Below are 49,035 nucleotides of genomic sequence, written 5' to 3'. Positions count from 1 at the left end.
GATACGGAGGGAATGCCGCCGTCAGCAGGTGGGGGCGGGCTCCAGGCCGCGGCGCGCCGCCTGCCGCTGGTGCCGGTTGAGCATGTCGGTGATGTCTCCTCGCCGCTCAACTCGTCACCCTCCACTGTCGTCGATCTCATGGAGTCCGACGACGGGCGGCGCCGTTCGGTTCGTACGGATACGGAGGGAATGCCGCCGTCAGCAGGTGGGGGCGGGCTCCAGGCCGCGGCGCGCCGCCTGCCGCTGGTGCCGGTTGAGCATGTCGGTGATGAGCTCGATGGCGTCGGGGGTGCTGGTGTCCTGGGCGCCGCTGAGCCAGCGGGTGGCCTCGGCCAGCAGGTCCTCGGCGGAGTCGTCGGCGCGGCTCGCGTCGGCCATGCGGCCGAGGACGGCGCCGAGGCGCAGGGCCGCGTCGGCGCGGTCGGACTCCGCGGCGCGCCGGTACCAGTCGGCGGCCGACTCCAGGTCGCCCGCCCGCTCGTACATCTCGCCCAGCCCGAAGGCCACGTCCGCCCAGGTCCCGTCCGTGGGACGCCCAAGGTCCTCGGGACTCCAGGGTCGGACAGGCATAGGATCACTCCGGTAGGTCGGTGGCGGGAGACGGCGCGCGGGAACGTCACACGTGCCGTGCTGGAACCATGGTGGCCGCCGAAACCGAAATCCGCCACCGCTTTGGCTAGGTTTGGCGAAGTTTCTGCGCGACAGCATCGATAGCACCGGAAACACGCCGGTCCGTTGCGGGCCCGCCGTCCCGGCTCAGGTGGACGGGGGACGCCCGGTACGGTGGGTTCCTCCTGATACGAAGGGGGCGGGCGTGTCCGTAGTGAAGATCAACGTGCTGACCGTAAAGCCGGAGATGCGCGAAGAGGTCGAGCGGCGCTTCGCGGGCCGGGCCGGGCTGGTGGAGTCGGCCGAGGGCTTCGAGGGCTTCGAGCTGCTGCGCCCGGTCGAGGGGTCGGACCGCTACATGGTCTACACCCGCTGGCGCAGCGAAGAGGACTTCCAGCGCTGGACGGCCGACCAGTCGTTCCAGCGCGGCCACGCGGCGGCGGCCAAGGACGCCGAGGCCCGGCCGGCCGGCCAAGGGCACGGCGGGCCCGCCGCGAGCGGGGCGGAGCTGTGGAGCTTCGAGGTCATCGAGAGCGCCTCCCCCAAGCCCGCCGAAGCCTGAGCGACCTGAGCGGCCCGAGCGCAGGCCGCGCGACGTCACCCGTCCCGCGGCCTGCGCGGTGGCTGTCAGGTGGCCACAAGGTCCTGGTAGTCGGGGTGCTTGTCGATCCACTTCTTGATGAACGGGCAGCGCGGGACCACGCGCAGGTCCTTGGCGCGGATGTCGTCCAGGGCTCCTCTGGCCAGGGCGCTTCCGATGCCCTTGCCCTCGAAGGCGTCGTCCACCTCGGTGTGGGTGAGGACGAGCCGGCCGGGCCGCGACTCGTAATCGGCGAATCCGGCAAGGGCGCCGTCCACCTTGATCTCGTAGCGGGCCCGTTCGGCGTTGTCGGTGATCTCGTTGCTCATGTCCCGATCATTCCCCGGCCGGCGCCGCCGAGTCGGTCCCGGCGCCCACCTCGTGGCCGGCGTGCAGCAGGCAGTAGGTGACGGCCTCCTCCAGCGCCTGCCAGGACGCGGCGATGACGTTGTCCTCGACGCCGACCGTGCCCCACTCGCGCTCGCCGTCGCCGGACTCGATGAGGACGCGGGTGCGGGCGCCCGTCCCGTGCGTCCCCTCCAGGATCCGGACCTTGTAGTCGACCAGCTCCAGCCGCGCCAGCTCCGGGTAGAGGCGGCCGAGCGCGACGCGCAGCGCGTTGTCCAGGGCGTTGACGGGGCCGTTGCCCTCGCCGGTCGCGATGATCCGCTCGCCCTTGGCGTGCAGCTTGACGGTGGCCTCGCTGACCATGGAACCGTCGGGACGGCGCTCCACGATGGACCGCCACGACTCGACCTCGAAGTGCCGCTGGCGGACGCCGGTGAGCTCCTCGCGCAGCAGCAGCTCGAACGAGGCGTCCGCGGCCTCGAAGGTGTAGCCGGTGGACTCCAGCTCCTTGACCCGGTCGACGACGGCCTTGGCCTTCTCGCCGGACAGGTCGTAGCCGAGCTCGCGGCCCTTCAGCTCGACCGAGGCGCGCCCGGCCATGCTGGAGACAAGCATCCGCATGTCATTGCCGACGGTGGCGGGGTCGATGTGCTGGTAGAGGTTCGGGTCGACCTTGACGGCGGACGCGTGCAGCCCGGCCTTGTGCGCGAAGGCGGACAGGCCGACGTAGGGCTGCTGGGAGCCGGGCGTGATGTTGGTGACCTCGGAGACGGCGTGCGCGATCCGGGTCATCTCGGCGAGCTGGGCGTCGCTGACGAGGTTCATGCCCCGCTTGAGCTGGAGGTTCCCGATGACGGTGAACAGGTTGGCGTTGCCGCTGCGCTCGCCGTAGCCGTTCGCGCAGCCCTGGACGTGGGTCGCGCCGGCCTTGACGGCGGCCAGGGAGTTGGCGACGGCGCAGCCGGAGTCGTCGTGGCAGTGGATGCCGACCCGCAGCCCGGCCGAGACGACCTCGTGGACGACGTCGGCCAGCTCGTCCGGGAGCATGCCGCCGTTGGTGTCGCAGAGCGCGACGACGTCCGCGCCGGCCTCGGCGGCGGTGCGGACGGCCTCCAGCGCGTAGGCGCGGTTGGCCTTGTAGCCGTCGAAGAAGTGCTCGGCGTCCAGGAAGACTCGTTGGCCCTCCGCACGCAGGTGGGAGACCGTGTCGCGGATCATCGCGAGGTTCTCCTCCAGGGTGGTGCGGAGGGCCAGCTCGACATGCCTGTCGTGACTCTTGGCGACGAGGGTCACGACGGACGCGCCGGATTCGCGCAGGGCGGCCACCTGGGGGTCGTCGGCGGCCTTCACTCCGGCCCGGCGGGTCGCGCCGAACGCGGTGAGCTGCGCGTGCCTCAGGCCGAGCTCGGTCTGAGCCCGTCTGAAGAACTCGGTGTCCTTGGGATTGGCGCCCGGCCAGCCGCCCTCGATGAAGCCGACGCCCAGGTCGTCGAGGTGCCGCGCGACGGCGAGCTTGTCGGCCACGGAGAGGTTGAGCCCCTCCTGCTGCGAGCCGTCGCGGAGCGTGGTGTCGTAGACGTGGAAAGCGTCGCCTTGCATGGAAACCCCCAAGGATGGGTGATCAGCGCCAGGGCACAAAAAAGACCCCTCACGGACGTGAGAGGTCTGCGCGCCGGCGTTGTCCCGTCAGATGCCGGCGCGCCAGCCGATAATCACGAGGCTGTGGCGCATGATGGACGACAGTCTGCCACATGGTGCGCGTGGATGGGACATCCGTCTCACATGATGGGACGACTCTCGTCCGCCGATGGCGCGCTCCTCCAGGTGAGGGCGCGCCATCCGGCCGCCGGGCATCAAACGATCTTGTGGACCCAGCCGTAGGGGTCGGGGCGGGTGCCGTACTGGATGCCGATCAGCTCCTCGCGCAGGCGCATGGAGATCTCGCCCGGCTCGCCGTCGCCGATCGTCCATTCGCGGTCGTTGCCCTTGACGTGCCCGACCGGGCTGATGATCGCGGCGGTGCCGCAGCCGAACACCTCGGTGATCTCGCCCGAGGCGCAGCCGGACTGCCACTCCTCGATGCTGATCTTGCCCTCCTCGGCGGCGATGCCGAGGTCGGGCGCCAGCGTGAGCATCGAGTCGCGGGTCACGCCGGCGAGCAGCGTCCCGGTCAGCGCCGGGGTGAGCATCCGGGCGCGGGCGCCGGAGCCGTAGACGAACATCAGGTTCATCGAGCCGACCTCCTCGACCCAGCGGTGCTCCACCGCGTCGAGCCAGACGACCTGGTCGCAGCCCGCCGCGACGGCCTCGGCCTGGCCCGCGAACGACGCCGCGTAGTTGCCGCCGAACTTGGCCTCGCCGGTACCGCCCGGCGCGGCGCGGGTGTAGTCCTGCGACAGCCACACCGAGACCGGCTTGATGCCGCGCGGGTAGTACAGGCCGGACGGGGACGCGATGACCATGAACAGGAACTCGTCCGCGGGGCTGTTCACGCCGAGCCCGCGGGTGGTGGCGAACATGAAGGGCCGCAGGTAGAGGCTGTGCCCCTCGGCGTCGGGGACCCACGCGTGGTCGGTGCGGACCAGCAGCTCGACGGCGTCCACGAACAGCTGCTCGGGCATCTCCGGCATCGCCATCCGCCTGGCGGTGCGGTTCATCCGGGCGGCGTTCATGAACGGCCGGAACGTGACGACCGAGCCGTCGGGCTGCCGGTACGCCTTGAGCCCCTCGAAGAGCTCCTGGGCGTAGTGGAACACCTGGCTGGCGGGGTCCATCGGGATGGGCCCGTAGGGTTCGAGCCGCGCGTCGTGCCAGCCGCGGTCCGCAGAGTACCGGATCGTGATCATGTGGTCGGTGAAGTGCCGCCCGAAGCCGGGATCGGCCAGGATGCGCGCGCGCTCGTCGGCCGTGGCGGGCCGCTCGGTGAGCGTGATCTCGAAGTCCAGGGTGCTGCTCATCGCGGTTCGTCCTCTCGCGGATCGCCGGGTGCGGCCCCATCGCCGCTTCGGCTTCCTTAATCCCCATTGTCGTGCTTCGTCTAGACCTACTCCTCGCTCACGGCGCATACGGAAAACCGGACGCGCCGTGAGGCGCGCCCGGAGTGTCCCTGTGCTCAGGCCAGAGAGGCGCGCCCCTAGCCCGATACTCGCTTGGCGATCGCGTCGCCGATCTGCGTGGTGGAACGGTCGCCGAACCCGGCCCGCTCGGCCAGGTCGTCGGAGACGGCCCGCTCGACGCGGCGGGCGGCGTCGGCGGCGCCGACGTGGTCGAGCAGCATGGCGACCGACAGGATCGTGGCGGTCGGGTCGGCCTTGCCCTGGCCCGCGATGTCGGGCGCGCTGCCGTGCACCGGCTCGAACATCGAGGGCGCGGCGCGGTCGGGGTTGACGTTGCCGGAGGCGGCCAGCCCGATGCCGCCCACGATCGCGGCGCCGAGGTCGGTGATGATGTCCCCGAACAGGTTGTCGGTGACGATGACATCGAACCGCTGGGGCCGGCTGACGAAGAACATGGTCGCCGCGTCGACGTGCAGGTAGTCGACGGCGACCTGCGGGTATCCGGCGCCGACCCGCTTGAGGGTGCGCTGGTAGAGGTCGCCCGCGAAGGTGAGGACGTTGTCCTTGTGGACGAGCGTCAGCTTCCGCCGGGGCCGGGACGCGGCCACCTCGAAGGCGTACCGGATGACCCGCTCGACGCCGTAGGCGGTGTTGACGCTCTCCTGCGTGGCGACCTCGTTCGGGCTGTCCCTGCGGAGCACGCCGCCGACGCCCGTGTACGGGCCCTCGGTGCCCTCGCGGACGACGATCATGTCGATGTCGTCCGGCGTCACGCCCGCCAGCGGGGTGGCGACGCCCGGGAACAGCTTCACCGGGCGCAGGTTGACGTAGTGGTCCAGCTCGAAGCGGGCCCGCAGCAGCAGCCCGCGCTCCAAAGTGCCGCTCGGCACGCTGGGGTCGCCGACGGCGCCGAGGAGGATGACGTCCTGGCCGCGCAGCTCGTCGAGGACCGTGTCGGGCAGGGTCTCGCCCGTGCGGTGCCAGCGGGCGGCGCCGAGGTCATAGGACGTCTGCTCGAACGCGAGGCCGCTGGACGGGGCGACGGCGCCGAGGACCTTCAGCCCCTCGGCGACCACCTCGGGGCCGATGCCGTCACCCGGGATGACGGCCAGGCGAATGCTGCGGGAAACCATGGCCGCACTCTACTGCAAACGTCTCACTGCCTGGGCTCTCGTCTCGTATCCCGGGACGGCGGTCTCGTGACCGGCTCAGGCCCCGTTTTGTCACCCGCCGTCGACTTGACGCACCGCCCCGCAAAGGGGACGCTCTGCACGACAAGTTCACATGAGGCGACGGTGCGCAGGAACCTGGTGCGATTCCAGGACGGTCCCGCCACTGTGACCAGGGAGTCTCCCCCGCTTCACGACCACGGCCGGCGTCCCGGCTGGAAGGTCGGAGGGAGGCGCGGATCTGGGAGTCAGGACACTGACCCGTCGTCCTCCCGCTACCGGGGCGAGTGAACCCCGTGAGGAGACCCGACCATGGCCCAGTCCGCCGTTCCGTCCGCCGGAGCGCCCCCGCAGGCCCAGCCGACCCCCGCGCCGCTGCGCGTGCCGATCCGCGAGGTCCTGCCCTGGGCCGTCTTCGCCGTGGTGTTGGCCGCGGTGCTCATCTACTTCGTCGGCGCCGAGCAGGGCGCGACGTCGCTGTTCGGCGGCACGTGGGTCCACGAGTTCACCCACGACGGCCGGCACCTGCTCGGCTTCCCCTGCCACTGAGCCGCCGCCGATGATGAGATCTCTGCTGGTCCGCGGGATGCTCGTCGGGCTGGCCGCGGCGGCGCTCGCGCTGGTGGTCGCCTGGTTGTACGGCGAGCCCCAGGTCGGGCACGCCATCGCGTTCGAGGAGGCCAAGGCCCACGCCGCGCACGAGGGGCACGAGCCGGAGGTGGTCGGCAGGACGGTCCAGAAGACCGCCGGGCTGATCACGGCGATGGCCGTGTACGGGGTGGCGCTCGGCGGGCTGTTCTCGATCGCCTTCGCGTTCGCCTACGGACGGCTCGGACGGCTCGGCGCGCGCGCCACGGCCGCCCTGGTCGCCCTGGCCGGGTTCGTGGCGATCGAGCTCGTCCCGTTCCTGAAGTACCCGGCGACGCCCCCGGCGGTCGGCGCCCCCGAGACGATCGGGAGCCGGACGGCCCTGTACTTCGGCATGGTCGCGCTCGGGATCCTGGCGACGACGGCCGCGGTGGTCGTGTGCCGCCGGCTCGTCCCGCGGCTCGGCGTGTGGAACGCGACGATCGTGTCCGCCGCCGGGTTCGCCGTGGTGGTCGGCGTGGTCTACCGGCTCACGCCGAAGCCCGACGCCATCCCCGAGCACTTCCCGGCCACCGTCCTGTGGGACTTCCGGATCGCCTCGCTGGGCGTCCAGCTCGTCCTGTGGGCGACGATCGGGTTGCTGTTCGGCCTGCTCACCGAGCGGGCGTTCGCCCGGAACCCGGCGCGCGCCGCGGCCCCCGCAGCCGCCTGACCTCGGCCCTGCCGCCCTGCCGCCCGCTTGTTCAGCGGCGGGGCAGCAGGGCGCAGTCGCCGCACATCTCGCCGCCCGGCGGCACCCGGTAGTACAGGCAGCAGCTGCGCCGGACGAACCGGCCGCGCACGAACGTCCCCGTCCCGGCCAGCGGCTCCCGCGCGAGCAGCTCCCGGACGAGGGCGGCGCGTCCGGGCTCGGCCGGCCCGACGTTCAGGCCGCCCGCGAGGGCCGAGGCGGCGTTCCCCCACAGCAGGCCGTCCGCGAGCCGGACGAAGCCCAGCATCGCGTCGCGCAGCGGGCGGAGCTGCCCGTCCACGACGGCGTCATGGACGAGCCCGGCCGCGTCCCGGGCGTCCTTCGCGCGCCGGCCGCGCGGGTCGGCGAGCCACAGGGCGACGGGGGCGCCCGGCGCCCACCGCCAGTGCAGGCCGGACAGGTCGGGGACGATGCCGCGCGCCGCCACCGCGACGACGGGCGACCACAGGCGGGACGCGAGGCCCTGGAAGAGGATGGACGCGGCCACCCGCCGCTCGTCCGTCCCGAGCCGCTCGGCGTACCGGTCGGTCAGCCCGGCGAGCCGGTCGCGGTCGGTCTCGGGGAACGGGCGCCAGGTGGGGTCGGCCTCCTCGGCCGGATCGGTGCCGATCTCGAAGAAGGGGCCGAGCCGGGCGGCGTCGCGGAGGGCTTCCACGATCTCGGCGGGATCGGCCGCTGGGGGCTCGGCGGCGGGCACGCCTCCACCCTAATGCGATCAGGGGACCGCCCGCCGGTGCGGGTGGTCCCCTGATCGGCAGAGTCGGCCACTTGCAGGCCGGCTGCTGTCCGCGGGCCGGCTACTTGGAGGGGCGGCCGCCGTTGTCGCGACGGTCCAGGGCGGTCTGCAGGGCGCGGGCCGCCTCTTCCTGGGCGTCGTCGGCGGGCGCGTTGCTCATGGTGGCACTGCTCATGGCGGTCTTGTTCATGGTGGCGTCGTTCATCTCGGTCGCTCCGATCGCTGGGCTGTAGGCCGGAAGGGCCGCCGGGAGGACGTGGTTCGCACGGTCCGGCGTGAATCGGACTCACGGCCAGCACAACCTCCGCAGCGGGTGCCGGCCTGCCGATGATCAGGCCCCGCTGCGGCAGCGAAGGATTACCACGAAGCGCCGCATGACTACTCCCACGGTACCCGCCGTTCCGGCGACAGTCCCGACCCGTGGCGCATTTTCTCACCATGTGAGACGGAGCGGGGTGCCGGAACGTCTCGGGCGGGCGCCGGCACGGTGCCGGGCGCCCGCCCGAGGCGGTGCTTTCGCGGGTCAGTTCTCCAGGTCGACCCGGCGGCCCATGTCGGCGCCGACCTCGGCGGAGATGGCGTCGACGAGCTGCGGCGCGATGGCCGAGTCGACGGTCAGCGCGATCAGCGCGCGGCCGCCCTTGGCGGCCCGGCCGACCTGCATGCCCGCGATGTTGACGCCCTCGTCGCCGATCAGCTTGCCGACCGCGCCGACGATGCCGGGACGGTCGAGGTAAGAGAAGAACGCCATGTGCTCGGTCGGGACGAGCTCCATGTTGTAGCCGTTGATCTCGATGATCCGCTCGGCGTGCTTCGGACCGGTGAGCGTGCCGGACACCGACACCACGGCGCCGTCGGCCATCGTCCCGCGCACCTGGACGACGTTGCGCCAGTCGGGGCTGTCCTCGCTGGTGGTGAGGGTGACCTCCACGCCGCGGCCCGAGGCGAGCAGCGGCGCGTTGACGAACGTCACGGCCTCCTCGGTCACGTCCACGAACACGCCCTTGAGCGCGGCCAGCTCCAGCACCTTCACGTCGTGCTCGGCGATCTCGCCGCGCACCACCACGTCGAGCCGGACGGGCACGCCGCCCGCGAGCGCGGTGAAGATGCGGCCGAGCTTCTCGGCGAGCGGCAGGCCGGGCTTGACGTCCTCGGCGACGGCGCCGCCCTGGACGTTCACCGCGTCCGGGACGAACTCGCCGGACAGCGCCAGCTTCACCGAGCGGGCGACCTGCGTGCCCGCCTTCTCCTGCGCCTCGTGGGTGCTGGCGCCGAGGTGGGGGGTGACCACGACGGCGTCGTGGTGGAACAGCGGGCTGTCGGTGCACGGCTCGGTGCTGAACACGTCGATGCCGGCGCCCGCGACCCGCCCGTCCTTGAGGGCCAGGTCGAGCGCCTCCTCGTCGACGATCCCGCCGCGGGCGGCGTTGACGATCCGCACGCTCGGCTTGACCTGGTGCAGCTCGCGGTCGCCGATGAGGCCGAGCGTCTCGGCCGTCTTCGGCAGGTGGACGGTGATGAAGTCGCTCTCGCGCAGCAGCTCGTCGAGGGTGACGAGCTTGACCCCGAGCTGGGCGGCGCGGGCGGCCTGCACGTAGGGGTCGAACGCGATCACGCTCATGTCGAAGGCGGCGAGGCGCTGGGCGACCAGCACGCCGATGCGGCCGAGGCCGAGCACGCCGACGGTCTTGCCCTGCAGCTCGACGCCGGTGTACTTGGAGCGCTTCCACTCGCCCTGCTTGAGCGCGGCGTGGCCCTGGGGCACGTTCCGCGCGGTGGCGAGCAGCAGCGCGATCGCGTGCTCGGCGGCCGTGACGATGTTGGAGGTCGGCGCGTTGACGACCATGACGCCGGCCTTGGTGGCGGACTCCACGTCCACGTTGTCGAGGCCGACGCCGGCGCGGGCGACGACCCGCAGCTTCCTGGCGTGCCGGAAGACCTCGGCGGTGACCTTGGTGGCGCTGCGGACGATCAGTGCGTCGACGTCGGCGACGGCGGGCAGCAGAAGCGCCTTGTCACTGCCGTCGACGTGACGGACCTCGAAGTCGGACTCCAGCACGGCGATGCCGGCCGGGGAGAGCTCTTCTGCGACGAGGACGACGGGCTTGCTCAAGGAAAAGTCCTTTGGAAGTCGGTTGTTCGGGTGGTGTGCAGGTGAAGTCGCGAGTCACCTCGTCGTGCCCTCGCCCCCAGGCGTCGAGTCTATCTCCCGTGGACGGCGGGGCCGGCGGCGCTGCGAACACCCATGGGTAACTCCCGGCCCGTCCTCATACCGTCAGCACACCGTCCCGGCAGGACGTGCGGGAGGCCGTCCGGTTACGGCCATCCGGCCCGCCGCCGCGAGGTCCAGTGACCATGCTCACAACGTCGCGCGGCGGCGCGCCACCGGCCCGGCCGCCCGGCCGCATGATCGCCCAGCCGCCGGCCCTGCTCCGGCCGGGCCGCCGGGCCCTGTCCCGTCGCGGATCAGGCCGCGTTGGGCTCGGGGATGGCGGTCAGGACGGACGCGACCCCCTCGGCGTCGCCGACGTGGACGTGCGGGACGTCCACGAAGATCCGCAGCGGCCCGGCGGGGAGCCCCAGCTCGTCGGCGACCTGCGTCTGGACGGCGCGCAGCGGGATGTAGGTCAGGTAGCCGCGAAAGACGTTCTGCGAACGGAACATCGCCGTCATGATCAGCCGGTAGCCGCGGATGCGGAACGACAGCGCGGTCAGGCACGGCAGCCCCTCGGCGGCCTCGCCCGGGATCGTGAGCGAGATCCACGCGCTGGTCGTCCACGGCCGGGCCCGCAGCAGGTCCACGACCCAGGCGAGCTGGTCGACGCCTTCGAGGTCGCGCAGCCGCGGCCCGTACCGCCCGCGGACGGCGCGGCGGGTGCGCTCCTGGGCCCGCCGGACGATGCGCGCCCGGTCGCCGTGCTCGTGCAGTATCGGATCCTCCCAGCTCAGCGAGGCGACCTCGAAGAGCACCGGCGGTCCCTCGATGATGGGCTCGCCGTCCTCCATTCCGGCCTCGCCGGCCGACCAGACGTGCCGCAGCACGGCGATCCACGCCTGGCCGCACGTCTCCCAGCGCTGGACGTCACGGCCCGCTGCCGCCGCCACCTCACGACTCCCCGCCATATTCCACCCCGTGACCCGCAATGCGGAACGGGGAATTTCCTGCCTCCGGCATTGCCGCGCGGGGGATAAATTCCGCCTCGCGCCCGGCTCGCCGCCTCGCCGTGTTCCCGGACAGCCTTACATCAGTCATGTACTCGCCCCAACGCCGTTCAGGCGGCGGTCACGGGGTTGTTGGCGCAGGTTCTCCGCACCGGCCGGCCGTCGTCACGGCTTTCTTCAAGTATCCTGCAAAGTGAGCGAAAAGGGTAGGTTGTTTTATCCGGCAGGTGACCTTCACTCGCATTCTGACGCGCTGCCCGGCAGTCGGTCATTGGACAACCGTCCAAACGATCGGTTTATTGCGGTGCCCGGGGCCGTCACCAGGGGTCGGGCCCGTCCCGGTGGAGCACGACGTATCCGTTCGCGCGGTAGACCTCCCGGTACCCGGCCGCGATCAGCGCCCCGACCCTGTCCCGCTGCTCTTGCACCGTCCGGAACGGGAACTCAAGCCGCTGGACGTCGGCGACGACCCAGGGCGCCTGGCGCGGCTGCCCGTCCCACAGCAGGACGCGGGCGCGGCCCGACAGCGCGGGCCCGATGACGTTGGCCGATTCGACCAGCGCCCCGTCCGGGATCCGGGCGGCCACCGCAGCGGCGGCCCGTGCCCGGTCGTTGCGGGCCCAGAGCGCGGGATCGGCCAGGTGGGCGAACGCGAAGAACGGCACGCAGACGGCCGAGGCGGCCAGCAACCCCGCCGCGGGCAGCGCGGCAGGCAACCGCAGGGACCGCCCCCTCAGCCGCCCTTTCAGCCGCTCACGCAGCCGTACAGCGCCGTCCACCGAGGCCAGGACGAGCACGGCGATGATGAACGCGTTGTAGTGGAAGCGCGGCTCCCACCAGTTGTCGAAGCGGCTGGCCAGCATCCGCTCGGCGAGCAGGGGCAGGGCGGTGAGCGTCAGCGGCGACGCCAGCGGCAGCAGGAGCAGCGGCAGGACGAGCAGCGCCATCGTCCCCACCTTGGCCGGAGGGGTGCCGAGGACGCTCACCACGTCCCACGGGTTGGTCAGCGCGTGGACGGCGGCGTGCGGCAGGTCCGGGCCGAGCGACCCGTACGCCCAGTAGTAGTCGTTGTCGCCGCCGAACGCGGCGATGGCGAGCCGGGAGCACACCCAGGTCGCGGCCAGCCCGACCGCGACGCAGGCGAGGCCCGCGCGCCGGTCGCGGCCGCGTTCGCTGCGTTCGCCGTGCTCGTCGTGCCGGGTCAGCAGGAACAGCCCGAAGCCCGCGACCAGGAGGCCCATGTCCTCCTTCACCAGCAGCAGGGCGAGCGCGGCGGCGGCCGCCTGGCCGCGCCGTCCCGCGTCGTACCGCTCGATCATCAGCGCCGACAGCACCGGGACGAACGCGACCTCGTGGAAGTCGAACGCGAGGGCCTCGGCGACGGGCCACGACAGCGCGTACGCGGCGGCGACGCAGGAGGCGGCGGCACCGCCGAGCCGCCGCTGCGCGTACCGCCGGATCGGGACGATCGCGAGCGCGAACAGGACGGCCTGCGCGACCAGCAGCGTGCCGGGCCCGTCGTGGATCCAGTACAGCGGCGCGAGCAGCGCGAGGATCGGCGAGAAGTGGTCGCCGAGGACCGAGAAGCCGGGCCCGAAGCCGTTGTGCACGCCCTTGACCATCGCGACGGGCGCCCCGAACCGGCTGTAGGAGCGGACCGCCTGGTCGAAGATCACCAGGTCGTAGCTGCTGGCCCGGAACGCCCGCAGCCGCATCAGCGAGTACGCCGCGTAGAAGGCCGCGGTCAGCGCGACCAGCGCGTACAGCGCCGCGTTCCGGCGCCGCCGCCGCAGCCGTCCGAAGCGGCCGGCCGGGGCCTCGTCCGCACGCCCCTCCACGACAACCGCCTCAGCCACGCGCCGGACGCTACCAGCAACCCCTCTCCCGTGAGTCGCGGCGGGTCGTTGCCGTGCGGGCCCGCACGGCAACGACCCCCGCAGGGGTGAAAGGGGTCAGGCGACCCGCTGGGACATCGGGAGGCGGGAGCGGGTGAACAGGCCCGCGGCCGTGGCGGCCACCAGCGGGACGGCGATGCCGATCACCAGGAGCAGCGGCCACGGGAAGACGACGATCGGGCCGTGGGCCCCGCCGGGGGCGTCGGACGGCTCGTCGGTGAGCGGCCGTGCCGCGGCGATGCCGGGGACGAGGCCCGCCGCGATGCCGAGCCAGCAGCCGAGCGCGGCGATGAATCCCGCCTGCCCCATCATCAGCAGCCGGCGCGTCCGCGGGCGGGCGCCGACGGCGGCCAGGGTCGCGAGGTCCGGGCGGGCGTCCGCGGACGACAGGCCCGTGGCGATCAGCGCGCCACCGAGCGTGAGCACGGCGGCGGCCGCGGCGAGGAAGAGCAGCGTCTCGTTGAACGAGCCGGTGAAGCCCCGCTCGACGTAGACCGAGCCGTCGTCCTCGGTGAAGCCTCGCAGGGCCTCCTCCAGCCGGGACTGCTCGGCCTTGGTGACCCGATGGTCGGCCCGGTCCACCCCGAACGCCTCCGTCCGGACGGGGAGCCCGACCCGTCCGGCGAGCGACGGGGGCACGAGGGCCTGCACGTGGGGGTCCTCGGCGAAGCCGACCGCGGGCAGCCCCGGCACCTTCCTGATGGCGCGGGGTTCCTCCCGCTCGTCGTCCCATACCGAGATCGTCGCGGTGGTCGTCCCCTGGGCGAGCGGCCGGGTGCCGAACAGGACGATCTTCCCGGCGGCCAGCGCCGCGGCCACGGCGGGATCGTCGCGGCCGAGAACCAGCCGCGCCTCGCGGGCACCGCCCACCACGCTGCCCAGGATGATCGTCTGGGTGTGGTCGCCGGGGGGCCGCGCGGAGAACGAGACGCTGGGGCATTTCGCCGGGTCGTCGCCCTCGCAGATCGAGTTCTCCCCGGGCAGGGCCCGGACGGGGAGCACCGGCACCCCCGGCAGCTCGCGCTGGACGGCGCGTCCCACGGCGTCCACCCGGTCGGCCGGCGGCCTCACCAGGGTCGTCCCCATGGGCAGCTGCGCCTGGTACTCCTGCCGCTGCTGCTGGAAGTCGCTGGCGGCCCCGATGGCCAGCGCGGTGATCCCGGCGACGGCCGCCATGATCGCGGCGACCGCGGGCGCGGCGCGGCCCCGGTTGCGGGAGCCGTCCCGGACGGCGAGGCGCAGCGGCAGCGGGAGCCCCCGGGCGAGGCGTCCCGCCGCGCCGACCACCCAGGGCGCCGCCATCACGCAGCCGAGGATGATCGCGGCGGCGCCGATCGCGGCCCCGAACTCCCGCAGCGACCGGACGCCGACGAGGCAGACGACCGCTCCCCCGGCGATCACGACGGCACCGGCGATGGGCCAGCCCCGGCGGGCCCGGCCCCCGTCCCGGCGCCCGGCCAGGGCCGCGACGACGTCCATCCGCCCGGCCTGCCTGGCGGGCGCGTACGCGGCCAGCAGGCCGCTGCCCGCCCCGAGCGCCATCGTGAGGGCGACCAGCGACCAGGGCACGTCGAACGGGCCCAGCAGGGTCTCCCTCCACGCCTCGACGGCCGGCTTGGCCGCGGCGGCGCCGAGCAGCCCGAGCACCGCCCCGCCCAGCGCGGCGGCGCCGCCGAGGACGAGCCCGCTCGCGAGCACGACGGCGCGCAGGTGCCGGGCCTCGCCGCCCGCCGCCGCGACGAGCGCGAGTTGCCGGCGCTGCCGGCGCATCCCCACCGCGAAGGCGGGCCCGGCCAGCAGCACCACCTCCAGGACGATCATCGCGGCGATCATCGCGGCGACCGCCGGCTCGGCCCCCCGCGTCGCCTGCTCGCCGCCGAGCGGCGAGTCGGCGGGAGGCGGGGGCGGCGGGTCCAGCACGACGGCGCGGGACAGGACCGTGATCCCGGACTTGTTGAACTCGGTGACATCGGCCCAGGTCACCGGCTTGCCCGCGTCGATCAGCCACTGCAGCAACGGCTCCTGCCGGCCGGGGAACGCGCCGGGCAGCGTCAGCGCGACGGCCGCGCCGGGCTGTCGCGGCTCCTTCACGTAGCCGACGACGCGCTTCTTCGTGCCGTCGCGGTCGACCTGGGCGAGGGCACCGATCGGGAACCCGTGCCCGCCGAACGACGGCGACAGGGCGATTTCGCCGGGCGCGGCGGGCGCCCGCCCCTTGGTGATCTTGAAGAGCCCGCGCGCCATGGGGTCGCGCACGTCCAGCCCGGTGAGTTCGGCCCGCAGATAGCCGCGGGTGGTCTTGAGGGAGATCAGCCCGCTCTTGCTCCAGGGCAGGACGCGCGCCCCCGGACCGTACTTCGCGGTGACCTGCCGGGTGATCTCGGCCGTCGTCCAGGGCCGGTCGTTTCCGCCCCCGGACGCCTGGCTGGTGGAGAACTCGTCGTCGTCCGGCCTCTGCTGGACGGGGACGCGGCCGGCGTCGGTGAGCCGGGCGTCGGCGGCGCCGATCTCGTAGGGCAGCTCCTCACGCGGGGACCATGCGCTGGTCTTCAGCAGGACGGCCAGCGCCACGATCACCGTGACGGGCAGGCCGATCATGCACAGGACGAGCGCCGTGCGGCCCTTGGAGCGCAGCGCGTCCCGCCGCGCCATGCGCAGCGCCGGACGGTGGCTTCTCACTGCGCCTCCTGCAAGAGCGTCTCGGGACCGGGCCGGGCGGGCGTGGCGTCGATGATCTGGCCGTCGCGCAGGAACACGACCCGGTCGGCCCATGCGGCGTGCCGCGACTCGTGGGTGACCATCAGGCAGGCGGCGCCCGCGTCGCAGCGGCCCCGCAGGATCCGCATGACGTCCTCGCCCGTCTGGCTGTCGAGCGCGCCGGTCGGCTCGTCGGCCAGGACGAGCCGCCGGTCGCCGACCAGCGCGCGGGCGATCGCCACCCGCTGCTGCTGGCCGCCGGACATCTCGTCCGGGAACCGGTCGGCCAGCTCGGCCACCCCGACCTCCCGCAGGGCCGCCCCCGCCTCCTTGCGGGCCTGGCGGGCGCGGACGCCGTCGAGCTCGCGGGGCAGCATGACGTTCTCGGCCGCGGTGAGGCTCGGGATGAGGTTGAGGTCCTGGAAGACGTAGCCGATGCCGCGGCGGCGCACCGCGGAGCGCCCGGCCCGGCCGAGCGCGCCGAGGTCGGCGCCCTCGACCACGACCTGCCCGGACGTGGGGGTGTCGAGGCCCCCGGCCAGCGTCAGCAGAGTGGACTTGCCCGACCCCGATGGGCCCATCACGGCGACGAACTCGCCCGCCGCGACCTCCAGGCTCACCTCCCGCAGCGCGTGGACGAGGCCCGCTCCCGTCCCGTGGTCGCGGGAGACGGCGTGCATGGCAAGGACGCTCATCGGCGTGCCTCCTTGGAGTCGGCGGGCTCCCCAGCCGGGGACGGATCGCCGGACGGCGCGTCGGGAGCGGCGGGCGGCGCGACGGCGGGCGGGGCGGCGGCGGGCGGCGCGGCGCGCACGACGTAGGACTCGCAGTGGTCGAGCCAGCGCACCTCCGCCTCCGCCTGGTAGATCATGGATTCCAGGACGAGCCGCCAGGCGCGGTCGCCCTGCTCGGCGGGGACGGCCGGCGCGTCGGCCTTGAGCCTGGTGAGGTCCTGGAGGGCGCGCAGGGTGGCGGTGCGCTGGGTCTGCACGACGTGCCGGACGTCGACGCCGGGCGTGGTGACGGCCATGGCCAGCTTGATCGCCAGCTCGTCGCGGGGCCGGTCGGCGCGGGCGATCGGGGTGGCGAACCAGCGCCGCACGTCCTGCTCGCCCGCCGCGGTGATCCGGTAGACGAACCGGCCCTCGTCGTCGGCGCCGACGCGGGTGACCATCTCGTCCCGCTCCAGCCGCGACAGCGTGGAGTACACCTGCCCGATGTTGAGCGGCCAGGTGGCCCCGGTGGACGACTCGAACTCGGCGCGCAGCTGGTAGCCGTAGCGCGGTCCCTGGGACAGCAGCGCCAGCAGACCATGACGGATCGACATACCTACCAAGTATGCATACCGCGTATCCCCCTGACAATACCGCGTATGCATCCCCGGAGACACGGTCGCGATGTTTCACTGTGAGCGACCGATCGGAGGCTTAACGTAACCGGTGTTCCGGCCGACGATGAGAGCCGACCAGGAGAGACCCGTGACCTCGGACAGCACGATCAGTGTCCTGCGCGACGTCCTGCGCGTGTACGACCACCGCTACCTGGACCTCGACCACCGCCAGCGCGAGCGGCTGGTCGAGGGCACGAGGCAGGTCATCGGCGAGGAGGGGCTGAGCGACGCGGCGCGGGCCGCGCTGCCCGCGTCCGTGCGGCTCAGGGCGTTCTGCATCCTGCACGGGATGGGCGAGGAACTGGAGCGGCTCATCCGCGACGAGGTGGAGGGCAGCCCGGCGGGCGCCGTCGTGGTCGGCGGACGGGTCTACGCGATGTACCCCTACCTGCGCGGCGTCCCCCGGCGGGACGCCGACATCACCACCGAGGTCGGCGTGGAGCACCGGCTGGACGCGGTCACCTGGCAGGGCAGGCGGGTACGGATCCGCGGCGCGGCGCGCCTGGAGCGCGTCGACACGCACCGGACGGCCGTGGACGTCATCCTGCGGGAGCGCACGTCGGGCAAGGAGCGCTGCTTCTCCGCCGAGTCCCGGGAGCGCGCGGCGGAGGACTTCGAGGCGATCATCGACCCGGCCGCGGTCGATCCGGGACGCTGGGACGTCCACGTGGCGGCGACGGCGCTCGGGGTGCGGCGGGAGGCCCGGTTCGGGTCGGTGCGGCCCGGCAGGCTCAAGACCGTCCCGCAGCGGCGGACGACCGGCTCCGCGCACGACGGCACCGGCAAGGACGTCACCGTCTACTTCACCAAGGGCGGCCACCTGGCGCTGCTGGTGAACGACGGCGCGGGCGGCACGCCACTGCTCACCCGGATCAGGCGCCGGCTCTCACGCTGATCCCGCGCTCCGGGCCGCCCGGCACGGACGACCACCGGGCCACCCGGGACGGACGGACCACCGGGCCGCCCGGCGAGGAGAACCCCGCCCGGCGGCCCGGGAAAACGAGCCGGAGCTCAGTCGTTGATCCAGCTCATCATCGGGCGCAGCTCCGCGCCCGTCTTCTCGACCGGGTGCTCGGCGAGCTCCTCGCGGTACCTGCCGAACTGCTTCTGGCCGCCCTCGAACTCCTCCACCAGCTCCTTGGCGTAGGCGCCGGACTGGATCTCGCCGAGGATCTTCTTCATCGCGGCCTTGGTCTCCGGCGTGATCACGCGCGGGCCGCGGCTGTGGCCGCCGTACTCGGCGTTGTCGGACACCGACCAGTACATCTTGGACAGGCCGCCCTCGTACATGAGGTCGACGATCAGCTTCAGCTCGTGCAGCACCTCGAAGTAGGCGACCTCCGGCTGGTAGCCGGCCTCGGTCAGCACCTCGAACCCGGTCTTGACCAGCTCGGACGCGCCGCCGCACAGCACGGCCTGCTCGCCGAACAGGTCGGTCTCGGTCTCCTCGGTGAAGGAGGTCCTGATGCCGCCCGCGCGCAGGCCGCCGATGGCCTTGGCGTAGGAGAGCGCCAACGGCCAGGCGCCGCCCGAGGCGTCCTTCTCCACGGCCACGATCACCGGCACGCCGCGTCCGGCGACGAACTGGCGGCGGACGAGGTGGCCCGGGCCCTTCGGCGCCACCATCGCCACGTCCACGCCCTCCGGCGGCTGGACGAGGCCGTAGCGGATGCTGAAGCCGTGGCCGAAGAACAGCGCGTCGCCCTCGACGAGCGCGGGCCTGATGTCCTTCTCGAAGATCTCGCGGTGGTGGTGGTCGGGGGCCAGCAGCATGATGAGGTCGGCCTCCTCGGCCGCCTCGGCCGGGGTGACGACGCGCAGGCCCTCCGCCTCGGCCTTCTCCCGGCTGGCCGAGCCCTCGCGGAGCCCGACCCGCACGTCGACCCCCGAGTCGCGCAGGGAGAGCGCGTGCGCGTGCCCCTGGCTGCCGTAGCCGATGATCGCCACGTGCCGGCCCTGGATCACGCTCAGGTCGGCGGCGTCGTCGTAGAACATCTCAGCCACAGTGCTGCTGCCTTTCAGTGTTGTCGATCACGGCGTTGAATTCGATGACGGAACCGATCACGCGCTGCGCTCGATGGCCCGCAGCGAGCGGTCGGTGATGGAGCGGGCGCCGCGGCCGACGGCCACCATGCCCGACTGCACCAGCTCCTTGATCCCGAACGGCTCCAGGACCCGGATGAAGGCGTCCAGCTTGTCGCGGTTCCCGGTGACCTCGATGGTGACCGCGTCCGGGGCGACGTCCACCACCTTCGCACGGAACAGCTGGACCGTCTCCAGGACCTGCGAACGGGTCTCGGCGTCGGCCCGGACCTTCACCAGCACCAGCTCGCGCTGGACCGACGCCGACCGGTCGAGCTCGACGATCTTCAGGACGTTGATCAGCTTGTTGAGCTGCTTGGTGACCTGCTCCAGCGGCAGGTCGGCGACGTTCACCACGATCGTCATCCGGGAGATGTCCGGATGCTCGGTGGTGCCGACCGCGAGGGACTCGATGTTGAAGCCGCGCCGGGAGAACAGGGCCGCGACCCGTGCCAGGATCCCCGGCTTGTTCTCCACCAGCACCGAGAGGGTGTGCAGGCTCATCGGGTCAGTCTCCGTTCTCCCAGTCGGGCGCCATATCCCGGGCGATCTTGATGTCGTCGTTGGTGGTGCCGGCGGCGACCATCGGCCACACCATCGCGTCCTGGTGGACGACGAAGTCGATCACGACGGGCGCGTCGTTGATCTCCATGGCCTTGGCGATGACCGCGTCGACGTCCTCGGCCCGGTCGCAGCGCAGCCCGACGCAACCGTACGCCTCGGCGAGCTTGACGAAGTCGGGGATGCGCTTGGCGGCGTGCAGATTCGTGTTGGAATAGCGCCCGTCGTAGAACAGCGTCTGCCACTGCCTGACCATGCCGAGGTTGCCGTTGTTGATCACGGCGACCTTGACGGGGATCCCCTCGATCGCGCAGGTGGCGAGCTCCTGGTTGGTCATCTGGAAGCAGCCGTCGCCGTCGATCGCCCACACCTGGGTGCCGGGCGCGCCGACCTTGGCGCCCATCGCCGCCGGGACGGCGTAGCCCATCGTGCCCGCGCCGCCGGAGTTGAGGAACGCTCCCGGCCGCTCGTACTTGATGAACTGCGCGGCCCACATCTGGTGCTGCCCGACGCCCGCGACGTAGTACGCGTCCGGTCCCGCGAGCTTGCCGATGCGCTCGATGACGTACTGCGGGGACAGCGACCCGTCCGACGGGGTGTCGTAGCCCAGCGGGTAGGTGTCGCGCCAGGCGTTCAGCTGCCGCCACCACTCCTCGTAGTCGCCCGTGTGGCCCGCCGCGTGCTCGTTCTGGATGGCGACGATCAGGTCGGCGATGACCTCGCGGGCGTCGCCGACGATCGGGACGTCCGCGTGCCGGTTCTTGGAGATCTCCGCCGGGTCGATGTCGGCGTGGACGACCTTGGCGTGCGGGGCGAAGCCGTCCAGCTTGCCGGTGACGCGGTCGTCGAACCGGGCGCCGAGCGCGACCAGCAGGTCCGAGCGCTGCAGCGCGCCGACCGCGCCGACCGCGCCGTGCATGCCCGGCATGCCCATCTGCAGGGGGTGGCTGTCGGGCAGCGCGCCCTTGGCCATCAGGGTCGTGACGACGGGCGCGCCGGTCAGCTCGGCGAGCACCTTCAGCTCGGCGGACGCGCCGGCCTTCAGCACGCCGCCCCCGACGTACAGCACCGGGCGGTCCGCCTCGACGATCAGCCGTGCCGCCTCGCGGACCTGCTTGGAGTGCGGCCGGGTGACGGGACGGTACCCGGGAAGCTGGAGCTGGACGGGCCAGGTGAAGCCCACCGTGGCCTGGAGGGCGTCCTTGGCGATGTCCACCAGGACCGGTCCGGGGCGTCCCGTGCCGGCGATGTGGAACGCCTCGGCGATGGTGCGGGCGATGTCCTCGGCCTTGGTCACCAGGAAGTTGTGCTTGGTGATCGGCATCGTGATGCCGGCGATGTCGGCCTCCTGGAACCCGTCGGTCCCGATGAGGGAGGACGCCACCTGGCCGGTGATGGCCACGATCGGCACCGAGTCCATGTAGGCGTCGGAGATCGCGGTGACCAGGTTGGTCGCGCCCGGCCCGCTCGTGGCCATGCACACCCCGACCTTGCCGGTGGCCATCGCGTAGCCTTGCGCGGCGTGCCCGGCGCCCTGCTCGTGCCGGACGAGGATGTGGCGCAGCTTGCGGGAGTCGAAGATCGGGTCGTAGGCCGGGAGGATCGCGCCCCCCGGGATGCCGAACACGGTGTCGACGCCGACGTTCTCCAGGGCGCGGACCAGCGCCTGGGCTCCCGTGATCTGTTCGGTCGTCATGGTCTGCGTTTCCTTGGGGAGAGGGTCTGGGCTCGCCGGGCAACAAAAAACCCCCGCCGCCGTGAAGCGGTCGAGGGGAGGCGCGCAGGTCGAGAAGCTTGGTCAGCCTGCGCGCCGACCAAGTACTACGAGGATGATGGAAGTGCTCTGCACGGGACTCACTTTCGCCGACTTCGGGCCGCGGGTCAAATCCTTGGACACATCGTCTCGGTAAATGAGACGGAAGGCGTCCCATCAGCCCGGGAGGGGCAGCGGGACCTCGCCGGGCCTGCCCTGCGCCGTGAGGTTCGTCCGCACCAGGGACTCCACCCGCCCCGCCGCCATCGGCCGCGCCACGAGGAAGCCCTGCCCGCGCGGGCAGTCCATCTCGCGCAGCAGCTCCAGCTGCTCCGGCCGCTCGATGCCCTCCGCGACCACGGTCAGCCCCAGGTCGCGCCCCAGCCGGACGATCGTGCGGGTGAGCAGCGTCAGGGTCTCGTCCGAGCCGAGCCCCGCCACGAACGACGGGTCGATCTTGATGATGTCCACCGGGAGCTGCCCGAGGTAGGCGAGCGAGGCGTACCCGGTGCCGAAGTCGTCGATCGCCAGCCGGACGCCGAGGTCGCGCAGCGCCGACAGCCGCTCCACGTTCTGGCCCGCGTCCTCGACGAGGACCTCCTCCCGCACCTCCAGGGTGAGCGCCTGCGGCGGCAGCCCCGTCTCGGCCAGCGCCGCCGCGACCGACTCCACGAACCGGGGCGCGCCGATCTGCCGGGCGGTGAAGTTGACCGACAGGCCCACGTCCCAGGAGTCGCGGCGCCAGCGGGCCACCTCGCGGCACGCCTCGCGCAGCACCCAGTCGCCGAGCGGGATCATCAGGCCGGACTCCTCCGCCGGGCCGATGAACTCCTCCGGCGGCACCGACTCGCCGTCCCGCCACCAGCGCAGCAGCGCCTCCACCCCGGTCACCCGGGACGTCGCGAGGTCCACCACCGGCTGGAACTCCACCGCGAACTGCTCCTCGGCCAGCGCCCGCTGAAGGTCGCTGCCAAGCTCCAGCCGCCGGACGACGTCGGCGTGCATGTGCGGCGCGAACACCTCGACCCGGCCGCCGCCCAGCTCCTTCGCGCGCGCCATGGCGAGGTCGCCGTTGCGGATCAGGTCGGCGGCCGAGCGCCGCAGCCGGCGGCCGGCCTCGCTCCCGCCGCCCGCAGCGCCGCGCCCGCCGCGCTCCTCCTCGTCCCCGGAGAACGCGATGCCGACGCTCGCCGTCAGCACGATGTGCTTGCTGCCCACCTGGTACGGGTCGATCGACAGCACCCGCAGGAGCCGCCCGGCCAGCTCCACCGCGGCCCGCGTCTCCCGCTCGTCGGACGGGAGCTGCATGAGCACGGCGAACTCGTCCCCGCCCCAGCGGGCCACGGTGTCATCGGCCTGGACGGTCGCGCGCAGCCGCCGGGCGGCCTGCGCCAGCACCTGGTCGCCCGCCGCGTGCCCGGCCGAATCGTTCACCGCCGTGAAGCCGTCCAGGTCGACGAACACGACCGCGACCTTGCCGCCGTCCCGCTGCCGGGACAGCACCTCCCGCGTCCGCTCCTCGAAGTAGGCCCGGTTCGGCAGGCCCGTCAGCCCGTCGTGGAAGGTCAGGTGCGCGACCTGCCGCTGCAGCGCCGCCTGCTCGCTGAGGTCCCGGGTCGTGACGAGCAGCCGCCCGGGTGCCTCCCCCGTCCCGGCGTAGCGGGAGATGGTGGACTCGGTCGGCAGCCACGTCCCGTCGGCCGCCCGCACCCGGCAGGACACGCGCAGCGAGTCGGGGAAGGCGGCGTCCTCGTCGAGGAACTCGGTGAACGCCTCCTGGACGCGCGGCACGTCCTCGGGGTGGACGATCTCGTGCAGGGGCCGTCCGAGCAGCTCGTCGGCGGTGTAGCGGTACGTCCGGAGGGCCCCGGCGCTGGCGTACCGGACGGTGGCGTCCAGGTCGCAGATCAGCACCGCGTCGTTGATGCTCTCCGACAGGGCCCGGAAGTGCTCCTCGCCGGTGTCGACGGCCCGGCGCAGCGCGTCGTTCTCGCGCAGCAGGCCCGCCAGCCGCGCCAGCAGCACCAGCACGGCCGAGCCCGCGACGATCGACACGACCGGCTCCAGGCCGTCGTCGCCGGTCAGCGAGTGCCCGGCGACGAACAGGGCGGCCGCGGCGGCGATCGCGGCGGGCGCGAGGCCGGGCCCGATCATCCGGCCGCGCTCGTCGGCCGCCGGCACCGCCACGTCCTCGGGGATGTCGTCGACCTCGTCCGGCGCCGGGACGGCCGTTCCCGTCCAGGGCACCAGGAGCAGCAGGAGCAGCCCGCCGAGGCGCAGGATGTCGGCCGGGTCGTCGGCGGGCGCGCCGCCGTCCAGCCGGACGACCGTGGTCACGATGTCGGCGACCGCGAACGCCACCAGCGCGCCGAACCCCATCCAGGACGGCCGCCGGTGCCCGCGCGCGGCGCCGAGGACGAACGGCAGCGCCGCGCACACGAGCACGGTGTCGATCAGCGGGTACAGGAGCTCCAGGAGGAACTCGGACGGGGACTCCTCCGTCTGGTGGTAGAGCGAGCTGAACAGCGCCACCCAGCTCAGCACGAACAGCGCGCACGCGCAGACGTAGGTGTCGGCGCCGTAGCGCAGCCAGGTCGCGACGTCGCGCGGCAGCCTGATCGGGACGATCAGGCCCGTCACCAGCGCGGTCACGGCGGCCAGGTAGAACAGGTCGGGGACCGACAGCGACAGCGCGCTGCGGCTGATGTTGTCGGACGCGGCGGTGCCCAGGGCGCCCACGAACCAGCAGGCCGCCGCGATCCCGTACCAGCGCCGGGAGACGCGCCAGACGCCGCCGGGGCCGCTCTCGGCCGCGGCGCCCCTCGGGCCCCGGGACGACAGCAGCAGGGAGACCGCCGCGGCGCCCGCGGCGCCCGCCTCGGCCCAGGCGATGAAGGCCGTGCCGCCCCAGCCCAGCAGCGAGCCGACGGCGTACAGCACGCCGACGACCGCGGCCGTGGCGACCGGCAGCGGCCGAGGCGGCATCCGCCTGGCGTTCTCGCCGCTCATCGCGCCGTGTCCCTTCCTGCCCCGCCGGGAGCGCTCGGGTCCTCGCAGGCGCCGCACCGCGCCGGAGGAGTGATTGGGTCCGACGACCTCACCGGTCGGATAACGCCCGGTCGGTCATGGATCGTGCCCCGCGCAGGGTCGGCGCGGGCCGCCGACGGGGGCATCGCCTGCGCCGGCCGAGATCAGCGACATTGCTGCACTGCGGGATCACCGTGTCGCTCAATGTACGTTCCATAGGTCACGGAGCGATTGAGGCCCGGCGTCCTCCCGGCGACGAAGGACCGTGCCGGGGACCGACTTGGGAGGTCCGAAACCCGATCGTCACCGTTGAGATACATCACACAGAGTGACCATTTTCACTCCCCCGCGTCCCATGTCGTCCGCCTTGCCGCGGCCGGCCCGCCTCCGATCAGAGGCGATCGGCCCATGACATCCTGGAACGAGCGGCCCGCCGCGTCCGTACCACCACCGGGAGGCGTTCACATGCGTAAGCACCCGATCGTCCTGGGCGCGGCCGCGCTGCTGCTGGCGGCCTGCTCCTCGTCCTCGCCGTCCGATGAGGGCGCCCCGCACACCCCCGCGCCCCTCGCGTCCAAGACCGGCGCGGGCGCGCCCGGTGCCCCGCGGACCCTGGTGACGGGGCTGAGCGTCCCGTGGGCCGTGGCCTTCCTGCCCGGCGGCGACGCGCTCGTGACGGAGCGCGACACGGCCCGCCTCCTGCGCGTCACCCCCGCAGGTCAGAAGACGATCATCGGCAAGGTCCCGGACGTCGACCCGCAGGGCGAGGGCGGCCTGCTGGGCGTCGCGGTCTCCCCCGCCTACGCCCGCGACCACCTGATCTACCTCTATTACACCGCCTCCGGCGACAACCGCGTCGTCAAGGCCGCCTACGACGGCCGCCTCGGCGCGGCCCGTCCGATCGTCACCGGCATCCCCAAGGGCGGCAACCACAACGGCGGCCGGCTCGCCTTCGGCCCCGACGGAATGCTGTACGTCACCACCGGCGAGACCGGGGAGCCCGGCAAGGCGCCGGACAGGAAGTCCCTCGGCGGCAAGATCCTGCGCGTCACCCCCGAGGGCGCGCCCGCGCCCGGCAATCCCTTCGGTTCCCGCGTCTGGACCTACGGCCACCGCAACGTCCAGGGCATCGCCTGGGACGACCGCGCACGACTCTTCGCCACCGAATTCGGACAGGACCGTTTCGACGAGATCAACCACATCGAGAAAGGCCGAAATTACGGCTGGCCCACCGTCGAGGGAGTCGGCCGCCGCGAAGGCCTCACCGACCCGCTCCTGACCTGGACGACCGACGAGGCGTCCCCGTCCGGCCTCGCCTACGCCGGCGGCTCCCTGTGGGCCGCCGCCCTCCAAGGCCGCCGCCTCTGGCAGATCCCCCTGGACAACGGACGGCCGGGCCGCCCCATAGCCCGTTTCCACGACTCCTACGGCCGCCTCCGCGCCGCCGTCCGCGCCCCCGACGGCTCCCTCTGGATCACCACCAGCAACCGCGACGGCCGCGCCGACCCGTCCAAGGACGACGACCGAATCCTCACCATCCCCCTCCGCTGACCCGCCTCAGTACTCCAGCTCGTCCCAATCGACGGTGATAGGGATGGGAAGGCCGATCTCCGGCGTTCCCCCCGCCTCCCTCATCAACGTGTTCACGTGCTTGTACAGCCTGGTCGGCCGGTCGAGCTGGTATCGCTCGATGGCGGAGACGCCGGTCTCGTCGAGCCAGACGATCCAGTAATGCGGGATTCCCGCCTTCGCATACCCGCCGAGCTTGTGAGCGGTGTCCACGGTCTCCGAACCCGGGGAAACGATCTCGGCGACGAGAAGGGCATGCTCGGCACGAAGGCGTTCGTCGTCCTCGCGATCGAGGCACCGGTAGAGGACGGCATCGGGCCGCCGGTTCAGCAAGGGCACCTCACGCAGGCGCAAGTCGACGTCGGTGTCGACCTCCAGGCAACCACGACCACGGTTCATCGCCGCGCGAGCGTGGGCTTCGATGAGGTCGGCCAGTCGACGCGCCGCTCTCTGATGCCGGAGGTCAGGCGACTCGCGGAACACCACCTGGCCGCCCACGATCTCGATCATTCGCGAGACGTCCTCGGGAAGCAGCTCGTACTCCTCAGCCGTTACAGGCTGGGGACGAACCCTTAACAACCAGTAGTCGTCCGGCAATACCGTCATGTGCCAAATTCCTTGGACGTCTCAGCCCCGCCCGGCCCGTTCGGATTGTGGGCCGGGCGCCGTCCCGTGGTGGGGGCACGGGACGGCGTGGGCCGTTAGGAGGTGGTGAGCTTTTCGAGGATCAGCTCGCGGGCGCGGCCGGCGTCGGCCTGGCCGCGGGTGGCCTTCATGACGGCGCCGACGAGGGCGCCGGCGGCGGCGACCTTGCCGGAGCGGACCTTGTCGGCCACGGCGGCGTTGTCGGCGATCACCTGGTCGACGATCGAGGCCAGCTCGCCCTCGTCGCTGACGACCTTCAGGCCGCGGGCGGCGACGACCTCGTCGGGCGTGCCCTCACCGGCGAGGACGCCCTCGAAGACCTGGCGGGCCAGCTTGTCGTTCAGCTCCCCGGCGGCGACCATCGCCTGGACGCGGGCCACCTGGTCGGGGGTGATCGGCAGCTCGGCCAGCTCCACGCCCTGCTCGGTGGCGCGGCGGGACAGCTCGTTCATCCACCACTTGCGGGCCGCGCCCGAGTCGGCGCCCCGGGCGATCGTCGCCTCGATGAGGTCGACGGCGCCCGCGTTGACGACGTCGCGCAGCTCCAGGTCGGACAGGCCCCACTCGCCCTGGACGCGGCGGCGCCGCGCGGCCGGCAGCTCGGGCAGGGACGCGCGGAGCTCCTCCACCCACTCCCGGGACGGCGCCATCGGGACCAGGTCGGGCTCGGGGAAGTAGCGGTAGTCCTGCGCCTCCTCCTTGCTGCGCCCGCTGGTGGTGCGGCCCGTGTCCTCGTGGAAGTGGCGGGTCTCCTGGACGATGCGTCCGCCGGAGGACAGGACGCCGGCCTGCCGCTCGATCTCGGAGCGGACGGAGCGCTCGACGGAGCGGAGCGAGTTGACGTTCTTGGTCTCGGTGCGGGTGCCCCACTCGGCGGCGCCGCGCGGCATGAGGGAGACGTTGACGTCGCAGCGCATGGAGCCCTCCTCCATGCGCACGTCCGAGACGCCCAGGGACCGGACGAGCTCGCGCAGCTCGGTGGCGTAGGCGCGGGCCACGAGCGGGGCCTTGTCGCCGGTCGCCGGGATCGGCTTGGTGACGATCTCCACGAGGGGGATGCCGGCCCGGTTGTAGTCGACCAGGGAGAACTCGGCGCCCTGGATGCGGCCGGTGGCTCCGCCGACGTGCAGCGACTTGCCGGTGTCCTCCTCCATGTGGACGCGCTCGATCTCGATCCGGTACGTCTCGCCCTCGACCTCGACGTCCAGGTGGCCGTCGACGCAGAGCGGCTCGTCGTACTGGGAGATCTGATAGTTCTTCGGCATGTCCGGATAGAAGTAGTTCTTCCGGGCGAACCTGCACCACTCGACGATGTCGCAGTCGAGCGCCAGGCCGATCTTGATGATGCCCTCGATCGCGGCGTGGTTGGTGACCGGGAGCGAGCCGGGCAGGCCGAGGCACACCGGGCACACCTGCGTGTTGGGCTCGGCACCGAAGCCGGTCGGGCAGCCGCAGAACATCTTGGACGCGGTGCCCAGCTCGATGTGGGTCTCGATGCCGAGGACGGGCTCGTACTTGGCGAGCGCCTCGTCGTAGGCCATCAGGGTCGGTGCGGTCACTGGGAGACCTCCGCCAGTTCGGGGGCCTTGGCCTGCAGCGGGCCGCCCCAGCGCTCTTCCAGGGCGCGCTCGACGGCGGCGCCCACCCGGTAGACGCGGTCGTCGCCGAGGACGGGCGCCATGATCTGCAGGCCGACCGGCAGGCCGTCCGCGAGCCCGCACGGCACCGAGAGGGCGGCGTTGCCCGTGAGGTTGGCCGGGATCGTGTACAGGTCGGCCAGGTACATCGCCATCGGGTCGTCCGCGCGCTCGCCGATCGGGAACGCGGTGGTCGGCGTGGTCGGCGAGACCAGCACGTCCACCTGCTCGAACGCGTTCCGGAAGTCCTGCTGGACGAGCGTGCGGACCTGCTGCGCCTTGCCGTAGTAGGCGTCGTAGTAGCCCGAGGACAGCGCGTAGGTGCCGAGCATGACGCGCCGCTTGACCTCGGGCCCGAAGCCCTCGGCGCGGGTCAGCGCCATGACCTCCTCGGCGCTGCGGGTGCCGTCGTCGCCGACGCGCAGGCCGTACCGCATGGCGTCGAAGCGCGCCAGGTTGGACGAGCACTCCGACGGCGCGATCAGGTAGTAGGCCGACAGCGCGTAGGTGAAGTGCGGGCAGGAGACCTCGACGACCTTCGCGCCGAGGGACTCCAGCAGCTCGACCGCCTCGGTGAAGCGGGCGGTGACGCCCGCCTCGGCGCCCTCGCCCGCGAACTCCTTGACGACGCCGACGCGCATGCCTTCGACGTCGGCGCGGCGGGCCGCCTCGACGACCGGCGGGACGGGCCGGTCGACGGACGTGGAGTCCATCGGGTCGTGGCCGCTGAACGCCTCGTGCAGCAGCGCCGCGTCGAGCACGCTGCGGGCGAACGGCCCGGGCGTGTCGAGCGAGGACGCGAAGGCGATCACGCCGTAGCGGGACGAGCCGCCGTAGGTCGGCTTCACCCCGACGATGCCGGTGACGGCGGCGGGCTGCCGGATCGAGCCGCCGGTGTCGGTGCCCGTGGACAGCGGCGCCTCGTAGGCGGCGACGGCCGCGGAGGAGCCGCCGGACGACCCGCCCGGGACGCGGCTCAGGTCCCACGGGTTGTGGGTCGTGCCGTAGGCGCTGTTCTCGGTGGACGAGCCCATCGCGAACTCGTCCATGTTCGTCTTGCCGAGGATCACCAGCCCGGCCTCGCGCAGCCGCGCGGTCACGGTCGCGTCGTACGGCGGCCGCCAGCCTTCCAGGATCTTCGACCCGGCGGTGGTGGGCATGTCCGCGGTGGTGAACACGTCCTTGTGCGCGATGGGGACTCCGGCCAGCGGGCCCAACTCCCGTCCCGCGGCGCGCTGCTCGTCCACCTTGCGGGCCTGCGCGAGGACGGTCTCCCCGTCCACGTGCAGGAACGCCTTCACCTCGCCGTCGACCGCGGCGATGCGGTCCAGGTGCGCCTGCGCGACCTCGACCGCAGACGTCTCCCCGGCGGCGATGAGCTCCCCGAGCTCCGCCGCCCCTTTCCTGACCAGTTCCGTCACCTGCTCACGCCTCCTCGTCCAGAATCCGCGGGACCCGGAAGCGCTGCTCCTGCGAGGCCGGGGCGGCGGCGAGCGCCTGCTCCGGGGCGAGGGACGGCCGGACCTCGTCGGCCCGGTAGACGTTGGTCAGCGGCAGCGCGTGCGAGGTGGGCGGGATGTCCTCCGCGGCGACCTCCTGCACCCGCGCGACCGCGGAGATGATCTGGTCGAGCTGGGCGGCGAGATGGTCGAGCTCATCGTCGCCGAGCGCCAGCCGGGACAGCCGGGCGAGGTGCGCGACCTCGTCACGGGTGATGGCGGACATGAGTGGCAACCGTTTCTGGGATCGATGGGATTCCCCGCCATCCTAGGGCCGGGGCGCGCTCCGCCCGAACGCTTTGCACTGGCATGATCCCCGCGCGCCGCGACCCGGCCGTTTCAGACCCTGCTGAGGGGAACGTCTCTTTCGTCCATCCCCAGGACGACGAGAGGAGACCGCCGTGACCATCGGCGGCAGCATCGCCCTGATCATCATCGGCGCGATCCTGGCCTACGCGGTCAACTACGAGTTCAGCGGCGTCGACATCCGGCTGGTCGGCGTGATCCTCATGGTCGGCGGGCTGATCGGGCTCGTCGTCGGGATCGTGCGGATCGCCTCGGCCCGGCGGGCGGTCGCGCGCCGCGCGGTGCCCGTCCGCGAGGAGCGGTACTACGAGGAGCTCCCGCCGGACTACGAGACCCGCCGCCGCTACTAGACGGCCGCGCACGACAGGGTCGGCAAGCGGGCTGGTCAGGCGGCCGGTTCGGGGGCACGTTCCATGCGGCGCCGGAGCCAGTCGGTGGCGGTGGCGGCGTCCATCGGGCGGCCGAAGTGCCAGCCCTGCGCCGCGTCGCAGCCCATCTCGCGGAGCATCCGGGCGGTCTGCGGGTCCTCCACGCCCTCGGCGACCGAGCGGAGGCCGAGGGTGCGGACGAGGTCGACGATCGAGCGGACGATCACCGCGTCGTCGGTGGACTCGGTGAGCCGGCCGACGAACGAGGAGTCGATCTTGATCTCCTCGACCGGGAGCCGTTTGAGCCGCACCAGCGAGGAGTAGCCGGTGCCGAAGTCGTCCAGGCTGAGCGGGATGCCCAGCTCGGCCAGGGCGCTGACGGTGTCGGAGGCGTAGGCGGGCTCGTTCATCAGGATCCGCTCGGTGATCTCCAGCTGGAGCGCCGCGGCGGGCAGCCCGCGTTCGAGCAGGCCCTCCTCGATCGTCTCGGTGAGGCCGGTGTCGAGCAGGTCGCGGCCGGAGGCGTTCACCGCGACCTGGACGGCGAGGTCCTCGCGCCACCAGGCGGCGGCCTGCGCGAGCGCGGCGTTCACGACGTGGTGGGTGATCGAGCGCATCAGGTAGGTCTGCTCGGCCACCGACAGGAACGCCTCGGGCTCTAGCAGGCCCTTGTCGGGGTGGCGCCAGCGCAGCAGCGCCTCCATGCCGACGAGCTGGCCGTCCCGCAGGGAGATCTTGGGCTGGTAGAACAGCTCCAGTTCGGAGCGGTCGATGGCGCGGCGCAGGTCGCCGAGCATGCTGAGGCGGGCCGGGGAGTTGCGGTCCTTGCCGGGCGAGTAGACCTCGACGCCGGTGCGGGCCTCCTTGGCGTTGTACATGGCGACGTCGGCGCGCTGCAGGAGCAGCTCGAAGTCGGGCGCGTGGTCGGGGAACAGCGCGATGCCGACGCTGGCCTCCAGGTCGAACGACATGCCGTCCAGCCGGACGGGCTCGCTGAGCGCGGCGCGCAGGCGGGCGGCGACCTCGCGGGCGGCGGCCTCGTCGCGGACGGTGGGCAGCAGCACCGCGAACTCGTCGCCGCCGAGGCGGGCGACGAGGTCGCCGGGCCGGACGCTGTGGGTGAGCCGGTGCGCCACGAGCTGCAGCAGCCGGTCGCCGGTGGGGTGCCCCAGCGTGTCGTTGACCTCCTTGAACCGGTCGAGGTCCAGGAGGAACAGCCCGGCGCGGCGGTCCGGCTGCTCGACCGTCTTGCGGCGGCGGGCGGGGCCGATCCCGGCCGTGCGCCGCCGGTCTCCGCCGCGCCGGTCCGCGCCCCGCGCCTCGGCGAGGGCCTCCTCGGTGCGGACGATCAGCAGCTTGCGGTTGGGCAGTCCGGTGAGCCCGTCGTGCAGGGCCTGGTGCTCGCGGCGGACGGAGACCGAGGCGTTCAGGTACACGGCGATGAACGGCAGGACGATGAGCGGCACGAACACCGCGGACCTGTCCATGGCGACGACCATCAGCGGGGCCAGCCCCAGCAGGGCCAGGTGGACGAGGACCTGGTAGGCGAGGTCCCAGCTCAGGGCCTTGATCAGCGACACGCGCTCGTGCAGGGCGACGGCGGCGCCGACCAGGGTGTCGTTGCAGGCGAAGTAGACGGCGCCGGCGAGCGCTATCGCGGGCAGGTCGGCGCCGTCGGGCACCCAGAGCGAGGTGGGCGTGGCCAGGTCGCCGGCGAGGGCCAGGACGAGCTGGGCGGCGGCGAGGCTGAGGGTGTACTGGGCCGCGTTGAAGGCGATGCGGTGCGGCGTGCGGTTGCGCAGGATCCCGCAGGTGATCACCGCGATGACCTGGAGGAAGGCCGCGACGGGCAGCCCGGCGTACAGCAGCGCGGCGAACGCGAACGTGGTGGAGGTGGTCGCGCCGTTGTTCTCGGTGGAGCCCGGCGTGATGATCGGCCGGAGCTCGCCGAACACGATGAAGCAGCCCAGGATCCAGAAGACCGGATTGCGGGCGAGCGCGTCCAGGTCGGCGCCGCTCAGCCCGGCGAAGGCGGTGCCGCAGGCCGCGACGCCGAGCAGGATGACGACGACGAAGTAGATCCACAACGGGGAGCCGCGGCGTGGCGCCGTGTTCCGCGTGTTGTTCGGGTCCTTCATCACATCCTCGGGGGGTTCGGGGGGCCGTTCCCCGGCACCGGACGCGCCGGACCGCGAGGGACTCCCCCCGGGTGATACGTCCGAAGATTCAGGTGGGTCGTGATGAGAGGGAGAGTACGGCCTTTGCTCAACTTCGCGAAACCAATTGCGTACGTTCCGTTATGCCCATTCCGTACCCACCTCTCACCGGTCGGTAACCGCAGTGTACCGCTGGGTAACTCGACGCTGGTGGACGGGACGGCCAGCACAGCCGGTCACTCGTCCGCGCGCAAAGTCACGTTTTTGGCCGCATCTGGCCCATCGGCCAGCAGGACGCGGAACCCTTCCTCCCCCAGGACTGGTACGCCCAGCTTGACAGCTTTGTCGTATTTTGACCCGGGGTTGTCGCCGACCACCACGAAGCCCGTTTTCTTCGACACCGACCCGGACACCTTCCCGCCGAGGTTCTGGACCGCCGCGGTCGCCGAGTCGCGGCTGAACCCCTCCAGCGACCCGGTGATCACCACGCTGACCCCCGCCAGCGGGCGCGGCCCGGCGGCGCCCTCGTCCTCCATCCGGACGCCGGCGTCCCGCCACTTGTCGACGATCTCGCGGTGCCAGTCGACCTCGAACCACGCGCGGATCGCGGCCGCGATCGTCGGGCCGACCCCGTCGACCGCCGCCAGCTCCTCCTCGGTCGCGCTCTGGATCGCCTCCATCGAGCGCAGCTCGCGCGCGAGGTCCTGCGCGGCGGCCGGCCCCACGTGCCGGATCGACAGCGCCACCAGCACCCGCCACAGCGGCTGCTTCTTGGCCTTCTCCAGCTCCTCGAAGAGGATCTCGACCGTCTTCTTCGGCTCGCCCTCCTTGTTGGCGAAGAAGGTCACGATCTTGGGCTCGCCGGTCTTCGGGTCGGTCTTGGCCGTGCCGGTCTTGGCGTCCAGCACCGCGCTCTTGATCGGCAGGAGCCGCTCCACGGTCAGGTGGAACAGGTCGCCCTCGTTCTTGACCGGCGGATCGCTCGGCTCCAGCGGCTGCGTGAGCGCGGTCGCCCCGACGTAGCCGAGGGCCTCGATGTCGAGGGCGTTGCGGCTCGCCACGAAGTACAGCCGCTCCCGCAGCTGCGCCGGGCACAGCCGCGCGTTCGGGCACCGGATGTCGGCGTCGCCCTCCTTCTCGTACGCCAGCTCCGTGCCGCACTCCGGGCAGTGCTCGGGCATCTCGAACTCGCGCTCCGAGCCGTCGCGCAGCGCGGTCACCGGCGCGACGATCTCGGGGATCACGTCGCCCGCCTTGCGCAGGACGACCGTGTCGCCGATCAGCACGCCCTTGCGCCTGACCTCGCTCGCGTTGTGCAGCGTGGCACGTTCGACCGTGGACCCGGCGACCTGGATGGGAGCCATCACCCCGTACGGGGTGACGCGCCCGGTGCGGCCCACGCCGACCTTGATGTCGAGGAGCTTGGTGTTGACCTCCTCCGGCGGGTACTTCCACGCGATGGCCCAGCGCGGCGCCCGGCTCGTCGACCCGAGCCGCCGCTGCAGCGCGAACTGGTCGACCTTCACCACCACCCCGTCGATCTCGTACGCGGGGTCGTGCCGGTGCTCGCCGTAGCGCTCGACGTACGCGCGGACGGCGTCGAGCCCGCCGACGACCTCGTAGCGGTCGCTGACCGGCAGCCCCCAGCCGCGCATCAGCTCGTACGCCCCGGACTGGCTGTCGGGCCGCGTCCCGCCCTCCCACGCGCCGAACCCGTGCACGAGCATGCCCAGCGGGCGGTGCGCCGTGACCCGCGGGTCCTTCTGGCGCAGCGACCCCGCCGCGGCGTTGCGCGGGTTGGCGAAAGGGTCCTTGCCGGCCTCGACCTGCGCGGCGTTGACCTGCTCGAAGCCCTCGATCGGCAGGAAGACCTCGCCGCGCACCTCCAGCACGTCCGGCCAGCCCTCGCCCGCCAGCCGGGACGGGATGTCGGCGATGGTGCGGATGTTGTTGGTGACGTCCTCGCCAGTGCGCCCGTCGCCGCGGGTGATCCCGCGCACCAGCCGCCCCTTCTCGTAGGTCACCGCGATGGCCAGCCCGTCGATCTTCAGCTCGCACAGGTAGCCGGCGACCTCGCCGACCTCCTTGACGACCCGCTCGTCCCAGGCCAGCAGCTCGTCCTCGCTCATCGCGTTGTCGAGGGACTGCATCCGCTCCAGATGCTCGACGGTCGCGAAGTCGGTGGTGATCGGCGACCCGACCTTCTGGGTCGGGGAGTCGGGGGTGACCAGCTGCGGATGCCGCTCCTCCAGCTCGCGCAGCTCCCGCATCATCCGGTCGTACTCGGCGTCGGTGAGCGTCGGCTGGTCGAGGACGTAGTAGCGGTAGTTGCCCTCGTCGATCCGCTCGCTCAGCTCCCGATGCCGCTGAGCCGCCTCCGTCGGAACACCATCTCGCAAGGTCATGCGCCTATTCTCGCCCGTGGCACCGACAATGCGACCCCCGGCACGCCCCCCGCGGCGACGAGATCAGCACCCGGGGCTCCGCCCCTAGCCGGCGCCCTCGTACAGCGTCCGCCCCGTCTCGCGGCACCGCGCGAGCGCCGCGCGGACGTGCCGCGGCGACGCCCCCGCCATCCCGCACGCCGGGGTGACGACGACCTGCGCGCCCAGCCGCGCGGGCGGGAAGCCCAGCCGCCGCCACAGGCTCCGCGCCGGCTCCGCGGTCGCCTGGAGGGGCGGCAGGGCGGCGTCGGACGCGGGCACCGCGCCGAGGAACAGCCCGATCCCGGCCTCGATCGTCTCCCCGATCGCGTCGTCGTCGCGCCTCGGGACGAGGGCGAGGTCGACCGAGACCGCCCTGGCGCCCGCGCCTCGGAGCAGCCCGTACGGCACCTGCCGCGCGCAGCAGTGGACGACCGGGTACGCGGCGTCGTCCGCGCACGCCCGCTCGATCACCCCGCGCAGCACTTCCCCGGCGACCGGCTCCTCGATCGCCCGCAGCCGCGAGAACCCGCTGGCCGTGGGGACGGTGCCCGCCAGCGCCGCGGGCAGGCCCGGCTCGTCCAGCTGCAGCAGGATCCGCGCGGCCGGCAGCCGCCGCCGGACGTCGGCCACGTGCGCGGCCGCGCCCTCGGCGAGCGAGGCGGCCAGGTCGCGGACGGCGCCGGGGTCCTTCAGCGCGCGGTCGCCGTTGCGAAGCTCGATCGTGGAGGCCAGCGTCCACGGCCCGCACACCTGGATCTTGAACGGCCCGTCGTGCCCGCCCGCCAGCCCCTCCAGAACGTCCAGGTCGCGGGCGAGGTGGTCGCGGGCGCGGAGCACGTCGCGTCCCGGACGGTCGGCGAACCGCCATCCGGACGGCTGAAGGTGCACCGGCATCTCGACCAGCAGCCCGGCCGTCCGCCCCGTCAGGTCGGCGCCAGGCCCGCGCGCGGGCAGCTCGGGCAGGTGCGGCAGGTCGGGCAGCTCGCCGAGGACGACCCGCAGCGCCTCGGCTGGATCGTCCCCCGGGTAGGACCCGATGCCGGTCGCGGCTCCCGGCCGCCACGGATACGTCGTCGTCACGCCTGGAACCCTATGACCTGATCACAGGAGCCCGGTGAACCGGTCGAGCGTGCGGAGGGTGTCGTCCTCCGGCTCGGTCGGCAGGTTGAACAGGACCTCGCCGACGCCGGCGTCCTCCAGCTCGGCGATCGCCTCGCTCTTCGGCGGCACGGCGAACACCGTGACGGGCACCTCGCGTCCGGCCCGCTCCCGCAGTTCGGCGATCTGGGCCGCGAGCGGGCCGGTGCCCCGGCCGTAAATCGGCATCCAGCCGTCCCCGAACTCCACGACCCGGTCGAACGTGGTCGCCCCCGACCCGCCGACCAGGACGGGCGGGTGCGGGTCCTGGACGGGCTTGGGGTAGGAGAACACCGGGTCGAAGTCGACGAACTCTCCGTGGAACTCCGCCTCGTCCTTCGTCCACAGCTCCTTGACCGCCAGCACCCGCTCGCGCAGCAGCCGCATCCGCGTTCTGGGGTCGGTGCCGTGGTTGCGCATCTCCTCGCGGTTCCAGCCCCCGCCGACGCCGAGCACCGCCCGTCCGCCGGAGATCCGGTCGAGCGAGGCCACCTGCTTCGCCAGCATGATCGGGTCGCGCTGGACGATCAGCGCGATCCCCGTGCCGACCCGCAGCCGCCCGGTCACGGTCGCGGCGGCGGCCAGCGCGACGAACGGGTCGAGCGTCCGATAGTAGAAGCGCGGCAGCTCGCCGCCGCCCGGCCACGGGGACTCCCGCTTCACCGGGATGTGGGTGTGCTCGGCCAGGAACAGGGACGCGAACCCGCGTTCCTCCAGCGCCCGCCCAAGCGGCGCGGGCCCGATCCCCTCGTCGGTCACGAAAGTCGACACACCGAATTCCACAGAACCTCCAAGCGGCGAACCCGACCCTAGTGCATGTTTCATAAGCCCCTGTTCTGTTGCGCGGCGCCCAGGCACGCACCTCGCGGCGTTGTCGTCGGTCGACAGCCAACACCGGGCTGCCTCCCTCCTCCGCCTTGCGATGCACGCACCTGGACACCGCTCACGACGAACGCGACTTATGAAACACGCCCTAGCCGGGTCCAGAGGCAGGGGCCAGGCCGGGGGTGAGTCAGGCGGGGAGGCGGGCCGCTTCGGCGATGGTGGACGAGGCCAGGACGCGGTCGCCCCGGTAGAGGACGGCGGTCTGGCCCGGGGCGACGCCGCGCGCCGGGGCGTCCAGCCGGATGCGCAGGGCGTCGCCGTGGTCGTCGACCGTGCAGGGGTGGACCTCGCCGTGGGCGCGGAGCTGGACGTCGCAGTCGAACGGCCCGGCGGGCGCCTCGTCCAGCCACACCGGGCGCTCCCCCATGATCTCGCGGACGTCCAGCGACTCGCGGGGCCCCACGGTGACGGTGTTGGAGACGGGCGAGATGTCCAGGACGTAGCGGGGGCGGCCGTCGGGCGCCGGGGTCCCGAGCCGCAGGCCCTTCCGCTGGCCGACCGTGTACGCGTACGCGCCCTCGTGCTCGCCGACCTTGTTGCCGTCGGTGTCGACGATCGGGCCGGGCGCCTCGCCGAGCCGCTCGGCCAGGAAGCCCCGCGTGTCGCCGTCGGCGATGAAGCAGATGTCGTGGCTGTCGGGCTTGTCGGCCACCTGGAGGCCGCGCCGCTCCGCCTCCAGCCGGATGTCGGCCTTGGCGGTGTCGCCGAGCGGGAACAGCGCGTGCGCGAGCTGCTCCGGCGTGCAGACGGCCAGGACGTACGACTGGTCCTTGCCCGCGTCCACGCCCCGGCGCAGGACGCCGCCGTCCAGCCGGGCGTAGTGGCCGGTGCAGACGGCGTCGAAGCCGAGCGCCAGGGCCCGGTCCAGCAGCGCCGCGAACTTGATCTTCTCGTTGCAGCGCAGGCACGGGTTGGGGGTCCGCCCGGCGGCGTACTCGCTGACGAAGTCCTCGACGACGTCGTGGTGGAACCGTTCCGCCAGGTCCCATACATAGAACGGGATGCCGATCACGTCGGCGGCGCGGCGTGCGTCCCTGGAGTCCTCCAGGGTGCAGCAGCCGCGCGCTCCCGTCCGGTACGACTGGGGGTTGCTGGACAGGGCCATGTGGACGCCGGTGACGTCGTGCCCCGCCTCGGCGGCGCGGGCGGCGGCCACGGCGGAGTCGACGCCGCCGGACATGGCGGCGAGTACGCGCAGAGTCATAGTCCTCCGAGCGTACGCGGCGCGGGCCGGTCGACCGGAATCAATTCCGCGTACGATTGGGCGCGCTATGGGAATCTTCCGCCGACCGCGCGAGTCGTCCGCCGCCACGCCGCCCGCCATCAGCGAGTTCTGGGAATGGTGGGCGCAGGCCCGCCCGACGATCGAGGCATCGCTGGCCGCCGCGCCCGGCCCCGAGCCGGCCGAGCCGGAGGCGCCCGGCGAGGGGCTGTCGGCCGAGGCGATCGAGGAGCTGTCGCGCCGCGTCCACAAGATCCACGCCGAGCTGCAGTGGGAGATCGGCGGCGCCGAGGGCCGCGCCCCGTCCCTGACGGTGTCGGGCGGCGGCGATCCCGAGCTGCGGGGTCTGACCGAGCGTTGGCTGCGCGCCGCGCCCACCGGCGCCGCGGCGGCCGGGTGGGGCTTCCATCCGGCGCGCCAGGCCGACCTGGAGATGCTCTCCCAGGACCTCGTGCTCGGCGACCACGAGTTCGACCTGGAGTACGTGCGGCTCGGCATGCGCGCCGACGCCGACCGCGCCCGCGTGCACATCACCGCCTACCACCCCGACTTCCTCTTCGTCTCCGAGGAGCAGCGGCTCCAGGTCGCGCTGCACGTCCTCGACTGGGCTCTCGGCGAGGACGACGTGGCCCGCTGGGTCGGTGAGGTCACGATCGCGACGGAGGCGCCGATCGACTCGCTGCCGCCCTCGATGCTGTCCGCCGTGGTCGAGCAGGTCGCCGAGCCGTTCGCCGAGCCCGCGTGGCTGTCCGGCGAGGGCCGCACGCCCCGGGGCCATCCCGCCCGGCTGGGTGCCCGGTTCCCGCTGCACCGGCAGGACTACCCGCTGTGTGACCTGCACGTGGCGATCACCGTCCCGTACGCCAACAGCAACCCCGACCGGCTCCCCGTCGAGCCGTCGTCGGGCGCGCTGCGCGCGTTCGAGAAGAAGCTCGCCAAGCTGGGCGACCGGGCCGTGCTCGCGGTGCGCGAGACGGGCGACGGCCTGCGGGTGTTCCACCTGTACGCCGACCCCGACTCCGGCGTGATCGGCGAACTGGACCAGCTCGCGGCGGGCTGGGCCGAGGGCAAGGCCAAGGTCGCCTCGACCAGCGACCCCGGCTGGCGCGCCCTCGCCCCCTACCAGCCCTGAGACGTCCCGCCGGGCTCAGGCCCGCCAGGCGCCCGCCGGGCTCTAGCGCCGCGGGCGGACGGCCTCGACGCGGCGCCAGCGGGCCTCGCAGAACGAGTAGATCCCGAAGACCAGCACCCCGGCGGCGACTGCGATCAGGCCCCACGCCCCGGCGGGCGTCCCGGCGAACTCGCGGAGCGTGCCGTCCAGCCCCTGGGCCTTGCCGGGCTGGAAGCTGAGCGCCGCGTAGGCGAGGAAGACGCCGACGCCGCCGCCGATCAGGCCGCGGGCCACGTTGCCGACCATGCCGAGCGGCTCGACGACCCGCCGCGTCCCCGGGCCCATCCGCGCGGTCTTGAGGTCTTCCAGGAACGTGCGGCGGACGGCGCCGACGAGCACGACGGCGCCCCACACGAGGAACCCGGCCGCGATCGCCAGGACGAGCCAGCGCCCGCCCGGCTCGGCCATCGCCCGGGCGGTGAACGTCTTGGACTGCTGGTCGCTCGACGTGCCGGTGTAGCCGAACAGGAATCCCAGAGTCGCCCCGAAGCCGGCGGCGTAGACGACGCCGCGCCCCGCCGCGGCCAGCCGCTTGGCCGGCTTGTCCCCGTCCGGAACCGGCCGTCCGTAGAGGGTCTCGGCGAGCTGCCAGAGGGCGAGCGCCGCGAAGCCGGCCGCCACGAGCCACAGGGCGACCGGCCCGCCCGGCTTCTCCGCGACGGTCTGGAGGGCGCCCTTCCGGTCGGCCTCCTGCCCGCCGTTGCCCAGCGCGACCTGGAGGGCCAGCCATCCGACCATCAGGTAGAGGAGACCGCGCGCGACCAGCCCCACGCGGGACATGCCGTGGAACCACGGATGGCCGGCGGCCTTCCGTCCCGCGCGCTTGACCGCGCGGGGGGTCTGGGGGGTCGTCCCCTCAGAGTGACGCCTGCCGCCCGTCGCTTCCGCCGCCATCGTCCCGACCTCGCAATCCCCGACCCATGGAACGGCAACGCTGTCCCCGCCAGGGAGGGCGCCAAACACCCCGGCCCGCGCGGTCGCGCGGGGCTCAGCTGAGTCCGGCGCGGCGGGCGCGTTCGACGACCGGGCCGATGGCGTCGGCGAGGGCCTTCACGTCGGCCTCGGTGGAGGTGTGGCCAAGGGTGAAGCGGAGCGAGCCCCGCGCGCGCTCTGCGTCCGCGCCCATCGCCATCAGGACGTGGCTGGGCTGGGAGACTCCGGCCGAGCACGCCGAGCCGGTGGAGCAGGCGATGCCCCGGGCGTCCAGGAGCATGAGCAGGGCGTCGCCCTCGCAGCCGGGGAACGAGAAGTGGGCGTTGCCGGGCAGGCGCCCGGCGGGGTCGCCGTTGAGGGCCGCGTCGGGCACGGCCGCGCGGACGGCGTCGACCAGCTGGTCGCGGAGCCCGGCCAGCCGCGCGTTCTCGGCGTCGCGGCGGGCGACCGCGACCTGGACCGCGGCGGCGAACCCGGCGATCGCCGGGCTGTCGAGCGTCCCGGACCGGACATCGCGCTCCTGGCCGCCGCCGTGCAGCAGCGGAACCGGGTCGAGGAACAGCGGCTCCCTGGGCTTGGCCAGCAGCAGCGCGCCCACGCCGATCGGGCCGCCGAGCTTGTGACCGGTGATGGCCAGCGACTGGACGCCGCTCGCCGCGAACCGCACGGGCAGGTGCCCGGCGGCCTGCACCGCGTCGGTGTGGAAGGGGACGCCGTACTCGCGCGCCACGGCGGCCAGCTCCGCGACGGGCTGGACGGTGCCGACCTCGTTGTTGGCCCACATGACGGTGGCGAGCGCCACGTCCGCGCCGGAGGGGCCGATGGCCTCGCGCAGCGCGCCGGGCTGGACGCGGCCCTGCCCGTCCACCGGGATCCACTCGACGCGGGCGCCCTCGTGGTCGGCGAGCCACTGCACCGCGTCCAGGACGGCGTGGTGCTCGACGGCCCCGGCCAGCACGCGGGTGCGGGCGGGGTCCGCGGCGCGGCGCGCCCAGTAGACGCCCTTGACGGCGAGGTTGTCGGCCTCGGTGCCGCCCGAGGTGAACACGACCTCGCTCGGACGGGCGTCGAACGCCTCCGCGATGATCTCGCGGGACTCCTCCACGACCCGGCGGGCCCGCCGGCCCACCGCGTGCAGGGACGACGGGTTGCCGAGCTCGCGGAGCCCCGCCGTCATCGCCTCGATGGCCTCGGGCAGCATCGGGGTCGTCGCCGCATGGTCGAGATAGGTCACCACGCGGACAACAGTATCCGCGCGGCGGCCCTTCCCCACCGGTGGCCGCAGGGTCCCCGCGCACGCCCAGGTGAGCGCGGATCACGCGCGGGAACAACGGGCATGATCCACGGGTTGGCAGCTGTACCGTCCGGTCGGTACAGTGGAAGGGCCATGAAGCGAGAAGCCCTGCTCGACGCCGCCGAGTCCCTGCTCTTCGAGCACGGGACGCAGGCGCTGACGCTCGCCGCCGTCGCCGACCGCGCCGGCGTCAGCAAGGGCGGGCTGCTCTACCACTTCCCCACCAAGGAGGCCCTCGTCAGGGCGATGGTGGCGCGGGTCATCGAGGAGTTCGACGGCCTGGTCGCCTCCCACGACGACGGCACGCCCGGCTCCTACAGCCGCGCCTACGTCGAGGCCACCTTCGAGATCCTCACCGGCGAGGCGCGCGCCCACCGGCGATGGTCGGCGATCACGGCCGCCGCCACCGATCCGGAGCAGGCCGAGCCCCTGAACGAGGCGATGCGGCGCTGGCACGGCGAACCCGCCGGGGAGCGCGACCCTGGCGCCGCAATGGTCGTCCGGCTGGCGGCCGAGGGCCTGTGGGAAGTGGTCAGCCACGCACCCGAGCTGTACGACGGCGAACAGCTCGAAGCGCTGAAACAGCGGCTGCTGGCCTTGCTGGAGCGGTGACACAGGGCGCCCGCAGCGGCGCCACCGGTACCGTCTGATCCCCCGGCCCTGCCGACTCACCCACACCACACGCACCGCACGCGCCCCTCCCGGCGCGCGCACCCCCCGGGGCCGCGCCCCGCCGAGCCTAGAAAGAGGTGAACCATGCTGTTCCGTGCCCGTTCGGGGACCTTCCTGACCTTCGCACTCGCGGGCCTGCTGACCGGAGTGTGGGTGGCCCGCATGCCCGCGCTGGCGAGCAAGTTCGGGACGACCGAGGGCGAGATCGGCATCGTCGTCCTCGTCTGGGGCATCGGCGCGATCGTCGCCATGCAGGCGCTGCGCGGCGTCATGGCCCGCGCCGGCAGCCGCGGCACCCTGCGCGTCGCCCTGCCGCTGACCGCGCTGTCCTACGCCGGGGTCGCGCTGGCCCCGACCTACGCCGCGCTGCTCGTCGCCGTCGCGCTGTTCGGCATGGCGTTCGGCGTCACCGACATCGCGATGAACGCCCAGGGCAGCGTCGTCGAGCGGGCGCACCGCCGGCCGATCATGAGCGCCATGCACGCCGGCTGGTGCGTCGGCGCGATGGGCGGCGGCCTGTTCGGCGTCGCCACCGCCGCCGCCGGGCTCGGCTTCACCGCGACCGTCCTGTCCGCCGCGGTGCTGACGCTGCCGCTCGGCCTGCTGCTCGGCCGCACCTACCTGCCCGACCCCGCCGCCCCCGCCGGGACGGCGACGGGACGCGCGGCCCGCCGGATGCCGCTCGCGGTCTACCTGATCGGCGGGCTCGCGTTCATCGCGTTCATGACGGAGGGCTCGATCGCCGACTGGAGCGGCCTGCTCCTGCACGACGAGCTCGGCGCCACCCAGGCCGTCGCCGCGCTCGGCTACCCCATGTTCGAGCTGGCCATGCTCATCGGACGGCTGTTCGGCGACCGCGTCCGGACACGCCTCGGCACCCGGCGGCTGCTGGTCGGCGCCGGGCTCGGCACCGCGCTCGGCATGACCGTCGTCGTCCTCGCGCCCGCCGCGCCCGTCGCCATCGCCGGCTTCTTCGTGACCGGCCTGGTGGTCTGCACGGTCGTCCCGACGACGATCTCCCTGGCCGGGACCGCCGACCCGGGCCGTCCCGCCGCGGCGGTCGCCCAGGTCGGCGCGATGGGCTACGGCGGCCTGCTGCTCGGGCCCGTGGTGGTCGGCTTCCTGTCGGAGGCGACCTCGCTCCGCGTCGGTGTCGGCGTGGTCGTCGTCCTGGCCCTGCTGATCGCCGCCGGTGCCCGCTTCGTCCCCCTCCGCATGGACATGGACGTGGTGGCGCACTCCTCCGAGGCCGCCGTGGCGGCCGGTGAGGCCCCGGCCGGCGAGGAGGCCCCCGCTCCCGTCGCCGCCTGAATTCCGGACGATCCTGTATAACCCCTTCGGGATGGTCGCGGCGGAGGACGGGCATATGGGCGCGTGGCGGGTTCCGGGGTACAGCGAGATGCGGGAGCTCGGCGAAGGGGCGCAGGGCCGCGTCGTGCTCGCGCGGCACGACGCGACCGGACGCCCCGCCGCGATCAAGTACCTCGCGGACCGGCTCGCCCGCGACCCGGAGTTCCGGGAGCGGTTCCGGGGTGAGGCCGCGCTGCTGAGCCGGCTCCGGAACCCGTACGTCGCGGGCTTGTACGGGCTGGTGGAGACCCCGGACGGCGCGGCCATCGTAATGGAGGCCGTGGACGGCGTGCCGCTCAAGGCCGTCCTCGCCGGGCGGGGGCCGCTGGAACCCGAGGCGGCCCTGACCGTGCTGAAGGGCTCGCTGCTGGGCCTCGCCGCCGCGCACGACCTCGGGATCGTCCACCGCGACTACAAGCCCGCGAACGTGATCGTCCGGGCGGACGGGCTGAGCAAGCTCATCGACTTCGGCATCGCGGTCGACGCGGGCGAGGCGGGACGGTCGGGCACGCCCGTCTACATGGCGCCGGAGCAGTGGCGCGACGAGCCCGCCTCGCCCGCCACGGACGTCTACGCGGCGGCGTGCGTGTTCTTCGAGTGCGTGACGGGACGGCGGCCGTACGCGGCCGGGGACCAGGCCGGGCTCATGGGCCGCCACCTGCTGGCGCCGATCCCGGCGGAGGAGGTGCCCGAGCCGCTGAGGCCGCTGATCTCGCGCGGGCTCGCCAAGGACCCCTGGGACCGGCCGCTGGGCGCCGCCGCGTTCGTGTCCGAGCTGGAGGCCGCCGCGTCGTCGGCGTACGGCGCGGACTGGGAGGGCCGCGGTGTCCGGACGCTCGCGGGCGCCGCCGCGGCGCTGTCCATGCTCTTCCCGCTCACCGCGCTCGGGCTGGGCTCGGGCGGAGCCGCCGGAGCCGCCGGAGCCGCGGGAGCGGGAGGCGCGGGGGCCGCCGGCACTGCCGGTGCCGCGGGCAAGGGGGTGTTCGGGGCGCTCGGCGCCAAGGGCGCCGTCGCGGTCGCCGGTGGCACGGCCGTCGTGGCGGCGGGCGGCGCGGCGACCTACGTGGCCGTCGCCGACGGCGAGCCGAAGGTGAAGCCGATCGTGGCCGGGCTCGCGGCGCTCAGCGAGCCGCGGCAGGACCTGGGCGGCGGGATGACCTTCCAGGTGCAAGGCCAGGTCGTGACGGTCACGGGCGGGGACGCGCCGCTCACACGGAAGGTCAACCAGGCGCTGCGGGCACCGCTCGAAAAGCGGTGGACCGGCCTGCGGACGAGCCTGAAGAGGATCGGCCGCGGAGGGTACACCGACGTCGTGAAGCCGAAGATCCTCATGAGCGGCGACCGGCTGCTCTCGGTCTGGTACACCGTCGCGCTGCGCGGCGAGCGCGGGTCGGGCTGGGACCACTCGCCCGCCACGACCGTGGACCTGCGGACCGGCGCGTCCTACGGCCCGCTCGACCTCTTCCGCGTCCCGACCGAGCGGGGCCTCGCGCCGCTCGACCGGAAGATCAAGGCGCATCTGCCCGGCGGCACCTACTGCGGCGGCGAACCGGACGCCTCGACCGGGCCCGTGGTCCTGCGCGGCACCGACAACCCGTCCAAGTTCGTCAGGTCCGGCGAGGTCACGATGGCCCTCACCCCGGCGGGCGTCCGCGTGGCCTTCTACGGCTCCATCCTGGGGTACGCCTCGGCGTGCGGCGAGCTGGACACGGTCGTCCCCTATGCCGAGCTCGGCGGCATGCTCAAGCCCGCGCTGCTCGCGAAGGTGCCCTATCCGTCGCCGACCCGCTCCTGAACTTCGCTATCGTCGCGTTGATGCGGCTTCATGTGGGATGCGCGATGTGGACGCACAAGCCATGGCAGGGGCGCCTTCTGCCCCATCCGCTCGCGCCCGGTGAGCGCCTGCGCGCCTACGCGTCGTGGTGCAACGCGGTAGAGGGCAACACGACGTTCTACGCGACGCCCGCGGTGGGCACGGCGGAGTCGTGGGCGCGGCAGACCGCGGCCGACTTCCGGTTCCTCGTCAAGCTGCCCAAGCCGATCACGCACGAGCAGCGGCTCGGCGGGGGCGAGGACGAGGTCCGGTCGTTCTTCACGGCCATCGAACCGCTCGGCGCGCGCGCCGACGTCGTGTGGGCGCAGCTGCCGCCCTCGTTCGGCCCGTCCGACCTGGGCGCGCTCGCTGCGTTCCTCCGGCGGCTGCCCGGGTCGCACCGGTACGCCGTCGAGGTCCGCCATCGTGCGTTCTTCGAGGACGAGCGTTCCGTGCGCCGGCTCGAACAGGTGCTCGCCGGAGCCGGGGCGGAGTGGGTCACGTTCGACACCACCGCGCTGTTCCAGAGCCCTCCGACCACCGACGCCGAACGGGAGGCGTGGACGAGGAAGCCGCGCGTGCCGCGCCGGGCGGTCGCCCTCACCGATCGTCCGGTCGTCCGCTACCTGGGACGTGACGACAAGGCGCGCACCGTGGAGGGCTGGCAGGGCTGGATCGGCATGGTCGCGGGGTGGCTGCGCGAGGGCCGCTCGCCGACGGTGTTCGTCCACACGCCCGACAACGCCGACGCGCTGGAGCTGGCCCGCCGGTTCCACGACGAGGTGCGGGCGGCGGTGCCCGGGGTCGAGCCGCTGCCCGAGCCCGTGCCCAACGAGCCCGCGACGCTGTTCTGACGCCGGGCGGCGCCGAGGCCGGCGGTCCTGACGCCGGACGCCCCGGCCGGTGACCTGGTCACCGGCCGGGGCGTCCACCGCGGGAGGCCGGGCGCTCACCTGCGCTTGTTGATCTCCTCGGTGAGCTGCGGGGCGACCTGGAAGAGGTCGCCCACGATCCCGTAGTCGACGAGCTCGAAGATCGGCGCCTCGGCGTCCTTGTTGATGGCGACGATCGTCTTCGAGGTCTGCATGCCGGCCCGGTGCTGGATGGCGCCGGAGATGCCGACCGCGATGTAGAGCTGCGGCGACACGGTCTTGCCGGTCTGGCCGACCTGGAACGAGTGCGGGTACCAGCCGGCGTCGGTCGCGGCGCGGGAGGCGCCGACGGCCGCGCCGAGCGAGTCGGCCAGCCCCTCGATGATCGAGAAGTTCTCCGCGCCGCCGACGCCGCGGCCGCCGGACACCACGATCGCGGCCTCCGTCAGGTCCGGGCGCTCGCCCTTCTCCTGGACGACCTTCTCGACGATCCTCGCGGCCTTGTCGGCGTCCGACAGCTCGACCGACACCCGCTCCTCGGCCGCGGCGGCCGGGGACGCCTCGGGGGCGACGGAGTTCGGGCGGACGGCGATGATCGGCGTGCCGGTCCTGACCCTGGCGTGCGAGATGATCCCGCCGCCGAAGATCGAGTGCTCGGCGACGAGGCCCTCGCCGACGTCCACGACGTCGGTGAGCACGCCGGAGCCGGTCTTGACCGCCAGGCGCCCGGCGATCTCCTTGCCCTCGGCCGTCGCGGAGACGAGCACCGCGGCCGGGGACCCGTCGTTCACCAGCTTGGCCAGCAGCGCGGCCTTGGGCGCGACGACGTAGGCGGTCAGCTCCTCGTCGGCGGCCACGTACACCTTGCCCGCGCCGTACTCGCCGAGCTTGTCCTTGGCGCCCTCGTAGCCCGGCCCCACCCATACGGCGGCGGCCTCGCCGAGCCTGTTGGCCAGCGTCAGCAGTTCGAGCGTGACCTTCTTGACCTCACCGTCGACATGGTCGACGAGGACGAGAATCTCAGCCATTGCGTTCCAATCCCCTTCCTCGGTCAGACGAACTTCTTCGACGCGAGGAACTCGGCGATCTTCGCGCCGCCATCGCCCTCGTCGGTGACGATCTGACCCTTCGCGCGCGGCGGCGCCTCGGCGAAGTCCACCACCTCGGTGGCGGCGTTCGCGAGGCCGACCTGCGACGCGTCGATGCCGGCGTCGGCGATGCCGAGCGTCTCGACCGGCTTCTTCTTGGCCGCCATGATCCCCTTGAACGAGGGGTAGCGCGGCTCGTTGATCTTCTCGACGACGCTCACGACCGCCGGCAGGCTCGCCTCGACGCGGTCGAAGCCGTAGTCGGTCTGCCGCTGGACGCGGATGGCCGTCCCGTCGATCTCGACCTTGTTGGCCAGCGACAGCTGCGGGACGCCGAGCCGCTCGGCGAGCATCGCCGCGAGCACCCCGGTGCGCGCGTCGGTGGACTCCGAGCCGAGGATCACCAGGTCGAAGCCGGTCCGGCCGAGGGCCTGCTGGATCGCGTGCGAGGTCTGCAGCGCGTCGGAGCCGGCGAGGCCGTCGTCGACGAGGTGCACGGCCTTGTCGGCGCCCATGGCCAGCGACTTGCGGATCGAGTCGGCGGCCTTGTCGGGGCCCATGGTGAGGACGGTCACCTCGCCGCCGTGGGCCTCCTTGATGCGCAGCCCTTCCTCAATGGCGTACTCGTCGAGTTCGTTGATGACACCGTCCGCGGCAGCGCGGTCGAGCGTGCTGTCATCGGACTTCAGCTTGCGCGGGCTCTCCGTATCGGGAACCTGCTTCACCAGGACGACGATGTTCATGGCCGGTGGCCGACCTCCCTGCACTCATTTGGCCGCTGGGGTAAGCGGACAGAGGGGCGCCGCCCATGGCGGGTCGACGCGGGAACGCGTTTTCGCTGTCACAGCCTGCCAAAGACCCGAACGTGCTTCTAATCCGGGTCCCCGGTTCGGCCGCCACGACAAATGTTACCCGTCGGTAGCCTATTGGCAACTCCACCTCACGCGTCACCTCCTGTCGACGGCGTTCTGCAGCCGGTCCATCGAGCTCTCCAGCGTGCTCTGCAGCCCGTACATCGGCGCGAAGCTCGGCGTCAGGGACATGGCGCCGACCACCGCGAGCAGCGCGAGCACGCCGAGCACCACGACCGCGGCCGCGATGTGCCGCGGCTGCCGCGCGACGGCCAGGAAGGCTCGCTCCAACTGCCGCCGCGGCCCGCTGACGCCCGGCGCCGTCCACAGCACCGCTGCCCCGGCGCCCGCGCCGAACGCGCCGGCGCCCAGCGAATCGATCTCCCCGCCGACCGCCGAGACCGTGACCAGCCCGAGCGGCACCGCGACCGCGAACGCCGCCGCGTAGGGGACGGTCAGCAGCGTCCGCCCGAGCGCCCAGGCCCGTCCCCGGACGGTCCTCGCCCCCACCGCCCGCAGCAGCGTCACCGCAGCCAGCGACAGCACCAGGCCGGCGATCGGCATCATGATCACGACGCCCACCGCGATGACCACGACCATGGCCGCGAGCAGCCGGGCCCACCCCCGCGCCACGGCCAGCTCGTGCGCGGCGGCGGACGTCCCCTCGGTGTCCACCTGCGCGGCGGGCACCCGGCTCGGCGGCGGGCCCTGGCCGGGGGCCTCGTCCGCGACCTGTC

The 49,035-nt window shown here is 73.0% G+C and carries 41 protein-coding genes, 1 pseudogene and 1 riboswitch; of the genes and pseudogenes, 11 read left to right on the top strand and 31 right to left on the bottom strand.

Features of this window, described 5'->3' with window-relative positions:
• Positions 1-198 precede the first annotated feature (198 nt).
• Positions 199-570: a tetratricopeptide repeat protein gene (locus E1298_RS07845; RefSeq protein WP_131890446.1), complete on the bottom strand. Its 372-nt coding sequence runs from the start codon at positions 568-570 to the stop codon at positions 199-201.
• Positions 571-814: 244 nt separating this feature from the next.
• Here E1298_RS07845 and E1298_RS07840 point away from each other — a divergent pair, with 244 nt between their 5' ends.
• Positions 815-1,171 (top strand): antibiotic biosynthesis monooxygenase family protein, encoded by a 357-nt coding sequence (locus E1298_RS07840; RefSeq protein WP_131890444.1) that lies wholly within the window; start codon positions 815-817, stop codon positions 1,169-1,171.
• 65 nt (positions 1,172-1,236) lie between these two features.
• Here the strand turns inward: E1298_RS07840 and E1298_RS07835 are convergent, their stop codons facing one another.
• The 4 genes from E1298_RS07835 to E1298_RS07820 form a co-directional block, all read right to left on the bottom strand.
• Positions 1,237-1,518, bottom strand: a complete 282-nt coding sequence (locus E1298_RS07835; RefSeq protein ID WP_131890442.1) for a GNAT family N-acetyltransferase — start codon at positions 1,516-1,518, stop codon at positions 1,237-1,239.
• Between the two features lie 7 nt (positions 1,519-1,525).
• Positions 1,526-3,136 (bottom strand): citramalate synthase, encoded by a 1,611-nt coding sequence (cimA, locus tag E1298_RS07830; protein ID WP_131890440.1) that lies wholly within the window; start codon positions 3,134-3,136, stop codon positions 1,526-1,528.
• Between the two features lie 254 nt (positions 3,137-3,390).
• Positions 3,391-4,494, bottom strand: a complete 1,104-nt coding sequence (locus tag E1298_RS07825; protein ID WP_131890438.1) for a branched-chain amino acid aminotransferase — start codon at positions 4,492-4,494, stop codon at positions 3,391-3,393.
• A 176-nt stretch (positions 4,495-4,670) separates the two neighbouring features.
• Entirely contained in the window at positions 4,671-5,726 is a 1,056-nt protein-coding gene (locus E1298_RS07820) for a 3-isopropylmalate dehydrogenase (RefSeq protein WP_131890436.1), read from the bottom strand.
• A 126-nt stretch (positions 5,727-5,852) separates the two neighbouring features.
• Positions 5,853-6,041: riboswitch (cobalamin riboswitch) on the top strand.
• Positions 6,042-6,074: 33 nt separating this feature from the next.
• On the opposite strand from E1298_RS07820, the gene E1298_RS07815 reads away from it, so the two are divergent.
• Positions 6,075-6,311: a CbtB domain-containing protein gene (locus tag E1298_RS07815; protein ID WP_131890434.1), complete on the top strand. Its 237-nt coding sequence runs from the start codon at positions 6,075-6,077 to the stop codon at positions 6,309-6,311.
• Between the two features lie 10 nt (positions 6,312-6,321).
• Positions 6,322-7,062: a CbtA family protein gene (locus E1298_RS07810; protein WP_131890432.1), complete on the top strand. Its 741-nt coding sequence runs from the start codon at positions 6,322-6,324 to the stop codon at positions 7,060-7,062.
• Between the two features lie 31 nt (positions 7,063-7,093).
• Here E1298_RS07810 and E1298_RS07805 read toward each other — a convergent pair whose 3' ends face one another.
• The 8 genes from E1298_RS07805 to E1298_RS07775 all read right to left on the bottom strand — a co-directional run bounded on the left by E1298_RS07805 (position 7,094) and on the right by E1298_RS07775 (position 16,918).
• Positions 7,094-7,798 carry a (2Fe-2S)-binding protein gene (locus tag E1298_RS07805; protein WP_131890430.1) on the bottom strand — a complete coding sequence of 235 codons (705 nt, stop codon included), beginning with the start codon at positions 7,796-7,798 and terminating at the stop codon, positions 7,094-7,096.
• A 100-nt stretch (positions 7,799-7,898) separates the two neighbouring features.
• The gene (locus E1298_RS47905) at positions 7,899-8,042 is read right to left on the bottom strand and encodes a hypothetical protein (RefSeq protein ID WP_165975358.1); all 144 of its coding nucleotides are present in this window, start codon (positions 8,040-8,042) and stop codon (positions 7,899-7,901) included.
• A 318-nt stretch (positions 8,043-8,360) separates the two neighbouring features.
• Entirely contained in the window at positions 8,361-9,950 is a 1,590-nt protein-coding gene (serA, locus tag E1298_RS07800; RefSeq protein WP_131890428.1) for a phosphoglycerate dehydrogenase, read from the bottom strand.
• Positions 9,951-10,303: 353 nt separating this feature from the next.
• Positions 10,304-10,942 carry a thymidylate synthase family protein gene (locus E1298_RS07795; RefSeq protein ID WP_243725439.1) on the bottom strand — a complete coding sequence of 213 codons (639 nt, stop codon included), beginning with the start codon at positions 10,940-10,942 and terminating at the stop codon, positions 10,304-10,306.
• A gap of 374 nt (positions 10,943-11,316) precedes the next feature.
• Positions 11,317-12,855: a DUF2079 domain-containing protein gene (locus E1298_RS07790; RefSeq protein ID WP_243725438.1), complete on the bottom strand. Its 1,539-nt coding sequence runs from the start codon at positions 12,853-12,855 to the stop codon at positions 11,317-11,319.
• Positions 12,856-12,951: 96 nt separating this feature from the next.
• Positions 12,952-15,573, bottom strand: coding sequence for an ABC transporter permease (locus tag E1298_RS07785; RefSeq protein ID WP_165975359.1), 2,622 nt, complete (start codon positions 15,571-15,573; stop codon positions 12,952-12,954).
• Entirely contained in the window at positions 15,570-16,286 is a 717-nt protein-coding gene (locus tag E1298_RS07780; RefSeq protein ID WP_131890422.1) for an ABC transporter ATP-binding protein, read from the bottom strand. The genes E1298_RS07785 and E1298_RS07780 overlap by 4 nt, the downstream gene beginning before the upstream one ends.
• Positions 16,283-16,918 (bottom strand): PadR family transcriptional regulator, encoded by a 636-nt coding sequence (locus E1298_RS07775; RefSeq protein WP_131890420.1) that lies wholly within the window; start codon positions 16,916-16,918, stop codon positions 16,283-16,285. Before E1298_RS07775 ends, E1298_RS07780 begins: the two co-directional genes overlap by 4 nt.
• Before the next feature lie 151 nt (positions 16,919-17,069).
• Here E1298_RS07775 and E1298_RS07770 point away from each other — a divergent pair, with 151 nt between their 5' ends.
• Complete coding sequence (locus E1298_RS07770; RefSeq protein ID WP_131890418.1) at positions 17,070-17,876, top strand: hypothetical protein; 807 nt, start codon at positions 17,070-17,072, stop codon at positions 17,874-17,876.
• 116 nt (positions 17,877-17,992) lie between these two features.
• On the opposite strand, the gene ilvC is transcribed toward E1298_RS07770, so the two are convergent.
• From ilvC to E1298_RS07750, 4 genes and pseudogenes are all read right to left on the bottom strand, one after another.
• Positions 17,993-18,976 carry a ketol-acid reductoisomerase gene (gene ilvC / locus E1298_RS07765; protein ID WP_131890416.1) on the bottom strand — a complete coding sequence of 328 codons (984 nt, stop codon included), beginning with the start codon at positions 18,974-18,976 and terminating at the stop codon, positions 17,993-17,995.
• A 66-nt stretch (positions 18,977-19,042) separates the two neighbouring features.
• Positions 19,043-19,567 carry an acetolactate synthase small subunit gene (gene ilvN / locus E1298_RS07760; protein WP_131890414.1) on the bottom strand — a complete coding sequence of 175 codons (525 nt, stop codon included), beginning with the start codon at positions 19,565-19,567 and terminating at the stop codon, positions 19,043-19,045.
• A 4-nt stretch (positions 19,568-19,571) separates the two neighbouring features.
• Positions 19,572-21,326 (bottom strand): annotated as a pseudogene (locus E1298_RS07755) (acetolactate synthase large subunit); the annotation flags it as partial.
• A gap of 228 nt (positions 21,327-21,554) precedes the next feature.
• Positions 21,555-24,386 carry a putative bifunctional diguanylate cyclase/phosphodiesterase gene (locus tag E1298_RS07750; RefSeq protein WP_131890410.1) on the bottom strand — a complete coding sequence of 944 codons (2,832 nt, stop codon included), beginning with the start codon at positions 24,384-24,386 and terminating at the stop codon, positions 21,555-21,557.
• Between the two features lie 483 nt (positions 24,387-24,869).
• Here E1298_RS07750 and E1298_RS07745 point away from each other — a divergent pair, with 483 nt between their 5' ends.
• A complete protein-coding gene (locus E1298_RS07745; protein WP_131890408.1) occupies positions 24,870-25,955 on the top strand; it encodes a PQQ-dependent sugar dehydrogenase in 1,086 nt (361 codons plus the stop codon).
• A 6-nt stretch (positions 25,956-25,961) separates the two neighbouring features.
• Here the strand turns inward: E1298_RS07745 and E1298_RS07740 are convergent, their stop codons facing one another.
• From E1298_RS07740 to gatC, 4 genes are all read right to left on the bottom strand, one after another.
• Entirely contained in the window at positions 25,962-26,579 is a 618-nt protein-coding gene (locus E1298_RS07740; protein WP_131890406.1) for a Uma2 family endonuclease, read from the bottom strand.
• Between the two features lie 95 nt (positions 26,580-26,674).
• Entirely contained in the window at positions 26,675-28,159 is a 1,485-nt protein-coding gene (gatB, locus tag E1298_RS07735) for an Asp-tRNA(Asn)/Glu-tRNA(Gln) amidotransferase subunit GatB (RefSeq protein ID WP_131890450.1), read from the bottom strand.
• A 14-nt stretch (positions 28,160-28,173) separates the two neighbouring features.
• Positions 28,174-29,676 (bottom strand): Asp-tRNA(Asn)/Glu-tRNA(Gln) amidotransferase subunit GatA, encoded by a 1,503-nt coding sequence (gene gatA / locus E1298_RS07730; RefSeq protein WP_131890404.1) that lies wholly within the window; start codon positions 29,674-29,676, stop codon positions 28,174-28,176.
• A gap of 4 nt (positions 29,677-29,680) precedes the next feature.
• On the bottom strand, positions 29,681-29,980 hold the full coding sequence (gene gatC / locus E1298_RS07725; protein ID WP_131890402.1) for an Asp-tRNA(Asn)/Glu-tRNA(Gln) amidotransferase subunit GatC: 300 nt from the start codon (positions 29,978-29,980) through the stop codon (positions 29,681-29,683).
• A gap of 175 nt (positions 29,981-30,155) precedes the next feature.
• On the opposite strand from gatC, the gene E1298_RS07720 reads away from it, so the two are divergent.
• Positions 30,156-30,410, top strand: coding sequence for a DUF6458 family protein (locus E1298_RS07720; protein ID WP_131890400.1), 255 nt, complete (start codon positions 30,156-30,158; stop codon positions 30,408-30,410).
• Between the two features lie 35 nt (positions 30,411-30,445).
• On the opposite strand, the gene E1298_RS07715 is transcribed toward E1298_RS07720, so the two are convergent.
• From E1298_RS07715 to mnmA, 5 genes are all read right to left on the bottom strand, one after another.
• A complete protein-coding gene (locus E1298_RS07715; protein ID WP_131890398.1) occupies positions 30,446-32,566 on the bottom strand; it encodes a putative bifunctional diguanylate cyclase/phosphodiesterase in 2,121 nt (706 codons plus the stop codon).
• Between the two features lie 254 nt (positions 32,567-32,820).
• The gene (gene ligA, locus E1298_RS07710; RefSeq protein ID WP_131890396.1) at positions 32,821-34,989 is read right to left on the bottom strand and encodes an NAD-dependent DNA ligase LigA; all 2,169 of its coding nucleotides are present in this window, start codon (positions 34,987-34,989) and stop codon (positions 32,821-32,823) included.
• An 84-nt stretch (positions 34,990-35,073) separates the two neighbouring features.
• Positions 35,074-36,090: a methionine synthase gene (locus E1298_RS07705; protein WP_131890394.1), complete on the bottom strand. Its 1,017-nt coding sequence runs from the start codon at positions 36,088-36,090 to the stop codon at positions 35,074-35,076.
• A 21-nt stretch (positions 36,091-36,111) separates the two neighbouring features.
• Entirely contained in the window at positions 36,112-36,918 is an 807-nt protein-coding gene (locus E1298_RS07700) for an LLM class F420-dependent oxidoreductase (RefSeq protein WP_243725437.1), read from the bottom strand.
• Between the two features lie 241 nt (positions 36,919-37,159).
• Positions 37,160-38,236, bottom strand: coding sequence for a tRNA 2-thiouridine(34) synthase MnmA (mnmA, locus tag E1298_RS07695; protein WP_131890390.1), 1,077 nt, complete (start codon positions 38,234-38,236; stop codon positions 37,160-37,162).
• A 67-nt stretch (positions 38,237-38,303) separates the two neighbouring features.
• Here mnmA and E1298_RS07690 point away from each other — a divergent pair, with 67 nt between their 5' ends.
• Positions 38,304-39,386, top strand: a complete 1,083-nt coding sequence (locus tag E1298_RS07690; RefSeq protein ID WP_131890388.1) for a DUF695 domain-containing protein — start codon at positions 38,304-38,306, stop codon at positions 39,384-39,386.
• 42 nt (positions 39,387-39,428) lie between these two features.
• Here the strand turns inward: E1298_RS07690 and E1298_RS07685 are convergent, their stop codons facing one another.
• Positions 39,429-40,319, bottom strand: a complete 891-nt coding sequence (locus E1298_RS07685; protein WP_131890386.1) for a DUF1206 domain-containing protein — start codon at positions 40,317-40,319, stop codon at positions 39,429-39,431.
• Positions 40,320-40,413: 94 nt separating this feature from the next.
• On the bottom strand, positions 40,414-41,592 hold the full coding sequence (locus E1298_RS07680) for a cysteine desulfurase family protein (protein ID WP_131890448.1): 1,179 nt from the start codon (positions 41,590-41,592) through the stop codon (positions 40,414-40,416).
• Between the two features lie 153 nt (positions 41,593-41,745).
• On the opposite strand from E1298_RS07680, the gene E1298_RS07675 reads away from it, so the two are divergent.
• From E1298_RS07675 to E1298_RS07655, 4 genes are all read left to right on the top strand, one after another.
• Positions 41,746-42,264, top strand: a complete 519-nt coding sequence (locus E1298_RS07675) for a TetR/AcrR family transcriptional regulator (protein WP_131890384.1) — start codon at positions 41,746-41,748, stop codon at positions 42,262-42,264.
• A 144-nt stretch (positions 42,265-42,408) separates the two neighbouring features.
• Positions 42,409-43,635: an MFS transporter gene (locus tag E1298_RS07670; RefSeq protein WP_131890382.1), complete on the top strand. Its 1,227-nt coding sequence runs from the start codon at positions 42,409-42,411 to the stop codon at positions 43,633-43,635.
• A 31-nt stretch (positions 43,636-43,666) separates the two neighbouring features.
• Positions 43,667-45,469 carry a serine/threonine-protein kinase gene (locus tag E1298_RS49350; protein WP_207944496.1) on the top strand — a complete coding sequence of 601 codons (1,803 nt, stop codon included), beginning with the start codon at positions 43,667-43,669 and terminating at the stop codon, positions 45,467-45,469.
• Between the two features lie 20 nt (positions 45,470-45,489).
• On the top strand, positions 45,490-46,341 hold the full coding sequence (locus E1298_RS07655) for a DUF72 domain-containing protein (protein ID WP_131890380.1): 852 nt from the start codon (positions 45,490-45,492) through the stop codon (positions 46,339-46,341).
• Positions 46,342-46,436: 95 nt separating this feature from the next.
• Here E1298_RS07655 and E1298_RS07650 read toward each other — a convergent pair whose 3' ends face one another.
• The 3 genes from E1298_RS07650 to E1298_RS47900 all read right to left on the bottom strand — a co-directional run.
• Entirely contained in the window at positions 46,437-47,387 is a 951-nt protein-coding gene (locus tag E1298_RS07650; RefSeq protein ID WP_131890378.1) for an electron transfer flavoprotein subunit alpha/FixB family protein, read from the bottom strand.
• Between the two features lie 23 nt (positions 47,388-47,410).
• Positions 47,411-48,190, bottom strand: a complete 780-nt coding sequence (locus tag E1298_RS07645) for an electron transfer flavoprotein subunit beta/FixA family protein (protein ID WP_131890376.1) — start codon at positions 48,188-48,190, stop codon at positions 47,411-47,413.
• A 204-nt stretch (positions 48,191-48,394) separates the two neighbouring features.
• The coding region (locus E1298_RS47900) for a hypothetical protein (RefSeq protein ID WP_424923080.1) at positions 48,395-49,035 on the bottom strand (641 nt) is incomplete at its 5' end.

The organism is Actinomadura rubrisoli, from assembly GCF_004349215.1.
GTDB classification, from domain to species: Bacteria; Actinomycetota; Actinomycetes; order Streptosporangiales; family Streptosporangiaceae; genus Spirillospora; species Spirillospora rubrisoli.
The sequence above is the reverse complement of the archived record's forward strand: the minus strand, read 5'-3'. Positions and strand labels throughout refer to the sequence as shown.

Coding starts and splice junctions, on each gene's coding strand:
- E1298_RS07820 (WP_131890436.1), bottom strand. CDS start 5,726: ATGGTTTCCCGCAGCATTCGCCTGGCCGTCATCCCGGGTGACGGCATC.
- gatB (WP_131890450.1), bottom strand. CDS start 28,159: ATGGCCTACGACGAGGCGCTCGCCAAGTACGAGCCCGTCCTCGGCATC.
- E1298_RS07645 (WP_131890376.1), bottom strand. CDS start 48,190: ATGAACATCGTCGTCCTGGTGAAGCAGGTTCCCGATACGGAGAGCCCG.
- E1298_RS07775 (WP_131890420.1), bottom strand. CDS start 16,918: ATGTCGATCCGTCATGGTCTGCTGGCGCTGCTGTCCCAGGGACCGCGC.
- E1298_RS07655 (WP_131890380.1), top strand. CDS start 45,490: ATGCGGCTTCATGTGGGATGCGCGATGTGGACGCACAAGCCATGGCAG.
- E1298_RS47905 (WP_165975358.1), bottom strand. CDS start 8,042: ATGAACGACGCCACCATGAACAAGACCGCCATGAGCAGTGCCACCATG.
- E1298_RS07835 (WP_131890442.1), bottom strand. CDS start 1,518: ATGAGCAACGAGATCACCGACAACGCCGAACGGGCCCGCTACGAGATC.
- E1298_RS07815 (WP_131890434.1), top strand. CDS start 6,075: ATGGCCCAGTCCGCCGTTCCGTCCGCCGGAGCGCCCCCGCAGGCCCAG.
- E1298_RS07780 (WP_131890422.1), bottom strand. CDS start 16,286: ATGAGCGTCCTTGCCATGCACGCCGTCTCCCGCGACCACGGGACGGGA.
- gatC (WP_131890402.1), bottom strand. CDS start 29,980: ATGTCCGCCATCACCCGTGACGAGGTCGCGCACCTCGCCCGGCTGTCC.
- E1298_RS07675 (WP_131890384.1), top strand. CDS start 41,746: ATGAAGCGAGAAGCCCTGCTCGACGCCGCCGAGTCCCTGCTCTTCGAG.
- E1298_RS07685 (WP_131890386.1), bottom strand. CDS start 40,319: ATGGCGGCGGAAGCGACGGGCGGCAGGCGTCACTCTGAGGGGACGACC.
- E1298_RS07810 (WP_131890432.1), top strand. CDS start 6,322: ATGATGAGATCTCTGCTGGTCCGCGGGATGCTCGTCGGGCTGGCCGCG.
- E1298_RS07750 (WP_131890410.1), bottom strand. CDS start 24,386: ATGAGCGGCGAGAACGCCAGGCGGATGCCGCCTCGGCCGCTGCCGGTC.
- E1298_RS07745 (WP_131890408.1), top strand. CDS start 24,870: ATGCGTAAGCACCCGATCGTCCTGGGCGCGGCCGCGCTGCTGCTGGCG.
- E1298_RS49350 (WP_207944496.1), top strand. CDS start 43,667: ATGGTCGCGGCGGAGGACGGGCATATGGGCGCGTGGCGGGTTCCGGGG.
- E1298_RS07670 (WP_131890382.1), top strand. CDS start 42,409: ATGCTGTTCCGTGCCCGTTCGGGGACCTTCCTGACCTTCGCACTCGCG.
- E1298_RS07690 (WP_131890388.1), top strand. CDS start 38,304: ATGGGAATCTTCCGCCGACCGCGCGAGTCGTCCGCCGCCACGCCGCCC.
- E1298_RS07845 (WP_131890446.1), bottom strand. CDS start 570: ATGCCTGTCCGACCCTGGAGTCCCGAGGACCTTGGGCGTCCCACGGAC.
- mnmA (WP_131890390.1), bottom strand. CDS start 38,236: ATGACTCTGCGCGTACTCGCCGCCATGTCCGGCGGCGTCGACTCCGCC.
- E1298_RS07715 (WP_131890398.1), bottom strand. CDS start 32,566: ATGAAGGACCCGAACAACACGCGGAACACGGCGCCACGCCGCGGCTCC.
- ligA (WP_131890396.1), bottom strand. CDS start 34,989: ATGACCTTGCGAGATGGTGTTCCGACGGAGGCGGCTCAGCGGCATCGG.
- E1298_RS07740 (WP_131890406.1), bottom strand. CDS start 26,579: ATGACGGTATTGCCGGACGACTACTGGTTGTTAAGGGTTCGTCCCCAG.
- ilvN (WP_131890414.1), bottom strand. CDS start 19,567: ATGAGCCTGCACACCCTCTCGGTGCTGGTGGAGAACAAGCCGGGGATC.
- ilvC (WP_131890416.1), bottom strand. CDS start 18,976: ATGTTCTACGACGACGCCGCCGACCTGAGCGTGATCCAGGGCCGGCAC.
- E1298_RS07650 (WP_131890378.1), bottom strand. CDS start 47,387: ATGGCTGAGATTCTCGTCCTCGTCGACCATGTCGACGGTGAGGTCAAG.
- E1298_RS07825 (WP_131890438.1), bottom strand. CDS start 4,494: ATGAGCAGCACCCTGGACTTCGAGATCACGCTCACCGAGCGGCCCGCC.
- cimA (WP_131890440.1), bottom strand. CDS start 3,136: ATGCAAGGCGACGCTTTCCACGTCTACGACACCACGCTCCGCGACGGC.